The organism is Streptomyces sp. E11-3 (assembly GCF_046540415.1).
In the GTDB taxonomy this organism is placed as follows: Bacteria; Actinomycetota; Actinomycetes; order Streptomycetales; family Streptomycetaceae; genus Streptomyces.
On the sequence record NZ_JAZGRL010000002.1, the window covers coordinates 2,247,959 to 2,301,223 of the forward strand.

The following is a 53,265-nucleotide window of genomic DNA, read 5'->3' on the forward strand; positions in this document are numbered from 1 at the left end:
CCGCGAAGCTGGGCGGGATCATCCCGGGGGGTGGGGTGGACCCCGCACCGGCCGGCCCGGCGGGGGCGGAGTCCGGTCTCACCGTGTGCGAAGAGGACGCGGACGACGAGGCGGGCGCCGTGTCGCTGGTGCTGTGCGACGACTACCTCGCGGCGGAGCTGCGGGCGGTCGACGCCTGGCACCGCGCGGAGCGGCGCCCCTGGCTGCTCGCCGAACCCTGTGGCCCCACCCCGTGGGTGGGGCCCGTCTTCGTCCCCGGCGACGGGCCCTGCTGGACCTGTCTGGCGCACCGGATACGGGCCCAGCGGCACGCCGAGCTTCCGGCTCAACGGGCGCTCGGGATCAGCGGCCCGATGGCCCGCCCGGCGGCCTCGCTCGCCGCCGGGCGGGCCATCGGCGTACAGATGGCGGTCCTGGAGACGGCAAAGTGGCTGGCCGGGGCCGACAGCGGCCTGCGCAAGAGCCTGTTCACGCTGGACACCCGGACCCTGGACACCAGGGCGCATCCGATCAGGCGGCGCCCGCAGTGCCCGGAGTGCGGTGACGCGCGGCTGGTGGCCACCCGAGGGCGCCAGCCGGTGACGATCACCTCCCGGCCCAAGGCCTCCTGGGTGGGAGGCCACCGGGCCCTCACCCCGGAGGACTTGCTCTCCCGCTACGAGCACCTGGTCAGCCCGGTCACCGGCATCGTCAGCGAGATCCAGCGTGACGACAGGCTGCCGTCCGGGCTCAACTGCTACGTCTCGGGGAGGAATCTGGCCCTGAACGGACACTCGCTGGACGCGCTGCGCGGCGGGCTGCGCAGCTGCAGCGCCGGAAAGGGGGTCACCGCGAAGGAGGCTGAGACGGGTGCCCTGTGCGAGGCGGTGGAGCGGTACTGCGCGACCCGCCAGGGTGACGAACCGGTGGTGCGCGACACCCTGCGCGCTCTGGGCGACCGAGGCATCCACCCCAACGCGTACCAGCTGTTCGACGAGCGGCAGTTCCGGGACCGGGAGCGCTGGAACGCCAGCCACTCGCCCTTCCAGCAGGTGTGCGCGCCGTTCGACGCGGACCGGCCGACCGACTGGACGCCGGTCTGGTCGCTGACCGAGCAGACCCACAAGCTGCTGCCGACCTCGGTGCTGTACTTCGCCCGGGACATCGGCGCGTCGGCGGACGGCCTCTGGGCCGACTCGAACGGCAACGCCGCAGGCAGCAGCATCGAGGACGCCATCGTCCAGGGCTTCCTGGAGCTGGTGGAGCGGGACGCGGTCGCCCTGTGGTGGTACAACCGCACGCGCCAAGGCGCCGTCGACCTGGACGCCTTCGACGAACCCTGGCTGGCCGCGACCCGCGAGGCGTATGCGCGGACGCATCGGTCCCTGTGGGTTCTCGATCTGACCTCCGATCTGGGAATCCCCGTCATGGCGGCGATTTCACGGCGCCATGACAAGCCCGCCGAGGACATCACGCTGGGATTCGGTGCCCATTTCGATCCCCGTATCGCCCTGCGGCGCGCGGTCACCGAAATGACTCAGCTACTACCTGCCGTATTCCATGCAACATTCAACGATGGCGGGTATGCGCTTTCCGACCCGGAGTTGATGTCCTGGTGGACGACGGCGACCGTAGAGAATCAGCCATACCTGGCCCCGGACCCCGGCCTGACAGCCAGCACCCCGGACGCCTACGACTACACCCCGCAACCGGACCTCAAGGAGGATGTGCGGACTTGTGAAGGTCTCGTGCGCGGTCACGGAATGGAATTGCTCGTACTCGACCAGACACGACCTGACGTGGAACTTCCCGTGGTCAAGGTGATCGTCCCCGGGCTTCGGCACTTCTGGGCCCGGTTCGCGCCGGGGCGCCTCTTCGATGTACCGGTCACTCTCGGTCGCGTCGAAAAGTCCTCTCGGTACGCCGATCTCAATCCGATCCCGCTCTTTGTCTGACGGTCGGATACACCCAAGGAAGTGGTCCCACCCCGGTATTGGCCCTACCATTCACGCCAGTCCACGTCTGCGTCGAGGAGTCGTCACGTGATCACGCGGTCGGATGGTGGGGCAGCAAGCGGCACGTCAGCCGGTCATCCCGCGGTCGGGGAACTGCCCGTTCCCCGGCTCGCCCGGTTCATCACCGTCTTCGCCGTGTTCTGCTACGGGCTCATCATGGTGCTCAACGTACTGGGCGAATACGCCGACGCCCGGAAGACGGCCGTCTCGATCGGCTGCGTGGCAGCGCTGGTGGCCATGCAGGTGATCCACTCCTCGCGCCAGGCGCCCTCCTGGCCCCTGCGCCGCAAGGCCGCCCTGCTCTGCCTGCAGGCGGCCATCACCTCTGTGCCCACCATCGCCTTCGGGTTGATGTGGGGCTCCATGTGGGGATTCCTGGGGGGATCGGTCCTGCTGATGCTGCCCCGCAAGCCGGCGCTGATCTGCTTCGCCCTCATCTTCGTCAACACCGTGGTGCTCGCGAGCATCACCTCCGACAACGGGCTGTACGCCATCTATCTCGTCCAGTCCAGCGTGCTCGCGGCGCTCGTCATCTACGGGTTCACCAAACTCACCGTCCTCATGGACGAACTCCTCGCCTCGCGCACGGAGTTGGCCCACATGGCAGTCAGCCAGGAACGCCTCCGCTTCGCCCGCGACCTGCACGACCTGCTCGGCTACAGCCTCTCCGCCATCACCCTCAAGGGCGAGCTGGTCCGGCGGCTGATCTCCAGCCAACCCGACGAGGCGCAGAAGGAGACCACCTCGCTGCTGGAAGTGGCGCGGCAGGCGCTGGGCGATGTGCGGCTGGTGTCCAGCGGCTACCGGGACATGTCGCTGCGCGACGAGGGCGTGTCGGCCGAATCCGTGCTCGCCGCCGCCGATGTCAGGGCCGAGGTCGACATAGACTGTGGACGACTCCATCCTGTCGTCGACACGGTGCTGGCCACCGCGCTACGGGAGGGGGTGACCAACATCCTCAGGCACAGCAAGGTGCGCTCCTGCACCATCTCGGCCGTGGTCGAGGGGGAGGAATCGATCGTGCTCAGGATGGTGAACGACGGGGCACACGAGCAGCACGAGAACCTCTCCACGCGGTCCGTCGGCGGCAGCGGCCTGGACAACCTCCGGAAGCGATTCGCCGCGATCGGCGGGCATCTGACGGCGGGTCCGCTCGAGGACGGTCTCTTCCAACTGGAGGCGTGGGCCCCCCTCAGGCCACGTACCGACGACGCGACAGCGGACTCCTCCGTGGCGTCCGGGTCCGGGATGAGAGCGGCCTGAACATCGACAACGTTGATCTGCGGGGGTTACCGGTGTTGTCCGTGAAGATCCTGCTCGCCGAGGATGTCCATATGGTGCGCGGGGCACTGGTCGCCCTGCTCCAGCTCGAACCCGATCTGGAGGTCGTCGCCTCGGTCGACCGAGGCGACGTGATCGTGAAGACCGCCCTGGAGGTCAGGCCCGATGTCGCCATCATCGACATCGATCTGCCGGGTACGGACGGGCTCACCGCGGCCACCGAGCTGCACGAACAGCTGCCCAGCTGCCGGACGCTGATCCTGACCAGCCTGGGCCGGCCAGGAACCCTGCGGCGCGCCCTGTCCGCCAGCGTCTCCGGCTTTCTGCTCAAGGACTCGCCGCCGGACCAGCTCGCCCTGGCGGTACGGTCAGTGGCTGCCGGTCAGCGAGTCGTCGACCCCCAACTCGCCCTCACCGCCTGGGACTCGCCCGACGTCCCGCTCACCCCCCGCGAGCTGGAGGTGCTGCGGCTCGCCTCGCAGGGGGCCGACGCCGCCGAGATCGCCGGCTGCCTGTTCCTGACCAAGGGGACGGTCCGCAACTACCTCACGGCGATCGTCAGCAAGCTCGGCGCGCGCAACCGTATCGACGCCATCCGCCGGGCCCAGGAGGTCGGCTGGATTCCCTGAGCCCGAGGGGCCGGAGTTCACGCCCAGCAGCGCGTCCAGCATCCCCTCGTCGAGCGTGGTCCGTACGGAGAGGTCACGGCCCGCACCGAAGCCCGTGTCGTGCACCGCCGCGCTCACCAGATACCGGTCCGCCACACCGAAGGTGCCGAACCGCCACTCCTGGCCCCCGACCGGGGTGCCGTCAGGACGTACGAGCGACGCGCCCCCTTCCTGGTCCAGGGCGAACCCGAACTCGGTGAACCGGAACCGCAGCCCCTGGCCCAGCGCCTTGCTGTACGCCTCCTTCAGCGTCCACATGCGCACCAGGTTGTCGTTGCGCACTCCGTCGCCGCCCGCGTCGAGCTGGCGTTTCTCGAACGGAGTACAGGCCTGCAACTCCGAGCCCGTACCGGCGAGTTTGCGGTCGGCGAGCTCCACGTCGACGCCGATCCGGCCGCTGTGGGTGATCCCGACGACCATCAGCTCCTCGGTGTGGCTGAGGCTGACGTCGATCTGGTCGCAGCCGCGGACGAAGGGGCGGCCGCCCGGCTGGTAGGCCAGGTCCACCAGGTCGGGCGTGGTGTCGATGGCCGCGGCCGCGGTGTGCCGCAGCAGCAGCCGGGACGCCAGGAAGCGCTCGCGCATCTTGGGATGGGCCAGCGTCTCGTAGCGGTTCCAGTCCCGGCCGAGCAGCGGGCGCGCCTGGTGGGCGCCCTTGGGCACCCAGGCCGCCAGTTCCCCGTAGACCAGCACGTTCCCCGTGCGGGCGAGTTCGTCCCGCACGCGGTCCCAGGGGCCGCTGGGGTCCTTGGCGTGCAGCGGATGAGCGATCGGCGGCGTCATCTCAAGCTCCCGCCAGAGCGGCGGTCAGCGGACCCGCGTCCAGTGCCGATATCACCCCTGCCAGATCCACCGCGTCGCTCTGTGGTCCCTTGCACAGCGCGATGCACTGGGGTCCCTCGCTGCCGCCCATCCGGCGCAGGAACGGGGTGAGTACGACCCGCGGGCCGATCTCCACGACATGGCTGGGCGTCTGCTGGGTCAGCAGGCTCCTGGCCGCGTCCGCGAACCGGATCGGCGCGGTGATCTGCTCGGTCCAGTACGGCGCGTAGAGCGGCTCGGTGGTGAGCCTGCCGTGCACGGTCGAGTAGAAGGGCAGCCGGGCGGAGACCCCGGACAGCCTGCGGGCCACCGACTCGAACTTGGGCAGCATCGGGTTCATCAGGGGCGAGTTGAAGGCGTGCGTGACGGTCAGGTGGCGGCAGGCGATACCGCGGGCCTCCAGCTGGTCCTGGATGCGTTCGAGTCCGGCCACCTCGCCGGCCAGCACCGTGGCCCGGGCCGCGTTGATGGCGCTGATACCCACGCCCGGCTCGTCGGCCACCAGTTCGGCCGCCTCGTAGGGAGCCGCGCAGGTGGCCATCATGCCGCCGCCGGACGGCAGGTACTGCATGAACGCACCCCGCAGCGACACCAGCTTCGCCGCGTCCTCCAGGGTGAGCGCACCGGCGATGGTGGCGGCCGCGTACTCGCCGACGCCATGGCCCAGGACGGCCACCGGCTGCACCCCGGCCTCCTCCAGCGTCCTGGCCAGGGCGTACTCCACGGCGAAGAGCGCGGGCTGGGTGAAGGCGGTCTGGTGGATGCGCGGGTCGCTGCCGAGGATCAGGTCGACCATGGACAGGCCGGTGAACGGCTGCAGGATCTCGGAGACCTCGTCGAGGTAGCCGCGGTAGCCGGTGGAGTTCATATACAGACCGGAGGTCATCCCGGGGTGCTGGCTGCCCTGCCCGGTGAACACGAAGGCCGCCCGCACCTGCCCGGCCCGCGGGCGCAGGTCGCGCAGCTCCATGTAGCGGGAGAGCTCCCGGATGGTCGGATACGTCCAGATGTCGGCGGGCTCGATGATCGGGCCGAACTCCTCCTCGATGTCCCCATAGAGGCTGAGCGCGGCCACCGAGTCCAGGCCGTACTCGTAGAACGAGACCGTGTCATCCACATGGCGGCCCAGATAGCGGGACATCCGCTCCAGCAGCCATTCGCGGTGGACCGACTCGTACCGGGCGTCTTCGTTGTCGGCATTCTCAGCCATCGTGTGCTCCCTCTCGGGCTTGGATCGGTCCTCCCGGCTCGGCGGCCGGGCTTGTGGCCCCCGTTCGACCCCGCTTGGCTGCGCCCCTCAGGCGACCGCGGAGCCGTACAGGTCGTAGCTGCGGCGGCCGTGCAGTCGGGTCAGGACCTCGGCGAGTACCCGCTGTTCACAGGCGGTGGGGCGGTCCGGCAGTGCGAGGCCGAGGCGGCGGCCCAGGCGGTACAGCGCGGCGGCCGCCCAGGAGGGGTCGGCCAGGAAGGCGCCGGACGGGTCGCCGGGCTCGGCCGCCGTCTGCTGCTCGCGCCAGACCCCGAGGCACGCCGCCGCGGCCAGCACCAGGGTGTAGCGGTCGGCGAGACCGAAGTGGTGCGGGCTGGCCAGGGCCTTGCGGTCCCCGTCCGGTACGGCGGCGAACACCCGGCGTAGCTCGTCAAGTTCACCGGTGAAGGCGTGGGTCAGCCGGCTCAGCGTGGTCCCCGCCTCCTTGTTACCCGCCGGCGCTTCGCCGAAGGCCAGCAGGTCGGCGCAGGCCACCAGGGTTGCGGCCAGCGGGTCGCCGTCGCCGAGCAGGCGGGGCTTGGACAGCTGCAGCGGCGGCAGCTCGCCGTACGGGTGGAACAGCTCGGCCGGCGGCTCCTCGTCGGCGAACCAGGCGTGCTTGGCGAAGTACGGCAGCTGCGGCAGGATGCTGACCTGGCGGCCCGCGCTGCCGGCGTGCCCCAGCGAGGTGACCGGCAGGTCGCGCAGCTGCTTCTGGAACATCCCGTACGTGCCGTCCTCGGCGAACGACTCCTCGCCGAGCACCGCCGACATCTCGTCCATCGCCTCGGCGACGATCTTCGGCGCGAGATAGGCCGCGGCCGCCGCGTACGCGCTCATCTGCTTCGGCAGCAGATGCAGCGCCCGGGTCGCGACCAGGGCGAGACAGTCGCTGAGCAGCAGGTCGAGGAAGGCCCCGGTGAGTACGTCCCGGACGTGCTGGACGTCGAGCGAGGACCGGCCGTCGTCCCTGCGGCGCACCGCGAACCTGGTCACGGTGCGCAGTGCGGTGTCGGCCCCGGCGAGCACGATGGACGGGATGAGTCCACGGATCACCAGCGAGGACCGCAGCGACAGGTCGTAGCCGTCGCCGAGGGCGCTGACCACCGCGCTGTCCGGGACCGGACAGTCGGTGATCCGCAGGCCGCCGAACTCGGCGCTGCGCATACCGTTGGTGGTGTGCCGCCTGAGGTCCTCGACCTGGCCAGCGGGCAGCTCGGCCCGGTCGAGCAGCAGCACGGTGTGGCTGCGCCCGCTGACCTCGCCGGTCCTGGCGAAGACGACCAGACCGCGGGCGCGCGAGGCGTTGGCGATGGCGGTCTTGCTGCCCTCCAGGCGCAGGCCGCCGCCGGGGTCGGAGCGTGCTGTGAACTCGTCGCGGACGAAGTCGTTGCCGTGCGCCACCTCGTGCCGGGCGACCGCGATGCGCTCACCGTCCAGGAGCAGCCGTGCGGCCAGTTCCCGCTGGTCGATGTCGCCTCCGGTCCACACCGGTACCGCGGCGAAGAAGCAGTTGAGTCCATAGCCGAAGCCGAGTGAGGCGTCCCTGCGGAAGGCGGGGCGCAGCACCCGGCCCAGCACGTCCATCCGCTCAAGACGCCCGCCGTGTTCGGCGGGTACGAACTCGGCGTTGAACTCCTGGGCGTCCAGGACCTGTTCGGCGCCGGGCAGGACCTCGCCCGCGGCGTCCGCGGCGAGCAGGGCCTTGATGCCGAGGGGGTTGTCGGCGTCCTCCAGCGGGCCGAAGGCGTGTTCCAGGGCGTCGATGCGTTCCCGTGGCGCCCTCATCGCCGGCTCCAGGTCGCGAGCAGCCGCTCGACCTCGGGGTCGATACGCTGGTGCAGGGGTTTGAGCTCGCCGCGCAGGAACAGCTGCCGCATGGCTGCCCGCTGCACCTTTCCGCTGGAGGTCCTGCGCACGGTTCCGGGCCTGACCAGCAGCACTCCGCCGGTACTCACCTCGTACTCCTCGCTGAGTCGTTTCTGCACTACGGTGCTGAGTTCGTCCAGGTCGATGTCGTACCGGCTGCGGGCGCGCAGCTCCTGGACGACGACGATGCGTTCCCGTTCGCCGGGTACCGCGAAGGCCGTACCCGAGCCGAACAGCGCGCTGACCTGTTGCACGGTCCGCTCCAGGTCCTGCGGGTACAGGTTGCGCCCGGCCACCACGATCATGTCCTTGATGCGGCCGGTCACATGGAGCCGGCCCTCGCGCAGCGCTCCGAGGTCGCCGGTGCGCAGATAGCCGCCCTCGCCGCCGACGATGTGTCCGTCGAAGGTCGCCGCGGTCTCCGCGGGGCGGGCCCAGTAGCCGCGCGCCACCGAGGCGCCGCGCAGCCAGATCTCGCCGATCCGGCCGTCCTTGAGCTCTTCGCAGGTGTCCGGGTCGACGATGCGCACCTCTCCGGCGACCGCGGAGCCGCTGTGCACCAGGTCGCGGCCCAGGGCGTACGGGGCGGCCTCGCGCAGTTCGCCCCCCTCCAGCGCTGCGATGTCCATGGTGTGGTGCGGCAGTGCCGGTTCCGCCTCGGATCCGGTGACCAGCAGGGTGGCCTCGGCCAGCCCGTAGCAGGCCACCAGCGCCTCGGGGCGCAGCCCGGCCGGGGCGAACCGCTCGGCGAAGGCCCGCAGTGTCTCGGCGCGCACCGGCTCCCCGCCGTCCACCGCGATCTCCCAGCAGGACAGGTCAAGTCCGGCGATCTGGGCGTCGTTGACCCGGCGTACGCACAGTTCGTACGCGAAGTCCGGGGCGCCGCTGACGGTCAGCCGGTAGCGCGAGATGGCCTGGAGCCAGTGCACCGGCTTGCGGACGAACGCCGACGGCGAGAGCAGTACGGCGGTGCCGCCGAGCCACAGGGCGTGCAGCAGCTGCCCGATCAGGCCCATGTCGTGGTGCAGCGGCAGCCAGCCGCCGATCCGGGCGCCTGGGCGGGTGCCGAGCGCCTGGCTGATCGCCTCGTGGTTGGCGAGCAGGTTGCCCTGGGTCACCACCACGCCGCGGGGGTCCCTGGTGGAGCCCGAGGTGTACTGGAGGAACGCGGCCGTGTCCCCGTCGAGGTCCGGTGGACTCCAGCGCTCCGCCTCCTGGGCGATGTCGGGGGCGTCCGTGAGGATGCAGAGGACCTGCTCGTAGCCGGTGCGGGCGAGCAGTTGGGTGACCTCGGCGGCCTCGGCTGCCGAGGTGAGCACACAGGACGCGGCCGCGTCCTTGACGATGCCCGCGACCCGGCCGTCGTGGTGGCCGCGCCCGTCCGGCGGTGCCGTGGGTACGGCGACGACACCGGCGTACAGGCAGGCCAGGAAGCCGATGGCGAACTGCCGCCGGGACCCGTGCAGGATCAGCACCCGCTCGCCCGGGGGCACATGCCGCTGGAGCCGGCCCGCCACCGCCCTGGCCGCGCCGTCGAGTTCCGCGTAGGAGACGCTCTCCGGAAGCAGCTGCCCGCCGTCTTCGGCGAGCAGCACCAGAGCGTCCCGATCGGGTGACTGTGCGGCCCTGGCCCTGATCAGTTCGGTGAAGCTCTGGTAGCCGGTCATCGCCTCCCCCTCGCAAGTCGTGGGCGCCCCGCTGCCCTGTAGGGGCGGGCCGCTGTCGTACGCCGCCGGGTCACTGACCCGACCAGGCCGCCGAAGGGCGGTAGCCACCGCCCTTGACAGTCCAGCCGGCATAGGCCGCCAGCACCTCCTGCTCCGGCTCGCCGCTGCCGCGCAGCAGCGCGAGGAGCACGACGGTCACCGCCGCGAGTTCGGCTTCGTCGGGGTGGCCGCGTAACACGGTGATGCTCGTCTCATCCGCCATATGCGCAGGGTGGGCCTGCCTGCTTGAGCTGGGCTCGGGGCCGGAACGCGAGCGAGCCGAGGACCTGTCGTCCTCGGCTCAGGGCGCGGTGGAACACTGCAGATACGGGGGTGCGGGGGCTCGTGTGGCGGGTGTCGCGTAGTGCTGGGGCACGCGCGCCGGGTGTCGCCTAGTGCGGCGGCTCAGTCGATCACACGCTCGTAGGCGATGTGCCGGGTCCGCTCCGTGGTGATCTTCGCGATGCCGGAGAGCGCCCGGTATCCGGCGCGGTAGCCCCTGCTGCGCAGGGCGCGCTCGCAGTCCTCGGCGGTACGCCACCACTGCACCCCGGTGTAGGCGAGCGGCTGTACGGTCGAGCGCAGCAGGTCGCTGCCGCCGAAGCCCTCCAGGCGGTCGCACTGGTAGTCGAGTTCGGCGAAGCGCCGCTCGAACTCCCGCCAGTCGTCGGAGACGTCGGCCCAGGTGATGACGACGTTCGCGGCACCGACGGCGGCGTTGGTGCGCAGCACCCGGCCCACGCTGACCGCCTGGTCCGCCTCGGTGTCCACCAGTGGGCCGAGCCGCCGTACGTGCTCCAGGAAGACGTCGTGGTGCACGGTGTCCAGGAAGCCGCGCAGGTGTCGCCAGTGCCCCAGGTGCACATACACCTGAGGCGCGTCGATCAGCCTGACCGTCACCAGGAAGTCGAAGCCGGGGCGCATCCGCAGGAACTGGCTGTGCTCACGGAAGGCCCGCTCGAACTCCCCGATGTCACCCGTCACCGTGAAGCGGTTGATGACGGTGACGGGTCGGCCCAGGTCACGATCCGGCATGCAGGCCCTCCGCGTACTTCTTGGCGTGCCGCAGGGTGGTGGAGCTGTTGGTGCCCAGGGCCTTGCGGACCAGGTCCCGCGCCTCGGCGAGGGTCGCCTTGGGACCGAGCGCGGTGCTCACACCTTCCGGGTCCAGGACGACGGTGTGCCAGGAGGTGGCGCGTACGGTGCCGTCGCCCTGCGGTTCGATGACCCAGCGGCCGGTGTGCACGCTCATGGCGACCGGGACCCTCAGCTGCTTGTAGACGATCGTCTGGCGGTCCTCGAAGCAGACCCGTACCGACGTGGTGTTGTGGGTGGAGCCGTCGGGGCTGCGGGTGTCCATGTCCATGTGCTGGATGCCCTCCTCGTCCTCGGTGAGGTCGAGGCGGGCCACATGCGGGAGCCGCTCGGGCCAGAGGTCCGCACGGTCCAGAAAGGCGTACACATCGCCCGCCGCCCCGGCGATGGTCTCGGAGTCGCTGAAGGTGAAGTGGACCTCTTCACGGGATTCACTCAGTTCGGCGGCGTTCTTCAGGGCAGTCAGCTCGGCCCGGCTGTTGCGGTCGACGGCCTGCTCGATCAGCCGCTCGGCCTCCGGGTCGTCGTCGACGGCGCGGTAGTCGTGCAGCAGCACCACCCGGGTGCGGCCGTCGTCGTTCTCCTCGACCCGCCACTGGCCGCCCATCTGGGCCACCGGGGCTGCGGACACCACCTGCCGGAAGGTGACGGTGCGGGACCGAGGGTCCAGGACGCGCCGCGAAGTCCAGGTGCGCACCTGTTCGTTGGCCATGGCCCAGATGCGCAGCAGCTGCTCGCCGCCGGCGCTGCTGATGTCGGCGTCCTCTTCGAGCACCTCGACATGGACGGTGGGCCCGAACACCTGGGGCCAGGCGGAGACGTCCGCGACCAGGTCGTAGACAACGGCTGGCGGCGCGGCCACGGTGATGGCGTGCTCCGTGACATGGGGCGCGGAGGTGTCGGGCGTAGCGTTGGGCGCCACGGCGGACCTTCCCTTCGAGTGCGGCCGTACGCGACGGCTGGTCAACAGACTGACAGAGGAGTACTAGAGCGTCGATGGAGTGGTGGTGGACCGGCGTTCAGTCGGCGTCGGGCTGGTCCAGGATCTCCAGCACGGCGCAGCCCCAGCTGTATCCGGCCCCGACGCTGACGAGCACACAGCGGTCGCCGGGCTTGGCCAGGCCCGAGGTGATCAGATGGTCCAGGCTCGCGAACTGGTCGCCCGCGCCCAGGTGTCCCACGGTGCGGCTGAACTCCCAGGTGGTGCGGGCCGGGTCGATCCCGAACGGCTTGTAGTAGATGGCCTCCAGGCGTCGGCGGCCGAAGTGCGGCAGCACCACCCAGTCCACGTCGGACAGTTCGGACCCGGCTTCGGCCAACGCCTGTTTGAGTACGGTCTGCTGGCCGTTGTGGGCGCGGGTGATGGCGTACGACATGCCGACCCGGCCGATGAAGGCGCGCTTGGCCTCTTCGAAGTCGACCGGCACGCGGTGCGCGAACGGGGCCTTGGTGAAGGGGTCGTCGCCGCGGTGCAGGGGCTCCAGGTCGGGGTCCGCGTGCAGGGCGATGGACAGCAGCCGGGCCCAGCCGCCGCGGCGGGAGAGCACCAGGGCGGTGGCGCCGTCCGCGTAGGGCGTGCCGGGGTCGGTGAGCCAGCGGTCGATGCCCGGCTCGCAGAACCGGTCCGCGGTGGTCAGCAGGGCGTCGCGGCGCATCTCGCCGGCCAGCAGATAGGCGGTGGCCAGGTCCATGGCGGCCAGACCGCCGTTGGACATCTGCCGGATCTCGATGGCCGGGCAGCCGTTGCCGAGCGACTCGCGCTGGATGTACGAGGCCACCGGCCACAGGTCCTGGCCCTGGTGGTAGGTGTCGGCGTGCAGCAGCAGTTCGATGTCGTCGGGGTCGGTGCCCGCCCGCCGCAGCGCCCCGGCCGCGGCCTTCGCGGCCATCTCGGCGGCGGACTCGTCGGGCGAGTACGCCACCGACTCCAGGCCGGTCCCGGTGGCCACCCGCTGGGTGCAGGCGCCGGAGGCCACCGCGTCGGCGAGCGGCAGCACGGCGGGGAGCCGTACGGAGGTCCCCCGTAGGTAGATTCCTTCCACACGCACAGCAACTCCAGGGGATCTGGGGGTCTAGGGCCTGCCCGGCGGATCAGGCCGGGGTGAGCGGGCGTTGGACGAGGTCATGCCGCGCGCCCTGACCAGGCCCGTACGGAGGCGAGGGCGAGGCCCCCGCGGCCGGGTTCCGGCTGCGGGAGCAGGGCGTAGCGGATCGCGTCGAGCAGGGCCCGCCAGCCGGCGGCGACCTCGTTCTCGCCGACGCCCACCGTGCTCCAGTCGCGGTCGCCGTCGCGGTAGGTGACCCGCACCCGGGTGGCCGCACCGCCGCCGCTCCCGCTGAGCACCCGGACCTGGTAGTCGACCAGCTCCAGCCGGGCGAGGTCGGCGAAGAACGGGACCAGCGCCTTCTGCAGGGCCGTGTCCAGGGCGTGCACCGGGGTCGCGGCCTGGCAGGTCGCGCCCAGCGGCACCCCGTCGACCCGCAGCCGGACCGACGCCTCGGCGCCCACCTCGCCGCCGGCCTGGCCGCCGCGCGGCCCGGTCACCGAGACGTTCCAGGAGTCGACCTCGAACGGCGGCAGCTGCGGGCTGTCCCCGGTCAGTTCCTCGCGCAGCAGCAGCGCGAAGGACGCGTCCGCGGACTCGAAGCTGTACCCCTGGCTCTCCAGCTCCTTGATACGGGCCGCGGTCCGCGCCACCTCCGGCGAGCCCGCCGCGATGTCGAAGCCCAGCTCGCGGGCCTTGAGTTCGATGGAGGAGCGCCCGCCCATGTCGGAGACCAAGGTGCGCATGGCGTTGCCGACCCGGGCCGGGTCGATGTGCTGGTACAGGTCGGGCTCGACGCGCAGGGCGGAGGCGTGCAGGCCCGCCTTGTGGGTGAAGGCCCCGGCCCCGACGTACGGGGCTCCGGGTGCCGTCGTGAGCTCAGTCAGCTCGGCGATGGCACCGCCGGCCGCCGACAGCAGCCGCAGGTTCTCCGGTGGGATGACCTCGCGTCCCCGCTTGAGTACGAGGTTGGCGATGACGGTGAACAGGTTGGCGTTTCCGCAGCGTTCGCCGTAGCCGTGCGCGGTGCCCTGGACATGGACGGCTCCGGCGTCCACCGCGGCCATGGTGTTGGCCACCGCGCAGCCGGAGTCGTCGTGGCAGTGGATGCCGACCGCGGCGCCGGTCATCGCGAGGGTGTCCGCCACGATGTCGCGTATGCCGTCCGGCAGCGAGCCGCCGTTGGTGTCGCACAGGACCACCGCCTCGACCCCGGCCTCGGCGGCGGTGCGCACCACCTCCAGGGCGTACTCGCGGTTGTCCAGATAGCCGTCGAAGTAGTGCTCGGCGTCCAGGAACACCCGGCGTCCGTTGCGTACCAGGTGGCGTACGGTGCTGCTGATCATCGCCAGGTTCTCGGCGAGCGTGGTGCGCAGGGCACGGGCGACATGGCGGGTGTCGCTCTTGGCCACCAGGGTCACCACGGGGGTCTCCGCCTCGAGCAGCGCCCGTACCTGCGAGTCCACGGTCACCGGTGTGGCGGCCTTACGGGTCGCGCCGAACGCCGCCAACTGGGCGTGTTTCAGGTCGAGTTCCCTGCGGGCCCGGCGGAAGAACTCGGTGTCCCTCGGCACCGCTCCGGGCCAGCCCCCTTCGATGAAGCCGACCCCGATGGCGTCCAGGTGACGCGCGACAGCGAGTTTGTCGTCGACCGTCAGCACCATGCCCTTCTGCTGCGTGCCGTCGCGCAGGGTCGTGTCGTAGAGCTGCAGTCCCTGCTCAGCCATCGCCCCTCCCTCGTGTTCCGCTGCCTTGACCGGCGGTGCTCCACCTCCGGCTGGTCCGGTCACCGTCATCGCGCTGCCTAGCGGGCTGGTCGAGAAACACCGGAGCCGGGAGTCCGGGGCCGGGCGAAGCGCGGGGCCGGTGCTGCCGGGCCGCTGCCACGCGCTTGGTGGTGGGGATGCCCGGCGGCCTCCGCGACGCTCAGGACCGGTGTCACACAGGCTTCGGTGTCCTCGAACCGGCGGGCCCAGAAGTCGCGGCCCTGGCGGGCGAAGCACTCCTCGAACACCGCGGTCAGATAGGGCCAGTTGGCGCGGTCCGCACGGTCCGGAAGGCCGTCCCCGTCCAGTTGGAGCCCGTGCAGCAGGGCGCCGTAGAAACGGTCCTCCAGGGCCCCCACCGCGACATGGCCGCCATCCGCGCAGGCGTAGCAGCGGTAGAACGGCGCCCCGCCGTCCAGCAGGTTCGCCCCGCGCTCGTTCCGCCACTGGCCGGCGTCGGCCATCGCGACCAGCATGCCGAGCATGGAGCCCGCGCCGTCCACGATGGCGGCGTCGACGACCTGTCCGCGGCCGGAGCCGCGCCGCTCGTACAGCGCTGCCAGGACGCCCGCGACCAGGAACATCCCGCCGCCCGCGAAGTCGCCCAGGAGGTTCAGCGGAGGAATCGGCGGGCCGTCGGCCTCGCCGATCGCGTACAGCGCACCGGTCAGGGCCAGGTAGTTGATGTCGTGGCCCGGTGTGCGGGCCAGCGGCCCGTCCTGTCCCCAGCCCGTCATCCGTGCGTAGACCAGTGCCGGGTTGCGCTGGTGGCACTGGCCGGGTCCGATCCCGAGCCGCTCGGCGACGCCGGGCCGGAAGCCCTCGACCAGGACGTCGGACCGGTCCACGATCCGCAGCAGCTCGGCCACATCGCCGGGGTCCTTCAGATCGAGCGGCAACGCGGTACGGCCACGGTCGAGCACCGTGTGCCAGTCTCCGAACGACCGTCCGCCGTCGGCACGGTCGATCCGCACCACATCGGCCCCCAGATCGGCCAGCACCATACAGGCGTACGGGACCGGTCCGATCGCCGCGAGCTCCACCACGCGGAGTCCCGTGAGCGGGCCGGCGCCGTACGCCGCGGTGTTCACCAGGTGACCGGCATCTCGAAGACGCCGTACATCACGTTGCCGTCCTTGTACCGCAGCTGATCCCAGGACTTGGCCATCTTCAGGCCGGGCAGCCGGCGGAAGATCGTGTCGAGGACGACGTCCAGCTCGACCCGCGCGATCTCGGCGCCGATGCAGTGGTGCACCCCGTGCCCCAGCGCCAGGTGCTGCCGGTCGCCCCGGCTGAGGTCCAGCTCGTCGGGACGGTCGAAGACATCCGGGTCCCGGTTGGCCGACATGCCCAGCAGGATCATGCCCTCGCCCTCGCGGATGACCACGTCGCCGATCTCGATGTCGGCCGTGGCCACCCGCGACGTCGCCAGGTCGCCGGGCGAGAGGTAACGCAGCAGCTCCTCCACCGCCTTGGCCCTGATGGAGGGGTCGGTGAGGTACGCCTGCAGCTGGTCGGGGTGCTCGAGCAGCGACATGACGCTCAGGGCGATCATCGCGGCGCTGGTCTCGTGGCCGCCGTTGAGGAGCAGCCGCGTGACGTTGCACATCTCGCGCCGCTCGTAGATCCCTTCCTGCCGGTACCGGGAGATCATCCGGCTGATCAGGTCCTCGCCGGGGTTCTCCTCCTTGTGCGCGACCAGCTCCTCCAGGTACACGCCCACCCGCTGGATCGCGTCCGACCGCTGTTCCGCGGTGCTGCGTCCACCGAACAGGACGTCGGTGCAGGAGTGCAGGTAGTCCTGGTCCTTGGCGGGGATGCCGAGGATCTCGCAGACGATGGTCATGGGCACCCGCAGAGCGAGCATGTGCACCAGGTCCACCGGCGGGCCGGCCTCCAGCATCTGGTCGATGCACTCGTCCACGATCTCCGTCATCCGAGGCCGCAGCGCCCGCACCCGCTGCCTGGTGAAGTCACCGGACAGCGCCGCCATCCGGCGGTGCAGCGTGTGCTTGGGCGGGTCCCAGCCGATGAAGGAGCCCTCGGTCCGGAACTCCTGGGGGACGTCGATGTAGTACGGGAAGCCCTCGTGGGCGCGGTCCGAACTGGCACGGGGATCGGTCAGCAGCGCCTTGACGTGCTCGTATCGGGTGACCACCCAGGCGGTCCGCCCGGTGGCCAGCCTGACCTTCTTGATCGGTTCAGCCGCGCGGATCTCCGCGTACTGCTTCGGCGGAGCCATCGGGCAGGTGCGATGCCAGGGGAACTCCGGCAGTTCGGTGGCGGGCTCGGTCATGACGTTTCCCTTCTGAGGCCGGTGCTCGGGTCAGATTCAGCCGATGTGCTGGAGTCGAGGTCGACGCGTTCTCGAACACCCGTCGCTTCCCTGTCACCGCTGGAGCCTGCTTCTGAACCCCCGTCGTCCGCGCGGAGCGCGGGCGCAGCGGCGGTCGGTGCGTGCCCTCGGCGTGCGGCGGTGCAGGTCATGAATGGGGTCTCCCCTGCTCGAGCGAAGCCGAGAGCTTGGGGAAGGAGCCACCTGTCCTGTGGCGCCGTGCGGCGAGGGTGCGTGCCGGGCGTCGGGGCGCAGGCGGGGGTTCAGAAACAGGCTCTTGGCCCGCGGGCGGGGTGTCAACGCAACGGCCGGAAGAACGTGCGGAGTTCGTCGACGAGGAAGTCTGGCTGTTCGATGGCGGGGAAGTGGCCGCCGCGGTCCGCGTCGTTCCAGTGACGCAGGTCGGTGAAGCGCTGTTCGATCCACGGACGGGGCATCCGGGCGTCCTTCGGGAAGATCGTGATGCCGGAGGGCACCGCGATCTGGTGCATCGGCACCCGGTTGTGGCTCTCCCAGTACAGCCGTGCGGAGGAGGTGCCCGTGTTGGTCAGCCAGTACAGGCTGGCGGTGTCAAGGAGCCGGTCCCGCCCGATCGCCTGGTCGAGGTCGCCGTCGTGGTCGGTCCAGGTCCAGTACTTCTCGGCGATCCAGGCCAGTTGGGCCACGGGCGAGTCCGCGAGGCCGTAGCCGAGGGTCTGCGGACGGGTGGACTGGATCGCGGAGTAGCCCGACTCGCGCTCCATGAACTCCTTGACCCGGGCGAGCCCGGCCTGGTCCCGCTCGGTCAGCTCCACCTGCTCCTCGGGCGGCCCCGCGAAGGCCATGGTGACGTGGATCGCCGCGAGCCGGTCGGCGTCGGCGTGGCCCAGCTGCGCGGTGACGAACGAGCCCCAGTCGCCGCCGTGCGCGGCGTACCGCTCATAGCCGAGCCTGCGCATCAGCTCGGCCCAGGCTCCCGCGATCCGCTCAACGCCCCAGCCGGTGCCCTGCGGGCGGTCGCTGAAGCCGTAGCCGGGCAGCGCCGGGATCACCACGTCGAAGGCGTCCGCCGGGTTCTCGGGCTCGGTGAGCGGCCCGATGACATCCGTGAACTCCGCGACGCTGCCCGGCCATCCGTGGGTGATCAGCAGCGGCAGGGCGCCGGGGTGCGGGGAACGGACGTGCAGGAAGTGGATGCCGAGCCCGTCGATGTCGGTGCGGAACTGCGGGAAGGAGTTCAGGTGCTTCTCGGTGGCCCGCCAGTCGTAGCTGTGCGCCCAGTGCGTGGACAGCTCCTGGAGGTAGTGCAGCGGTACGCCCTGCGACCAGTCCCCGGTGGTCTCGGCGTCCGGCCAGCGCACGTCGCTCAGGCGCCGGCGCAGATCGGCCAGCGCCTCGTCCTGGATGGCTATGCGGTACGGGGTGACGTCCTGGCTCATAGGTGGTCTCCCGGAGTGGGCGGGCAAGGATTCCCAGGGTGCGCCCTGGCGCTTGACTGCCCCTCCAGGTGTTCTGGACCACCAGTCGGCAGCGTGGCCCACGGGAACGACCACCACCGCCCTGTGAGGAGCCAGCCATGACCCAGGACGCCGTCCTGTACTGCGAGGTTGTGCAGTTCTACGCCCGTCAGATGTCGCTCATGGAGGAGGGACGCGTGGCGGAGTACGCCGCCACCTTCACCGAGGACGGTGTCTTCGAGCACTCGCTCGGCTGGCGGCTCGAGGGCCGTCAGCAGATCATCGACGGCACCCTCGGCGGGCTTGAGCACTACGCGGGCAAGGCCATGCGCCACTGGTTCAACCGCTACGTCGTCGAGCAGGAGCCGGACGGGACCGTGCGGACCAGCTGTCTCGCCATGGTCAGTGTGGTCGACCAGGACGGGCAGGTCACCTTCGAGCCCACCTGCACGGTCAGCGACGTACTCGTACGGGAGAACGGCGCCTTGCTCACCCGCAGCCGCTTCCTCCAGCACGACACGGCCGATCTGACCCGGGTGTGGGAGGGACGGCTGGCCGATTCCGGCGCCACGGCCTCGGCCGGTACGGAACAGTAGGGCCATGCTCGACCGACGTGCCCTGAACCGCGCGACCCTCGCCCGGCAACTGCTGCTGCAGCGCCATGACATGACGGCGTCCGAGGCGATCGGACATCTGATCGGCCTGCAGTCCCAGTTGCCCAACCCGCCCTATATCGGCCTGTGGACCCGGCTGCGGGACTTCGCCATCGACGACCTCACCCGGCTCATGAACGAGCGCACGGTGGTGCGTTGTCTGCTGATGCGCGGCACCCTGCACCTGGTCACGGCCGAGGATCTGATCCGGCTGCGCCCCGTGGTGCAGCCGGCCCTCGACCGTTCCCAGCGCGGGTTCTTCCGGCGGGACACCGAGGGCATGGACCTGGCCGAACTCGCCTCGTTCGTGTCCGGGGTGCTCGGCGAGACCCCGACCAACAACGTGCAGCTGCGCAAGCTGCTGGCCGAGCGGTGGCCGGACCGCAAGTCGTCCGCGTTGCTGCACTCGACGCAGTTCCTGGTGCCCATGGTGTACGTGCCACCGGGCGGCACCTGGGGCAAGGGCGGCTCGGTGCCGATGACCACGGTGGAGTCCTGGCTGGGCCGTTCCGTCGGCGCGGACGGCTCACCCCGCGACATGATCCTGCGGTATCTGGCGGCCTTCGGACCGGCCTCGGTCAAGGACGTCCAGGCGTGGTCGGGGCTGACCCGGCTGAAGCAGCACATCGAGGAGCTGCGCCCGCGGCTGTACTGCGACCGGGACGAGAACGGCGTCGAACTCTTCGACCTCCCGGATGCGCCCCGGCCAGACCCTGACACTCCGGCGCCCGTGCGCTTCCTGCCCGAGTACGACAACCTCCTCGTCGCCCACGCGGACCGCACCCGGGTGATCAGCGACGCCCACCGGAAGCTCACCAACAGCAACAACGGCATGGTCGCCGCCACCATCCTGGTCGACGGCGAGGTCCGCGGCCGCTGGCGGCTCGAGCGCGCACGCCGGGCCGCGACCCTGGCCGTCGAGCCCTTCGGCCCCCTGGCCGAAGGCGACCAGAGGGCCCTTGCCGAAGAGGGCGGCAGACTGCTGGGCTTCGCCGCGGCGGACGCGGAGACCCACGACATCCGCTTCGACGAGCCGCGCTGAGCGCTCCGCGGGTGGTTCCGTGATGTGCCGTCGCTCGTCTGCGGCCGCGTGGTGGCTGGTCGCGCCCACGCGGCGGAGCCGCAAATCGACCCTTCCCCGCGCCCCTTCAGGGCGCGGGGAAGGGGAAACCGCCCTAGCAGGTGCTGCGCCAGATTCCACTGCGGGTTGTGCCGTCCTTCTTGTACGTGCTGACGACGGCGTTGTCCTCGGTGATGTCCCGGACGTAGTCGCCGGTGGGGGCGGGGGACGTCACATACTCGACGCCGCCGTCGCGCCAGACGGCGGCGTTGCCGTTGTCATGGGTGCCGACGATGGCACCGGCGCTGTTGATCCCGCTCGGCACCCCGCCCGGGATCTTCCGTACCACCTGGCCGCTGAGGTTCCACTCCACGATCGTGTAGGGCTTCGCGCTGCCGCTCCAGCCCACGATCCGGCCGTCCTGGTACTCCTTGGGACGCCCGTCGCCCTGCAGCCGCATCACTTCGGACCCGTCCGCGTCGACCAGCACGCCGGTGGACAGCATGACCCGGCGGGAGTTGTCGACGCCCGCCGCGCTGCCCTCGCCGAAGTTGGTGATCTCGCCGGGCCGGTCGGTGCGCCACAGGACGGCGTACACCTTGGCTCCGCCGAGGAAGTGGCGGCTGAACCCGGCTATGTCGCCGTTGTCGTTGATCGTGGTGGGCACGGAGACCTGGGTCCCGATGCCGGGCAGGAACTGGTACGCGCCGTTCTGATAGCGCCACGCCGCGGTGTACCCGTCGCTGCCCGCCCAGTACCCGGTGACGACTCCGGAACTGTTGACGGCCCGCGGGTAGTTGGAGCCCCCGGTGGCGCGGGGCTGCGGCAGGACCTGCGGGGAGCCGTTGGTCCACACCACGCCTTCGCGGTGGTCGGTCTTCCAGACCGTACCGACGACCCTTCCGGTTCCCGCGTGCCCCGTCGCCTCGGGGTGCGAGTAACCGGAAGGAGCCGGCAGATCGGAGACCTGCCAGGTGCAGGCCGCCGCGGCGACGGCCGGCACCTGTGGAACGGCGAGGACCCCTAACGTCAGCGTCAGGGCGGAAAGCAGTCTCAGCTTCATGCGGAGCACCCTGACACAGCACGGTTGAGTCGAACTAGGGAGCGAATGCGGACGAACCGCGCTTCCCTTCTATGTGATTGCGCACGAACTTGTACGCGTGGTCACCGACTCGGGTGCCGAAGTCCTTGGAGACCTCGGTGGCCGCCTTGAAGTGGACACCGGCCCACACCCGGCTCTTGGCGCAGTCGTCGACGAGGTCCTTCCAGTCGGTCCACCGCAGCACGGTGTCCTTCGCCGGTGTCACACCCGGCTCGATGTAGGAGCCGCCCTTCTTGACCTCGTACTGGATATCGGTCTTGTCCGTACCGTCCAGGAGCCGCCCCACCTGCGCCTGCGACGCGCAGAAGGCCGTCGAGCCCGAGGGGTACTCGGGGTGGTCGGGCACCTGCAGATAGCCCTTCCACTGGCTGGCCGGCATGTCCGTGACGGTGCCCTTGCCCGGGCCGCCCCAGGCGGTGAGCTTCTTGTCGCCGTAGAGGTAGCGGACGGCCGTGAACGGCCGCTGGGTGTCGTACACGGACTTGTTGTACCAAGCCGCGATCATGACGTCGAACCCGGCGATGTGGAAGCTCGCGGCCTCCTGTATGAACTCCAGGAGGTCGTCCTTGGTCCGGATTCCCAGCCCGGCGGAGAAGATGAGCTTGTCGTTGAAGTACTCGGCCTTGAGCTTGCGCTCGTCGTTCAGGTTCGCCGACGCGGCCAGCACCTCGTCCGTCTGCTTCTTGTACGCCTTGCGGTTCTTCCTGTGGTGCGCGCGGGGCTTCTTGACGAGGAATTCCTTGGGGTCCTTGTAGGAGTACGGAGTGGTCTGCCCCATCTGGGGCGTCACGTACTTCTGCGCGAAGAAGATCCCGCCGCCGTTGGTGTCGACGTGCGGCTGCCACCGCGAGGGGTTGCGGATCTTCTCCGGGGTGTTCACCGGCCGGTAGCCGGTGTAGTCGGCGTACGGCTGCTGGAAGTACTTCTGGCCGCCCTCGTTGCCCAGCTGGTTCATGCCGTCGTTCTTCCGCTTCTCGACGACGGCCTTGCCCGCGAGGTTTCCCAGACCGACCGGGCTGGTCCGGTCCGTCGAGTCGTCGTCCGGGTCGAGACCCACGGACTGCATCATCTCGCGCAGCTGTGCCTTGGCCTCCGGCGTCGGCACCAGGCTCCGCATCACGTGGTAAGTGGAGTAGAACATCGCGATGTTGATGTTCTCCCGGGTGTTCTCGGACGAGGGGCGGCGGCCCAGGTCCGAGTGGATGCCGACCGCGGTCTCGTGGTACGGCGCGGTCGCGTCGAACCACGCGCTCTCCATCAGGGCCGAGACGCGCAGCACCAGGGTGCCGTCCATGGCGATCTGGTTGATGTGTTCCCGCACCATGGGGCCGACCACCGGATAGATCACTTCCAGGGCCGAGTTGCCCTTGTCGAAGTCGAAGTCCGCCTTGGCGGCGTCGGCCTGTGCCGTGGTGCCGTCGCGCGATTCGGCCATGGCGTATCCGGTGCCGGTGAGCGCGAGAGTCATCGCGCAGCCGAGCGCCACCTTCCTGCGCAGTCGGCCCCGTCGTTCTGCAGCTTCTCTCATGGTTCGAACAGCCCCTCTCGGTCTGCGGATGGTTTCGGGAGTACCGCACACGAACGGTTCACACTTGGCGCTCGGGGAGCTGCACCTCGAGCCCGCCCGTCTCGACGGTCACCGCGAGCTGACAGCTGAGTCGGCTGGTGTCGCGGCGCGGGGCGGCGGTGCAGTCCAGGACCTCGTCCTCGAGCTCGTGTACCGGCGGCAGCGGCACCCGGTTCTCCTCCGGTACGTACACATGACAGGTGCCGCACATCCCGGCCCCGCCGCACTCCGCGACGATGCCGCTGATGCCACGCGAGACCGCCCCCCGCATGACGCTCAGGCCTTCGGGCACATCGACGACCTCGATCCGGCCGTCCTTGTCCCGATAGGTGATCTTGGGCATGGGTATCTCCTCGAACACTCGGTCCGCGATTCCAGCCGAACCGTGCCAACAACGCCTGGGGGCGCGGCAGGGACCAGCTCGAGTGGTGCATGAGGTGCCGCGATCACCGCCCGCCCGCGGGGTCCGCTCGCGGTATCCGCGCAGCGCGACGCCGGCCCCCTGGGACGGTGTCCCGGGGGGCCGACGCCACAGGCAGCGGGTCGGCCCGCTCAGTGCTCCATAGCCGCCTCGTCGACGGTGTCGGGGGTGTCGTCACCCTGCTCCGGCGCCGCCACCCGCCGCTGCGGCAGCAGCGGGATCACGGCGAAGGCCAGGACCAGGATGCCGATGATGGACAGCAGCGCGACCCTGAACGTGTCGGCGAAGGTGTTCGCGGTGGTCTCCTTGCCGGCATCCGCGAGCGCCTCGGCCACCGCGGGCTGCGACTGGAGCGCGGGGTCCAGGCCGCATGCGGCCGGGCCCTGGCCCTCGCCGCTCGACTCCGCACTCTGCTTGGCGCAGGCCGCGAACGAGGCGACGGCGGCATCCGCGCGTTCCGTGGACATTCCGGTAGCCACCAGATCCCGCTTCAGCTCCGGAGTCGCGTCGCGGGCGCTGTCGGATGCATGCCCGCCGAGCAGCCCGAAGAAGACGATGCTGGTCAGTGCGACACCCAGGGCCGCACCGAGCTGCTGGTTGGCGTTGAACACGCCGGACGCCGAACCCGCGTCCTGGCGCGGCACCTCCGACAGGGCGATCTCGGGCAGCGGAGCGGCCACGAAGCCGAAGCCGACACCGAACACCAGCAGCGGCAGCAGCTGGTGGACGAAGCCCATGTCGCTGCCGAGGTGGACCACGGACCAGGCGTAGGAGCCCAGTCCGAGCACCATCAGCAGCACGCCGATCTGGATGACCTTGCGGCCGAACTTCGGCATCAGCACCGCGACCGACACCGCGGCACCCGGGGCGGCACCGATACAGAACGGCGCCGCGCTCAGCCCGGCCCGCAGCGGCGACCAGCCCAGGCCGATCTGCATGTAGAGCGTCCAGGACAGGAAGAAGATGCCCATGCCGATGTTGAACAGCAGATGGACACTCACCCCCGAGCTGAAGCCGCGTTGGCCGAAGAGGGTCATGGGGACCAGCGGAAAGCCGCCGGTCCTGGTCATCCGGCGCTGATGCACGATGAACAGCGCGAACACCGGCACCGCCAGGATCATCGAGACGAAGCCCCAGGCGGGCCATCCGTGCTCGCGCCCCTGGAGCAGCGGGAAGAACAGCAGCAGCAGGGCGACGGACGCCAGGGCGACGCCTGTCAGGTCCAGCCGGAGTCCACGCGAGTCCTTGGACTCCCGCAGCGCCTGGGCACCCACCAGGAGTGCGCCGATACCCACCGGAATATTGATCAGGAAGATCGTCCGCCAGCCGAGGCCGAAGAGGTCCCAGCTGGTGAGTACGCCACCGAGCACCATGCCCATGATGGCCGCGAGGCCACCGATGGCGCCGGCCAGGCCGAACGCCTTTCCGCGTTCCTCGGCGGGAAAGACGACGTGGATGATCGCCAGCACCTGCGGGACCATGATGGCGGCGAAGGCGCCCTGCAGGACCCGCGCGACCGACAGCTGCCAGGGCTCCTGGGCGATTCCGCAGAACAGTGATGCCAGGGTGAAACCGGCCACCCCGAGCATGAAGACGCGTTTACGGCCGAAGATGTCTCCCAGCCGCCCGCCGGTGATCAGCAGCAGCGCGAAGGCGAGCGCGTACCCCGCGGTGACCCACTGGATGGCGCTGTAGCCGCCGCCCAGATCGGACTGGATGCTGGGCAGGGCGACGTTGACGATCGTGACGTCCAGCAGGTCCATGAACAGGGCGACCAGCAGGACGATCAGAGCCAGCCAGCGGCGGGGGTCGGGAGACTCGTCTGTGGGGGGTGAATCCGGCTTCTCCCCGGGGAAGTTGATCCCGGTGTCGGCAGCCATATTTCAGACCTTTCCGTACAGCTAGGTGAGCGGCATGCGGTCATGCCGACGGTGGTTGTTCCTTGTCGAGCGTCGTTACGGCACGATTCAGCTGCTCCCCCGCCCCTCAAGACTGGAGAACAGCTCTTGAGCGCGGGTGGAGTCAGGCTCAAACGCCGCGCCCGGGAACCCCCGTAGGCACGCTCCCCTCAGGAGCCCCACGAGGTCCCGTCGCTGTCCCCCTGGTACGGAGACCACGGGCTGTCCGCGGCGGCCGTCAGGTCGGCTCCGCCGTCGATGACGATGATCTGTCCTGTTACCCACGAGCTGGACGGGGCGGCGAGCTGGGTGATCCACGGCGCCACGTCCTCGACGACGCCGGTACGGCCGAGCGGATTGGCTGCCGCGAACCCCTTGAAGAGCCCGTCGATCTGCTCCGTGCTCAGTCCGTTGGCGTCGTAGACCTCGGTACGCACCGCGGAGGGTGCCACCGCGTTCACCCGGATGCCCTTGCCCGCCAGCTCCTTGGCCCAGGTCCTGGTGAGGCTGTGGGCACCGGACTTGCTGACGGCGTACATGGAGGCGTACGGCTCGGGCTTGTGCCCGGCCACGCTGGAGACGAACACGATGTTGCCACCGGGGGACGTCATCAGCGGCAGCAGCCGGGCGGTGAGCAGCACAGGGCCGAGGACGTTGGTCTCCAGCATCTCCCGCGCGTAGGCCATGTTCGGGTCCCACGCCGGTGTCTGCCGGTAGATACCGGCGTTGTGCACCAGCACGTCGAGCCGGGCACCGCGCGCCTTGAGTGCCTCGACGACGGCCTGTGCGCCGTCTTCGGTGGTGACGTCGGCGGCCAGCGGCACGATGGCGTCGTGCTCGGCCGCGACTTCGGCGAGACGGTCCGCACGGCGTCCGGTGATGATCACCGCGGCGGCGCCCTGTCGTGCGAACTCGAGGGCCGCGGCCCGTCCGATACCCGTACCGCCGCCCGTGACAACGACGTTCTGGCCCTCGAATGTGCTTGATGACATGGTGCTCGCCTCTCTGGTCGTCTGGTCAGCTCTGGTCGTCTGCTCAGTTCTGGTCAGTTGCGGTCGACTTCAGGACAGGCCGCCGAAGTTCTTCACCAGGGTTTCGCCCGCAAGCCGCACCGTGTCCAGGTCATGGGTGTCGGGCAGGTAGCAGACCAGGCCGTCGAGACCCGCCTCCAGGTACTCGCCCACCTGGTCGGCGACCCGCTGCGGGCTGCCCGCGATGGCGATCCCGCCGAGCATCGCCGCGTAGTCGCCCATGGACGCGGCCATCTCCTCGTAGCGGCGCTGCGCCTCGGCGTCGGACTCGGAGATCAGCAGGCAAGCCATCTTGGTCTTGGTGATCTCGTCCGGGTCGCGCTCCTCGGCGGCGCAGTGCCGCTCCAGCACGCCCAGCTTGTGCCGTACCGTCTCCAGGTCACCGAAGAGGTTGCAGGCGTCCGCGTACCGCGCCACCATCCGCAGCGTGCGCTTCTCGCCGCCGCCGCCGACCAGGATGGGCGGCCCCGAAGAGGTCAGCGGGCGAGGCGAGTTGACTGCCTCGCTGATGCGGTAGTACTCGCCGCTGAAGCTGGGCCGCTCCTCCCGGAACATCGCCCGGCACACCTGCAGGGCCTCCTCCAGGCGGCTGAGGCGCTCACCGGTCGGCGGGAAGTCGAAGCCGTAACCCCGGTGCTCCTCCTCGTGCCAGGCGGCGCCGATCCCCAGCACCGCCCGCCCCTTGGAGATCACGTCCAGCGTGGTGACGGCCTTGGCGAGCAGGGCGGGGTTGCGGAAGGTGACACCAGTGACCGTGGTGCCGAGACGGACCTTGCTGGTACGGGCCGCCAGAGCGGCGAGCATGGCGTAGGACTCCAGCACCGGCTCGTCGGCCTGCCAGCCCAGGCCCGGCACCGGGGCCTGGTAGAAGTGGTCCTGCGCCCAGATCGAGTCAAAGCCGGCGTCTTCGGCGGTGCGCGCGATGTCGACGACACGGTCGAAGATCTCGTGGGGCGGTACTCCGGGGTAGTCGAACCTGGCGATCTGCAGGCCGAAACGCAGCACGGGCCGTCGGCCTGCTCCGTTCGCTCCGGCCGTCTGCCCTGTTGTCTGCATGGAACCGGCTCCTCTTCCTGACGGACGTCCACTTGATGCCGGTCCGACACGCTCCTCGCGGCCGGTAGCGCACCGGTGGAGCGCCGCTGGGCAGTGCCGGCCGGCCTCCCCGCCACCCCGTTCTCGAGCGCACCTCCAGCGCCACTCGGCCCGCGCGTCCGACGGTCCGCCAAGCGGTCGAGACCGCTTAGAGCCTGTTTCTGAACCCCCGTCGTCCGCGCGGAGCGCGGGCGCAGCGGCGTTCGGTGCGTGCCCTCGGCGTGCGGCGTCGGGGCGCAGGCGGGGGTTCAGAAACAGGCTCTTAGGACAGGGACCGTCTACGCAGCGAAGGAGAAGCCCGTGACNACCCCCGTCGTCCGCGCGGAGCGCGGGCGCAGCGGCGTTCGGTGCGTGCCCTCGGCGTGCGGCGTCGGGGCGCAGGCGGGGGTTCAGAAACAGGCTCTTAGGACAGGGACCGTCTACGCAGCGAAGGAGAAGCCCGTGACGCTCGACTCCCTTCCCACCACGCAGCGGGAGGTACGGCTGGTCAGCCGCCCCTCCGGCGCGCTGACCTCCGAGCACCTCGAGGTCGCCGAGACTCCGCTGGCCGCACCGGGGGCGGGTGAGGTGCTGGTCCGCAACGAGTGGATGCTGATGGCGTCCGCGTACCGCGAGCTGATGAACGAGGACACCGGTCTCCCGCTGCCGCCCTTCCCGCTCGGCGAGGCCCTGACCGGACGCACGGTCGGTACGGTGATCCACTCCGACGACAGCTCGCTGGCGGTCGGTGACCTGGTGGAGCACTTCCAGGGCTGGCGTTCCTATGTGACGGGCCCCGCCCAGGCCTTCGGCAAGCGCGATCGCGCCCAGTTCCCCGGGCCCGAGTACTTCCTGTCCAACGGCCCGACCGCCTGGCTCGGCATGGTGGGCATGGCCCAAGTCGGCGAGGGTGACGTGGTGTTCGTGTCGGGGGCCTCCAGCGGGGTCGGCTCCATCGCCGGGCAGATCGCCAGGTGCCGCGGGGCCAAGCGGGTCATCGGCTCGGCGGGCAGCAAGGAGAAGGCCCAGTACCTCGTCGACACCCTCGGCTTCGACGCGGTCTTCGACCACCACGACGGTCCTGCGCTTGATCTGCTGCGCGAACTGGCGCCCGACGGCATCTCGGTGTTCTTCGACAACGTCGGCGGCGAGCAGTTCGAGGCCGCGGTGCAAGTGGCCTCCCCCGGCGCCAGGTTCGCCCTGTGCGGCGCGCTGTCGGGGCAGGTCGGCGGCACCGACGGCGGCCGTCCGCGGCTCGACCTGCTGGCCGCCATCAGCAAGCAACTCACCCTGCGGCCCTTCGCCTGCTTCCACACCCCCGACCAGATCGAGGACTGGAACGAGCAGTTCGCCCGCTGGCTCGGCGAGGACCGCTTCGTCTTCCCGCACACGGTCGTCGAGGGCGGGGTCGCCAAGGCACCCGAGGCCCTGATCAACCTGCTGGAGCGCAAGTACTCCGGAAACGTCGTCCTGAAGCTGACGGACGAGGACGGTTCCCGGTGAGTGCGCCGGCCACGGCCGGGGCGCGCGGCGGACTCATCCTGGCGGTGTGCTGCCTCGGCCAGTTCATGTTCGTCCTCGACGTCGCCTCGGTGAACATCGCCGTACCAGTGATCGCAGAGTCCCTGGGCTTCGACTTCGACGGTCTGCACTGGCTGTTCAACGCCTATGTGATCGCCTTGTGCGGCCTGCTCCTGCTGGGCGGACGGCTGGCCGACCTCTACGGTCAGCGCCGGGTCTTCCTCGCCGGAGCCGCGCTGTTCACACTGGCCAGCCTGGCTGGCGGGCTGGCCCAGTCACCGGGCGCGATGGTGACGGCGCGCGGGCTGCAGGGTGCCGGTGCGGCGATTCTGGTCCCGGTGACGCTCGCGGTGCTGGGCACGACCTTCTCGCACGGGGTCGGACGGACCCGGGCGTTCGGGCTGTGGAGCGCGGTGGGCGGAGGCGGCGGCGCCGCCGGAGTGCTCTTCGGCGGCATGATCACTCAGTGGGTGTCCTGGCGCGGCACGCTGCTGGCCAACGCGGCGCTCGGCGTCCTGCTGCTCACCCTGGTGTCGCGCGCCATCCCCGAGCGGCCCCGGACCCGGTCCGGACAGCGGCTTGACGTACTGGGTGCGCTGGCGCTGGCCCTCGGCATCGTGGCCCTCGTCTACGGCATCAACGAGAGCGAGGACTACGGCTGGGGATCGTCGCGGGTCGTCGTCGGGCTGAGCGCGGCCGCACTGCTGCTCGCGCTGTTCCTGTACGACCAGGCCCGGCTGGCCCGGCAGCCGCTGGTACCGCTGTCGCTCTTCCGCAACCGCGCGGTGTCCGGTGCCAACCTGGTGGCCGTACTCGCCTGGGGCGCGCTGGGCACGATGTTCTATTTCATCACGCTGTTCTTCCAGCAGGTGCTGGGGTACAGCCCGTTGGAGACCGGCGCCGCCTATCTCCCCCTGGCGCTGGGGATCTTCGCGGCCGCCCGCGGCGTCGCGGGTCCAGTGGCGCGGCTGGGCGCCAGGCCGGTGCTGGTGGCGGGGCTGCTGCTGGCCGCGGCCGGCATGTTCTGGCTGTCCCGGGCGGACATCGCGGCCGCTTACGTTTCGGGCCTGTTCGGCCCGCTGCTGCTGATCGGTGTCGGTGAGGGCCTGATCCTGACGGCATCGACCAGCGCCGCGACCAGCGGGCTTCCCGGCCATCACGCGGGACTCGGCTCCGGTCTGCTCAACACCACCCGGCAACTGGGCGGCGCGCTGGGCCTGGTGGTCCTGGTGGCCATCGCCACGGCCCGTACGAAGTCCGAGGCCGCGCAGGGTGTGCCGTTCCCCGAGGCCCTGGCACCCGGATACAGCCTGGCCTTCCTCTTCTCCAGCGGATTCCTGCTGGCGGGCCTGCTGGCGGCGTTCCTGGTCCCCGGCCGGGCTCGCGAGGCGGAGCAGGGCGCCCCGGTGGCCAAAGCGCCGTCCCAGCCGGTCGCAGACCTCGCGACGGCCGAGGCCGCGGAGCCGGCCGGTGCGCGGCCGCCCGGCTGAGCCGCACCCCGCGGCCGTACGACGCCGGGTATCACGTGCAGCTCCACCCGATGTCCAGCCGACCTCGGCCCGGAGTCCGCAGACTGGACCGCGCCCGTCCCCCCTCCGGAACCGAAGCTGGGAGAAGCGATGAAGATTGGGATCAGCCTGCCGGTCACCGCGCCCGACGCGGCGCTCACCTGGGCGCGGCACATCGACAGCGGGCCGTTCGACACTGTGGCGGTCTCGGACCGGCTGGTGTACGCCAGCCCTGACCCACTGATCACCCTGGCCGCGGTCGCCGGCGCCACCTCGCGGGTGCGGCTGCGGACCCAGGTGCTGCTGGCCGCGCTGCGGGACCCGGTCGTGCTGGCCAAGCAGGTGGCCACGCTCGACCGGCTCTCCGGCGGGCGCTTCTCGCTCGGCGTGGGCCTCGGCGACCGTGCGGACGACTACCAGGCGGCCGGGCTGCGCATGTCCGACCGCGGCCGGCTCCTCGACGACCGGATACGGCGGCTGCTCCAGGTCTGGCCGGGGGGCAAGCCGGACGCAGACGGCACGGACGGCGCGGACACGGCGCAGGACATCGGGACCATAGGACCGCGCCCGGCCTCGGACGACGGCCCCGAACTGCTCTTCGGCGGGTTCAGCGCGGCCGCAGTCCAGCGGGTGGCCCGCTGGGGCGCCGGCTACATCTGCGCCATGGTGCCCGACCCCTCCGGCGGTATCTTCCGCGGCGTCGAGAAGGCCTGGCAGGCAGCCGGGCGCGAGGGGGCACCGCAGCTGATCGCCCAGGCCAACGTCGCCATCGGCCCCAGCAGTGTGATCGCCGAGGCGAAGTCCCTGATCAGCTCGTACTACTCCTTCCTCGACGCCTTGGACGCACCTGTCTCAAGCGCCGTGGTGACCGACTCCATGCTCACCTCCGAGGACCAGCTGCGCGACGCGCTGGAGACCTGTCGGCAGATCGGCGCCAGCGAACTGGTCTTCATGTGCTGGTCACCTGACATCGCACAACTCGACCGCATCGCTCAGGTGCTCGACTGACGGAGCCGCCGCCATGACCATCCAGGACCCCGCAGCAACCGAGGTATCCGAGGCATCCGAGACCCACGGGGCATCACACCCCGCGTCCTCCGTCGTCATCGTCGGTGCGGGCCAGGCCGGTTCGGACACCGCCGCCGCGCTGCGCAGCGCGGGGTACACCGGACCGGTCACGCTGGTCGGGGCCGAGGACGCCCTGCCGTACCAGCGGCCGCCGCTGTCCAAGAGCTATCTCACCGGTGCCACCGCGGCAGCGGACGTCACCCTGCGCCCCCGGTCCTTCTACGAGGATCAGCGCATCGATCTGGTACTCGGCGACCGCGCGGTGGAACTCGACTGCGCCCACCACCGCGTGCTGCTCGCCTCCGGCCGCGAGGTGGGCTACGGGCGCCTGGTCCTGGCCACCGGAGCACGCCCGCGTCGGCTGCCGGTGCCGGGGGCCGGTCTCGACGGCGTACTGCCGCTGCGCGACCTGGCCGACGCGGAGGCGGTACGGAGCCGGCTCCCGCGGACCAAACACCTCGCGGTGGTCGGCGGCGGCTTCATCGGCCTGGAACTCGCGGCCACCGCACGGGCCTTGGGGATCGAGGTCACGGTGATCGAGGCCGGCAGCCGGCTGATGGCGAGGTCCGTGAGCCATGCCATGTCCCAGCACCTGGCCGCCGAGCACCGCCGTCAGGGCGTACGTGTCCTCCTCGACCGCACGGTCACCGCGCTGCACGGCGACACCGACGGCAACGTCAGGACCGCCGACCTCGAACACGGCGAGCGGGTCCTGGCCGATCTCGTGATCGTCGGTGTCGGCGTGCTGCCCAACAGCTCGCTCGCCGCCGACGCGGGTCTCGCGGTCGGAGACGGCGTGCTGGTCGACCGCCGGCTGCGGACCAGCGATCCGACGGTGTACGCGATCGGCGACTGTGCCCGCTTCCCCAGCCCGCACGCGACCAGGCCGCTGCGGCTCGAATCCGTCCAGAACGCCTCCGAGCAGGCTCGCTGTGTGGCCGCCGCCCTGTGCGGTGACGCACGGCCGTACGAGGCGGTGCCGTGGTTCTGGTCGGAGCAGTACGGGCTGCGCCTGCAGATCGCGGGCATCACCCAGGACCACGACCACACGGTGACCACGGGGGACCCCGCGCAGAACCGGTTCTCCGTCTTCTGCTTCCAAGGCGGCCGGCTGGCGGGAGTGGAGTCCGTGAACCGCCCCGCCGACCATGTCATGACCCGGCGGCTGCTGGCGTCCCAGCTCCCGGGGCCGAACCCGGCCGAGGTGGCACGCCCCGACTTCGACCTGAAGGCCTTCCAGCGCGCCCGGCAGGCCGCTTGATCTGTACGGCGCACCCGCACACGGGAGCGTCAGATACCCGCGGGCCGATTGACCCGCGGGTATCTGACGCTCCTTGGTGTGTTTCCTACTGCTCCGGACCGAGCAGTGCCGCCGCGTAGTTCTTGCGGGCAGCGGTGTCGTACTGCAGGGCCACATGGCTCGACGCCGATGTGATGTCGCGCCACAGCCGCTGCAGCGGCTGCGCCTCGCTGAGCCCGCCGGTGCCCGCCCCGCGGATCAGCAGCGTGATGGCCTCCTGCACCATCTCGGTGGCGAACGTGGAGTTCCGCTCGTTGCGCGCCATGAGCTCCGGGGTGAACCGCCGCTCGTCGATGGTCTGCGCGTTCTGCTCGACGAGGTGGCGGGCCGCGTCGATCCGGCCCGACGCGCGCACCAGCTTGATCTCGATGCCGGGTGTGCGCCTGCGGGCCGCCGCTGCGGCGGCGTACTCCTTCAGGGCGCCCATGGCCGCACCTACGACGGGGGCGATGAACGTCAGACTTCCGACCGCCTGGAAGGGGACGTTGTGGGCGGGCAGGCCGGAGGTGGCGTTCCGGCCGGACATGATGTCCACCCGGTCGACGGAGAGATGTCCCGGCACGCGTACGTCGTCGACCACGACGGTGTGGCTCCCCGTGGCCCGCATGCCCACGTTGTCCCACGTCTCCTGGATGGTGAACGTGCCACGGGGCAGGGCGAAGAAGCGCATCCGGGGCGGTCCGTCGCCGCCACCGGCCAGCCGGGCGCAGAGCAGCACCCAGTCGGCGAAGTCGATACCGCTGACGTAGTTCCAGCTGCCGCTGAGCCGCCAGCCGTCGGCGGTCTCCTCGGCCTGGCCCGAGGGCACAAGACCCGTGGCCACCACCGTGTCCGGGCTGGCGCCCCAGAGCGCCTCGTGCGCCGCCTCGGGCAGATACGCGGCGAACCGCGCCGAGTAGGCGGACAGCGAGGCGCACCAGGCGGTGGCCGGGCAGCTCTCGGCGACGGTCATGACCGAGCGGGTCAGCTCCTGGAACGAACCCTCCACGCCGCCCCATCGGGCGGACACCAGGTGCCGGGCGAAGCCCGCCTCGCGTATCGCCTCGACGACGGCGGGGGCGAGCTTGCCGGTGCGGTCCGCCTCCGCCGCGTGCTGGGCCGCGAGGAGACGTACCTTCTCCGCGGCCGGGGCAAGAGCGGCGTCCAGTTCAGTGTCGGCAGGCATCCTCGTGACCTCCTGTGTTGTCCGGCCTTCCCGGGCACTCGGCGCACAGCGTGCGGCCGGTGGCTCGAACCCGGCTGCACCACGGCTGGACCTAGGGCCTGTCCGGCGGACTCAGAACAGCCGGGCGAGGCGCTCCAGCGTCTCCCCCGGGCTCGGCCCGTCCAGCGCCTTGAAGATCCCCTCGGCACCTTCTCCGTGCTTGTGCAGCTTGACGTGCGCGAGCGTCACCTTGGTGTGCCGCTCGTCGACGGCCTCGAAGTCGACCTCGATCTCGCTGGCCCGCTCGTCGTCCGGAATGGACTGCCAACGGCCGTCGATCCGCCAGGTCATGGCGACCCGACGGCCCGGCTCCCACTCCAGGACGGTGCCCCAGGAGATCTCGGTGCCCTCCACGTCCCACTCGTAGTAGCGCCCGCCCACCTCGGGCTCGAAGGCGAGCCCGGCCCGCTCCTTCTTGACCAGCACATGTGTGGGCGGCCACCAGTCCTCGGGCCGCTCGGTGAAGACCTTGAAGGCCTCAGCCGGGGTGGCCGCCACGGTCACCGACTTCCGCACGTCCGGAATCGTCTGCTCGGACACGAGCCCTCCTCGTCGTTCACTCGCGCGCCGTCATCGGCGCGCTTCGGCGTGGGCGGCCCACCCTGGCCCCCCTCCCTAGGCCTCCCATGGAGCAGCGCTCGAAGCACGAGATCCGTCCTGGCGCGATACGTAACCGAGCGACGCACAAGCCCCCGTCGTCACGGTCACCCAAACTTGGCGGACGGCAGGGGCCTGGCGCGGGTTCCGGGCAGGACGGGGTGACAGCGACATGAACTCACTGATGAACGCGGTCACCCGGCACGCCCGGCGCACACCCCGCAGGCCCGCGCTGGTCTGGCGTGGCGCGGAGGTCAGCTACGGCGCGCTCGGCGAGCAGGTGGAGCGGTACCGCGCGCTGATCCGCGGTCTGGACGGCGCCCAGGGGGAGCCGCTGGCCCTGATCGCCAAGAAGTCCCCGGCCGCGGTCGCGCTGATCACGGCCGCGCTGATGGAGCACCGGCCGCTGCTGCTCCCCTCGGCGGAGCTGGGCCGGATCACCCTCAACAAGCTGGTGGCGCAGGCGGGTTGCCGCCATGTCCTGACCGTGCGGCCCGAGCCCGGTGCCGAGGTGCAGAGCACTTTGGTGCCCGGCGCGTCCCCGGTCGACCACCAGGGCGCCGCCCTGATGCTCACCACGTCAGGATCGACCGGCACCCCCAAGATCGTGCCGCTCCCGCCGGAGGCGCTGATCCGGTTCACCGGGTGGGCCGCGGGCCGGTTCGGCATCCGCGAGGGCAGCAGCGTGTTCAACTACGCGCCGCTCAACTTCGACCTCTGTCTGCTGGACATCTGGACGACCCTGCGCGCGGGCGGCCGGGTCGTGCTGGTCGACCAGGACCAGGCTGCCAATCCGGCCCATCTGCGGGACCTGCTCAGTACCACCCGGCCCGACGTCGTCCAGGCGGTGCCGATGCTCTACCGGCTGCTGGCCGACCCCGGGGACCCTAAGGCGCACCGCTTCCCCGGCGTGAAGAAGGTCATCAACACCGGTGAGGCCCCGGGCTCGGCGGTGCTGGCCGCGCTGCCGGAGCTGTTCCCCGACGCCACGTTCTACAACCTCTACGGCTGCACCGAGACCAATGACAGCTTCCTGTACGAATTCCACCCGGACTCCGTCGCGAGCCCGCGCCAGGGGGCGGCCGAGGGCGCACCGCTGCCCATCGGCACTCCGGTGTCCGGCGTCCGCTATCTCGTCCTGGCCTCCGACAAGACGGTGCTGACCGGGGCGGGCGAAGGCGAACTCGTGGTCTCCACCCCCTTCCAGAGCAGGGGATACCTCAACGCCCCTGAGGCGGCCGAGGCGTTCGCCGCCCAGCCCGGAAGCTCCCGCAGCTGGTATCACACGGGCGACGTGGTGCGGCGGGACGACAGCGGGGTGCTGACCCTGGTCGGGCGCACCGACCACCAGGTCAAGGTCCGTGGCGTACGGATCAACCTGCAGGACGTCGAGCAGACCCTGCTCGAGCACGAGGCGGTGGCCGAGGCGGCCGTGGTCGCCCTCGCGGACCCGGACGCCGGGAAGTCCCTGTGCGCGGTCGTACGCCGGGTGCCGGGCAGCGGTCTGGGCAGTCTGCAGCTGCGCGAGCACTGCGCGAAGCGGCTGGCCAGGGCCGCCATCCCGGCGAAGGTGCACATCACGGACGACGCGCTGCCGCGCACCGGGACGGGAAAGGTCGACCGGCAGGCGATCACCCACCGGCTGACGAGAAGGCGCTGAGCATCCGTGCTTAGTCGCCAACTCCGCAGGACTGGGGAACCCCGGCCGCGAGGTCGGCACACCACTTGGCCGTGCGCAGCAGCCGCCCGGCCTGCTCCTGCGCCATCCGCACGACCCGGTCGTTGACCCGTACCCGCTCAGACGGACTGACTGTCCAGCCCAGGCGGCGCAGCGCCATCCAGACTGCGGCCAGCGGCAACTTCCGACTCACCGGCCGCCCCTCCCCGCCCGCCACCCGTTCATCAGATCAACGACACCGTGTGCGAAGGGTCACGCATTCGACCCACGCACCTACATCCGCCTCCGGCTGACCGGGCGACTCCGCCGGAATTCGAGGGCTTCCCAAGGTCTCGGGCTCACGGTCCTCGGTAAGCGGCACAACGCATCATCACGACGACCGAGGCAAGGGGATGTCACGATGACAGACACGGGACGACGGGTCGCCTTCGTCACCGGCGCGACCAGCGGAATCGGCCTGGCCGTCACCGAGTTGCTGGCCCGGCAGGGCACCGCGGTCTTCGGTGTGGCGCGCGGCGACGACTCCGTTCGTACGATGGTCAAGAGGCTGCGCGAGGAGGGCCTGGAGGTCGCGGGGACGGTGTGCGACGTCACCTCGGTCGAGCAGATACGGGCCGCCGTCGAGGAGGCCGTACGGACCTACGGGCGGATCGACATCCTGGTCAACAACGCGGGCCGCGGCGGTGGCGGCGTGACCGCCGAGATCGAGGACGCCCTCTGGGACGACGTGATCGAGACCAACCTCAACGGCACCTTCCGCGTCACCCGCGAGGTACTGAGCACCGGCCTGATGCGGGACGGCGACTGGGGGCGCATCATCAACATCGCCTCCACCGGCGGCAAGCAGGGCGTCGAGCTGGCCGCCCCGTACTCCGCGTCCAAGAGCGGCGTGGTCGGCTTCACCAAGGCGGTCGGCAAGGAGCTGGCCCCGACCGGCATCACGGTGAACGCGGTCTGCCCGGGCTATGTGGAGACCCCGATGGCACAGCGCGTGCGCCAGGGTTACGCCGGGCACTACGGCGTGAGCGAGCAGGAGATGCAGGCGAAGTTCAACGCCAAGATCCCGCTGGGCCGCTACTCCACTCCCGAGGAGGTCGCGGGCCTGGTCGGCTATCTCGCCTCCGACACCGCCGCGTCGATCACCGCGCAGGCGCTCAACGTCTGTGGCGGACTCGGCAACTACTGAGACGGAGTACACCAGATGACACCCGTAACCGGAGCCCTGCTCGCCGGACCCGACGTCGCCACCTTCCGTAGCGCGATGGGCCGCTTCCCGACCGGTGTCACGCTGCTCACCCAGGGCAGCGGCGACGACACGATCGTGATGACCCTCAACAGTCTGACCTCCGTCTCGCTCGACCCGGTGCTGATCCTGGTCTCGGTCAAGGCGGACGGCCGGATGCGCCCCCGCGTGGCCCAGAACGGCACGTACGCGGTGAACCTGCTGCGTGAGGCGCAGCGGCCGCTGGCACAGGAGTTCTGCCGCCCGGACCGCCCGCAGGGCGAGGCGGCGATGGCGCGGATCGGCGCGGTGGAGGGCGTCACCGGCAGCGCCGTGATCCCCTCGGCCGAGGCGTACTTCGAGTGCACCCTGGAGGCTACGTACGAGGCCGGTGACCACGCCCTGCTGATCGGCCGGGTGGTCGCCTTCGGCGGCGGGCCGACCGATTCCGACCCGCTGGTCTTCCACCAGGGCCGCTTCACCAGCCTGCCCGGCGTCGCCGAGGCGGCGGCCGCGTGACCACCCAGACCACCACCGCGCCGCACGGCTCCCTGACGGAACTCGCCGACGGAGTGCACGCGTTCGTCCAGCCGGACGGCGGCTGGTGCCTGAACAACGCGGGCCTGGTCGTCGGCGCCGACCGTACGGTACTGGTGGACACCGCCGCCACCGAGGCCCGCGCCCGGCGGCTGCGGGACGAGGTGGAGCGGGTCGTGCCCGGTGGCCCCGACTTCGTCGTCAACACCCACTTCCACGGCGACCACACCCTCGGCAACGGGCAGTTCACGCCGGGCGCCGTGGTGGTCGCCCTTGAGGGCACCCGCGCCGAGTCCGAGGAGGCCGGGCTCGGGGTCCACGACATCTGGCCGCACGTGGAGTGGGGCGAGACGCCGCTGGTGCTGCCCGACCTCACCTTCCAGGGCTCGCTGACGCTGCGCGCGGGCGGGCTGCGGGCCGAGCTGATCGACGTCGGGCCCGCGCACACCGCGCACGACACGGTGGTCTGGGTGCCGGAGCGCTCGGTGCTGTTCACCGGGGACGTGGTGTGGTCGGGGGTCACCCCGTTCGTACTGTTCGGGACCGTCACCGGCTCGCTGCGGGCGCTGGACGAGCTGCGCGCCCTGGGGGCCCGCACGGTGGTGCCGGGGCACGGCCCGGTCGGGGGGCCCGAACTGCTCGACGCCACCGGGGCGTACCTCACCTGGCTCCAGCAAGTGGCCGAGGACGGCGTACGGGACGGGCTGACCCCGCTCGCTGCGGCGGCCCGCGCCGGCCTCGGCGCGTTCGCTCAGCTCGTCGACTCCGAGCGCCTGGTGGCCAATCTGCACCGGGCCTACGCCGAACTGGACGGCCTGCCGCCGGGGGCGCCGATCGACGTCCCCGCCGCCTTCGCGGAGATGGTCTCCCACCATGGCGGGATGCCCGCCTGCCACGCCTGAACCACGCACCACGCACCACGTCCACTACGCCCACCACGTAAGGAATCGCACATGACCGCGACAGCGCTGGCCGAGCACGATCCCGGCCGGGACTTCCAGCAACTGACCGAGGCTCTGGACCGACTGGACGTCGACCCGCCGCACTGGCTGCTGGCCGGTGAGACGGACAGCGGCGCCATCGAGCCGCACATCTGCCGGGGTATCGACTGACCCCCGCGCACGACATCCCGCACCGCATACGGAAGGGGCCCCCGGTCGGGGGCCCCTTCCGTATGCGGGCTGGTACGCGTGAGCAGGGCTCAGAAGGCGAGTTCGGGAGCGGGCGGGGCGACCGGGGTGTCCTTGCTGATCACCCGGGAGCGGGTGACCAGCCGGCCGTCCTGGCGGATCAGCACATCGTTCACGGTGAAGGTCGGCTGGAAGCTGACGTTGCCCTCGCGGTCGGTCTGGGTGACCAGCGTGTAGTACGAGGTGTGCAGCGTGTCCGGGTCGTCCGGGTCGGGCTCGATCAGCAGGTGACCGAACCAGTGCCGTACCGCGATGTCCTGGTAGCGCGGCAGACTGGCCCGCATCCCGGCCAGCATCTCGGCCCGCCCGCGCTGCCGCTGCCCACCCGCGTGCACCACCTCGCCGTCCTCGGTGAAGGTCTCCGCGAACCCTTCGATGTCGAGTGCGTCCACGCGCCGCATCTGCCACGCGTAGAACGTCTGGACCTCGGCGTAGAGGTCCCCGGTGACCTGCTTGTACGTTGCCCGGACCGCCTGAGACACGGCAACTCCCTTCGGTGACGACCTGCCGCCTGACCTGACGCAGGACCGCCGCCCACGCTGCCCGCAGCCGCTCAAGCCGCGCTGGAGACGCCGTTGTGCCCCTCGGGTCCCCGTCAGATCCCCAGTACCGCCTTCGCCGTCACGAAGTAGATGATCAGGCCGGTCGCGTCGACCAGCGTGGTGACCATCGGTGCCGACACCACGGCCGGGTCGATCCGCAGCCGCTTGGCCAGCAGCGGCATGGTGCCGCCGATGGTCGCCGCCCAGCCGCAGATGAGGACCAGGGTGATCCCGACGACCAGGGCGATCTTGGCGCTGGCGAAGATCGTGCCGACGGCCAGGCCGAGCACCGCGAGCAGGCCCCCCAGCACCAGTCCGACCCGGCACTCGCGGCCGATCACCCGCAGCAGGTCCGAGCCCCGCACCTCGCCGACGGCCAGGGCGCGGACACAGGAGGTGGCGGCCTGCGCGCCCGCGTTGCCCCCGGCCCCGATGAGCAGCGGGATGAACATGGCGAGCTGGGTGACCCGCTCCAGGGTCCCCTCGAAGGCCTGGGTGACGCTGACCGTCAGCGTCGCGGCGACCAGGAGCAGGCTCAGCCACAGCGCCCGCGAGCGCGCGAGCTGCCACACGGACGCGGCCATGTAGTGGCCCGACCAGGGCGCGGCACCGGACTGCCGGGCCACGTCCTCGGTGTCGGCGGCCTCGATGACCTCCACCGCGTCGTCGATGGTGAGCAGTCCGACGAGCCGGTCCTCGCTGTCGACGACCGGCAGGTTGAGGTCGTTGGTCTCGCGCATCAGCCGGGCCGCGTCCTCGGCCGACTCGGTGGCGCGCGCGGACATCGGCTCGGTGACGACCAGTTCGGAGACCATGGTCTCCGGCGGGCTGAGCACCAGCTCGCGCAGCTCCACGATGCCGGTCAGCCGCTTGCCCTGGTCGACCACGGGGAGCGTGTAGACGGTCTCGGCATGCCCGCCCTTGGCCCGTACGGTGGCCAGCGCCTGCTCGACGGTGAGGTCCTGGGACAGTGCCACGAACTCGGGGGTCATATAGCGGCCGACCGAGCCCTCGGGGTACCCGAGCAGCGCGGACGTCATCCGCCGCTCGTTCGCGCTCAGTCCCGCGAGCACCCGCTTGGCGACCTTGGCGGGCGCCTCGCGCAGCATCCTGGCCCGGTCGTCGGGGTCCATGGCCTCGACGAGTTCCAGGAAGCTGTGGTCGCGCAGACCCTCCAGGATCTGCTGCTGGTCGACCGGCTCCAGCTCCTCGAAGACGTCCAGCGCCCGGTCCTTGTCGAGCAGCCGGAAGGCGATCCCCGCGTTGACCGCGTCCATCCGCGCCAGCTCGTCGGCGATGACATGGGGCGGGGTCACCTCGAGCCACTCCAGGGCGGCGTGCACCTGATGGCTCTCCACTATCTTCCGCAGCGGCTCGGGCGGCTCGAAGCGGATGTCGGGTGTGGGGGACTGCGGCATGGTCGTAACCGTATACGGGGATACGGGGCCATCCGGATGATCTCGTCACCCACACAGCGATCGCCGGGCGCCCAGCGCGTGCGGGAAGTGGCTGGAGCGCCTTGGCTTAGAGCCTGTTTCTGAACCCCCGTCGTCCGCGCGGAGCGCGGGCGCAGCGGCGTTCGGTGCGTGCCCTCGGTGTGCGGCGTTGCAGGTCATGAATGGGGTCTCCCCTGCTCGAGCGAAGCCGAGAGCTTGGGGAAGGAGCCACCTGTCCTGCGGCGCCGTGCGGCGAGGGTGCGTGCCGGGCGTCGGGGCGCAGGCGGAGGTTCAGAAACAGGCTCTTAGGCCACAGGCACCTGCTGCGGAGGGCACGCTCATGCGCACCACCCGGATATCCCGGCCGCTTCGGCTCTTCGGCCCGCTCGTCGCCGTGGGCGCGGTGGTGGTGGGGGTGCCGCTCGCGCTGTTCGCGGTGCACGAGACCGATTCCGGTGCGCGGCCCGCCGCGGGTGCCGAGCCCGGTGTCCAGGTCACCGCCGAGGGCTCCGTGGTCCGGGTGAGCACCGGCTCCTGCCCGAACGGCGGGAGGGCCGCCCTGCTCAGTCCGGGCCGGGCCAGCTTCGCGGAGGGCAGGCAGGTGGAGCTCACGGGCAGCGGCGGCACGCTGAGCGGGTCCTGGCAGGGCGTCGCGCCGGGGACGTACACGGTGGCGGTGGTCTGTTCGGGCGGGGAGTCGGCGGGGGCGCAGCGGGTCACGGTGACCGGGGCGCCGACGCCGATGCGTACACCGTCCCCGTCCGCCACACCGGCGCCTACCCCCACCTCCTCCCCGTCCTTCGCGCCCACGACCGGGCCGAGCGGCAGGGTGCGGGGCGGCTTCGGCGGCGGCGCTACGGAGACCGACCCTCGGGTGCAGATCGCCGCGGGTGCCGCGCTCGCGGTGACGGCCGGGCTCGGCGGTACCTGGCTGATCCGGCGCCGCAGCCGCCGCAACTCCTTCTGACAGGCGTACGAGCGTACGGAGGTGAGCGCATGGGCTCCTCGTACCGGGGACCGCGGATCAAGGCCCCGCTGGCCGGGCTGACCGCGCTGTCCGTGCTGGTCGGCGGCTGGCTGATGGCCGAAGGGGTCAGGGCCCAGGAGCGGCCGCCGCGCCCGCCCGCCTCCGCACAGCGGCCGCCTGGAGATTCCCCTGCGGCCGCTGCCGGTGCGCTCGCGCTGCCGCCCGCGCTGCCGCTGCGGATGCGGATCGCGGCCATCGGGGTCGACACCCCGCTGATGGGCCTCGGGCTGCTCCCGGACGGCACCCTCGACACCCCTCCGGACAGCGCGACGGAGCTGGCCGGCTGGTACCAGGACGGCACCACGCCGGGTGCCGCCGGTACCGCGCTGACCGTCGGACACCTCGACTCGGCCACCGGGCCCGCCGTCTTCTACCGGCTCGGGGCGCTGCGCCGGGGCCACACCGTGGAGGTCGACCGCGCCGACGGGCGTACCGCCGTGTTCACCGTCGACGCCGTGGAACTGCACGAGGGCGAGGCCTTCCCCGACGACCGGGTGTACGGGCGGGCGGCGCGCCCGGAGCTGAGGGTCATCACCTGCGGCGGCGACTACGCGGGACCGGACGCGGGCTACCGGGGCAACACCGTGGTGTACGCGCACCTGACCGGCGTGCGGCGGTCCTAGGGTTTGTCGTACAGCGCGTCGATCTCGTCCGCGTACGCCTCGGTGACCGCCCGCCGTTTGATCTTCAGCGACGGCGTGAGCAGCCCGTTCTCCTCCGAGAACTCGCCCTCGACGATCACGAAACGCCGGATCGACTCGGCCCGCGACACCGCCTCGTTGGCGTGGTCCACGGCCTTCTGGACGTCCGCGATCATCCGCGGATCGCGGACGACGTCCGCCATCGGGGTGTCCCTGGGGCGCTTGCGTACCGTCAACCAGTGCTCCACGGCGTCCGGTTCGAGGGTGACGACCGCGGCGACGTAGGGCCGGTTGTCGCCGACGACGATGCACTGGCCGACCGGGGGCCGACTGCGCAGCCGGTCCTCCAGGATCGCGGGCGAGACGTTCTTGCCCCCGGAGGTGACCAGGATGTCCTTCTTGCGGCCGGTGATCCGCAGATAGCCGTCGTCGTCGAGCGCGCCCAGGTCCCCGGTCGCGAACCAGCCGCCGTCCAGGGCCTGTTCGGTCGCCTCGGGGTTGTTCCAGTACGCGCCGAAGACGATGCCGCCCTTGACCAGTACCTCTCCGTCGTCCGCGATCCGGACCGCCGTGCCCGGCACCGGCAGCCCGACGGTGCCGGGGCGCGGGCTGAGCGGCGGGGTGACGGTGGCCGCGGAGGTGGTCTCGGTGAGGCCGTAGCCCTCGTAGATGACGATTCCCGCGGCCGAGAAGAAGAGGTTGAGGCGCCGGTCCAGGGGCGATCCGCCGCTGATCGCGTAGCGCAGCCGGCCGCCGAGCTCCTTGCGCACCCGGCGGTAGACCAGCAGGTCGTAGAGCCCCCAGGCGAGGTACAGGCCGAGCGAGGGTCCCTTGCCCTGGCCGAGGAACGTGGTCAGAGACGCCTCGCCGAAGCGCACCGCGATCCGGTCGGCGCGGTCGAAGGACGCGCCGCGGCCGAGTCTCTCGGCGGTGGCCCGCCCGGTGTCGTGGATCTTCTCGAAGAGGTACGGCACGCCGACCACGAAGGTCGGCCGGAACGAGCGCAGTTCCGGGCGGAGTTCGTCGGGCTTGATGCTCGGGCAGTGGCCGATCTCGATGCGCGCGAGCAGGCAGGCGAGCTGGATGGTGCGGCCCAGGATGTGCGCCAGCGGGAGGAAGAGCAGGGTCGAGGCGACCTGCCCGGTGACCTCCTTGAAGACGGGGTGCAGCAGTTCGACGGTGTTGGCGGCCTCGGCGTGCAGGTTGCCGTGGGTCAGCACACAGCCCTTGGGCCTGCCGGTGGTGCCGGAGGTGTAGCAGACGGTGGCGATGGTGTCGGGGGTGAGCGCTGACCGCCGCTTGGCGATCTCGTCGTCCGGTATCTCCCGGCCCAGCGCGGCGAGTTCGAGTACGGCTCCGGCGTCGAGCTCCCAGCGGCGCGGGGGCCCCGGCAGCTTGGCGGTCGCGGCCTCGGCGGTCCGGGTGTGCTCGGGTGACTCGGCGATCAGGAAGCGGGCGCCGGAGTCCCGGACGATCCACTCGATCTGCTCGGCCGACGAGGTGGCGTAAACGGGGACGCTCTGGCCACCGGCCGCCCAGATCGCGAAGTCGAGTACGGCCCAGTCGTAGCGGGTGCGCGACATCAGCGCGACCCGGCCGCCCGGTTCGAGCCCGGCCGCGATCAACCCCTTGGCGGCGGAGGTCACTTCACGGGCGAAGGCCTCGGCGGTCACGGGCCGCCACCGCCCGGCCTCCTTGCGGCGCATCACGACCGCCTGCGGGTCTTCGGCCGCGTTGGTGAAGGGGATGTCGGCGACGGATCCCGCCCCGGGTTCGGCGGCGAGCGCGTCCGTGCGCACCTCACGTACGGCACCGTCCTCGCGGATCAGCTCGGTACGTACCCGAGTGGCCAGGTCGCTGCGCTGGCGCGCCCTCTTGAGATCCCTGCGTACGCCCACGGTCGGCTCCGTTCGGCCGGTGATGGTGTGCCGTGCGGTTCTCCGAAGTTCTATACGCAAGGGTCAACTTACTGGCGCGTAAGAAGAAATCAAGGGGTGTGCGGGAACTCCCAGGCGATCATCGCGAAGGAGTCGTCGTCCTTGCCGCCCGCCGAGCGGTAGGTGGCCAGCGCCGCCTCGTTGTCCGGCTCCACGCCGACCCACATGTCGTAGCAGCCCAGCTCGCGGGCGAGGCCCTCCAGCGTGGCGACGAGGGCGCGGCCGATGCCGCGGCGGCGGAAGGACTCGTCCACACCGAGTTCGTACAGGCACATCTCGGTGCCCTTGTCGGGGTGGACGAGCTCGATGCCGCTGATGAAACCGACCGGTGTCGCGCCCTCGTAGGCGAGGAAGAGGTGGTGGCCGGGGGCGTCCAGGAAGCGCCGCGCCCGCTCGGGGCGTACCGGGGAGTCGAAGAGAGGGGTGGCGGCGACCAGTTCGTCGACGGTCCGTGCGCGTCGGATCTCCATGGCCGTCTTCGTACCACGAGCGCAGTACGCGGGGCATCCGAATACCCCACAGGGAGGCCTGGGGGCTCCGCCTGACGGCTGCTTCGGTTGTCACACCCCGCCCGTACGGTTGATCGCATGGTTCGTCGAAGAATTCCCAGGCCTCGCCCCAGGCCGCGGCTGGTCGCCGTAGCGGCCGCTCTGGCCGTCCTCGTGGGCGCCGGCACCTGGACCGCCGTCGCCCGCGACGACGGTCCCTCCGTGCGGAGCAGTCAGCAGACGCTGCAGACGGACGGGGCGCGGATCGACACCACGTACTTCACCGCGGGGGACAAGGACAGCAGGCGGCCCGCCGTGCTGATCGGGCACGGCTTCGGCGGCAGCAAGGACGACGTACGAGGGCAGGCTGAGGACCTGGCCAGGGACGGGTACGCGGTGCTGACCTGGTCCGCGCGCGGCTTCGGCCGCTCCAGCGGCAAGATCGGGCTGAACGACCCGGAGGCCGAGGTCGCCGACGTCTCGAAGCTGATCGACTGGCTGGCCAAGCGGCCCGAGGTGCGCCTGGACGCCGACGGCGACCCGCGCGTGGGCCTCACCGGCGCCTCGTACGGCGGGGCGGTGTCGCTGCTCGCCGCGGGGCATGACCATCGGGTCGACGCCATCGCCCCGCGGATCACGTACTGGAACCTCGCCGACGCGCTGTTCCCGGACGGCGTGTTCAAGCGGCTGTGGGCCGGGATGTTCGTGTCGTCGGGCGGCGGCTGCGACAGCTTCGAGGAGCGGCTCTGTGCGATGTACGAGCGGGTGGCGGTGGCGGGCGAGCCGGACGCCGATGCGGTCAGGCTGCTTGCGGAGCGCAGCCCGTCCGCCGTGGGCAAGAAGATCAAGGCGCCGGCGCTGATCGTCCAGGGGCAGAGCGACTCGCTGTTCCCGCTCGGCCAGGCCGACGCCATGGCGCAGGCCATCGGGGACAACGGCGCGCCGGTCGCGGTCGACTGGATCGCGGGCGGCCACGACGGCGGCGACATGGAGACCGGCCGGATCAACGCCCGTATCGGCGACTGGTTCGACCGCTATCTGAAGGACGACCAGGGAACCGACACCGGACCCGCCTTCCGGGTCACCCGCACCGGAGGCGTCGACTCCACCGACGGCCGGGCGACGCTGCGCGGGGCGAGTGGCACCGCGTATCCGGGCCTGGACGGCGACGAGCGGACGGGTAGGGCCGTCGGGCTCCGGGAGGGCGGGAAGAAGGACACCCAGAAGTTCGAGAACCCCGCGGGCGGAAACCCGCCGTCGATCTCGGCCGTGCCCGGACTCGGCGGGTCGCTCGCCGAGCTCTCCGCGCTCGGGGTCGGCGGCCTCGCCGCCGAGTTCCCCGGCCAGTTCGCGCGCTTCGACTCGGCGCCGCTCCCCCGCGATCTGCGGATCACCGGCGCCCCGACGGTGCGTGTGCGCCTCAAGGCCGACCGGGAGGAGGCGGTGCTGTTCGGCAAGGTGTACGACGTCGGCCCGGACGGCACCGAGCAGGTGCTGCCCGCGCAGCTGGTCGCGCCGGTCCGGGTCGACGGCGCCAAGGCGGGCAAGGACGTCGAGCTCACGCTGCCCGCCATCGACCACGAGGTCCAGGCCGGGCACCGGCTGCGCCTGGTCCTGTCCGCCACCGACCTCGGGTACGCGTCACCGGCCGAGCCCGCCGCGTACACCGTGACGCTCGGCGGCGACCTGCGGGTGCCGACCGCGCCCGGGGTGACGGCCGCCGCGGCCCCGCTGCCCGCCTGGGTGTGGATACTGCCGCTGGCCGGTGCCGCCCTCGCGCTCGGCCTGCTGCTCACCGCCCGTCGCCGCGGCGCGCACCCCCCGCCGGACCCGGAGCTGGCCGACGTACCGCTGCGGATCACGGACCTGAGCAAGAAGTACGGCAGGAAGTCCGACCCGTCCGACCAGTACGCCGTCAAGGATCTCTCCTTCAGCGTCGAGAAGGGCCAGGTGCTCGGCCTGCTGGGGCCCAACGGCGCGGGCAAGACCACCACACTGCGCATGCTGATGGGTCTGATCAGCCCCGACGGCGGCCGGATCCGCGTCTTCGGGCACGCGATCAGCCCCGGCGCTCCGGTGCTGTCGCGGGTCGGCTCCTTCGTCGAGGGCGCGGGGTTCCTGCCGCACCTCAGCGGCCGGGAGAACCTGGAGCTGTACTGGCGGGCCACCGGACGCCCCGCCGAAGACGCCCACCTGGACGAGGCGTTGGAGATCGCCGGGCTCGGGGACGCCCTCACCCGCGCCGTACGCACCTACTCCCAGGGCATGCGGCAGCGGCTCGCCATCGCCCAGGCCATGCTGGGCCTGCCGGACCTGCTGATCCTGGACGAGCCGACCAACGGCCTGGACCCGCCGCAGATCCGCGAGATGCGCGAGGTGATGATCCGGTACGCCGCCCAGGGCCGCACGGTCATCGTCTCCAGCCATCTCCTCGCCGAGGTCGAGCAGACCTGCACCCATCTGGTGGTGATGGACCGCGGCCGTCTGGTGCAGGCCGGGGAGGTCGCCGAGATCGTCGGCTCCGGGAAGACCCTGCTGGTCAGCACGGCCGAGCCGATAGGCGACGCGATCGTCGAGAAGGTCGACGCGCTGCCCGGTGTGGGGTCGGCGACCGCCGCCGACGGCGGGCTCCTGGTGCGCCTGGACGGCGCGCCGGTGCCGCAGCTCCTGGCGGAGCTGCTGCGCCTGGAGGTGCCGGTCACCGGCGTCGGCCCGCACAGGCGGCTCGAAGACGCCTTCCTGAACCTGATCGGAGCCTGAGCATGAGCACCCTCACCGAGTCGGCGCCCGGCTACCGCCGGGCCCGCACCCTGCCCTTGCGGGTGGAGGCGGTACGGCAGCTCAAGCGCCGCAGGACCATGGTCATGGGCGCGGTCCTCGCCGCGATGCCGCTGGTGGTGGTCACGGCGTACGCGCTCGGCGGCACCCCGGGCCCGGACGACAGCACCGGCACGTCCCTGATGCAGACCGCGACCTCGTCGGGCGTCAACTTCGCCGCGGCCTGCCTGTTCCTCACGGCCGGGTTCCTGCTGGTGGTGCCCTTCGCGCTGTTCTGCGGGGACACCGTGGCCTCGGAGGCGGGCTGGTCGTCGCTGCGCTATCTGCTGGCCATGCCCGTGCCGCGGGCCAGGCTGCTGTGGAGCAAGCTCGTGGTGGCACTCGGCCTGGCCCTGGCGGCGATGCTGCTGGTGCCGCTGGTCGGCCTGGTGGTGGGCACCCTCGCCTACGGCTGGGGGCCACTGCAGCTGCCCACGGGCGGCGGGCTCCCGGCCGGTGAGGCGGCCTGGCGGCTCACGATCGTCTTCGGGTACGTGTTCGTCTCCCAACTGGTCACCGCGGGCCTCGCGTTCTGGCTGTCGACGAAGACGGACGCCCCGCTCGGCGCGGTCGGCGGGGCGGTCGGCCTGACCATCCTCGGCAACATCCTGGACGCGGTCACCGCACTCGGCGACTGGCGCGACGTCCTGCCCGCGCACTGGCAGTACGCGTGGGTGGACGCGCTCCAGCCGAACCCGGAGTGGGGCGGGATGATCCAGGGCTCGGCGCTCTCGGTGACGTATGCGCTGGTGCTGTTCGCGCTGGCGTTCCGGGGGTTCGCGCGCAAGGACATCGTGTCGTAGTCGCCCGCGGGGGGGCTGCTCGCGCCGGGCCTGGACGTCCGGCTTGGAGGTCGGTCAGGCGGGCGCGGGCAGGGACAGGGGGCGCTGGTAGCCGCCGCGGATGATGTCGCAGGTGTCCCTGAGCGCCGTCTGCAGCTGCTGGATCTCGTCGTCGGTGAGCAGCACCGACGGCTCGAACCGCAGGGTGTTCGCGGCGCTGGCGGTCGGGAAGGTGCGGATGCGGTGCCCGCGCAGCAGATGACCGGCGATGACATAGCCGAACAGCCCGGCCTGGGCGGCCTCCTGGATGGCCGGGACGGCAGCCTGCGCCTGGTCGTGGAACTCCAGGCCCAGCATCAGGCCCCTGCCCCGTACCTCCTTGACCACCTCCGGGTAGTCGCCGCGCACGGCTTCGAGCATCGCCTTGACGCGCTCGCCGCGCTCGGCGGCCATCCGGTAGACGGCGCCGTCGTCCGCCTCCAGGAGCTCCAGCACCCTGAGGGCGATCAGGCTGGAGAACCCGTCCTTGGCGAAGGTCGAGCTGTGGACCAGCTCGAACTGCCCGCGGTAGCGGGACTGGCGTACCAGCAGGACCGAGACCTTAGCGATGCCGCCGCCGAGGCTCTTGGCCAGCGTGTAGTAGTCACCGCGCAGGCCGAGCTGAGTGCTGGCCAGGAAGGTGCCGGTGCGGCCCATGCCGCTCTGGATCTCGTCGACGACGACCGGGCAGTCGATCGCCGCGCAGACCCGCTGGACCTCCTGGACGAAGTCGGCCGGGAGCTCGCGGATGCCGCCCTCGCCCTGGATCGGCTCCAGCAGGAAGGCGCAGAACACGGGGGCCTCGTGCTCGGTGACCCGGACGGTGCCGTCCTCGATCGTAAGGCCGAGCAGGACCGACCGCTCCCCGTCGACGATCCGCTGGAGCGCGCCGGGCTCGTCGAGGGGGACGAACCTGGCCTGGGCGGCCAGCGCCTTGAACGGCGCGCGGTAGCCGTCATTGTGGGTGAGCTGGACGCTGCCGACCAGCTTGCCGTGGAAGGAGCCCTCGGGGGCCAGGAGGAGCGGGGGCCTGGACAGCTGCTCGGCGTTGTGGCGGGTGACGGCGTCGAGCAGAGCGTCCGGCATGGCAGCGGTGCCCGCGCGTACGGCGGCCCGTACGGACTCCAGTTGTGCGGTGAGCTCATCGGTGAGTTCGGACAGCCGCTGCACCCGGTCCAGTTCGGCGTGCTTGATGGCGGCTTCGTTGGCCTCGGCCCCGGAGTTGGCGAAGATCGCGAAGTACGGCTCGGTGTCGCCGAGTTCACGCTGCACGATGCGGTTCAGCGCGCGGGCCAGCCGGTTGGCGTCGGGATGGAGCGAGAACTGCGCGTGTACGGGCGTCTGCGCCGCGAGCACCTTGGCCGCGTACTCGGTGATCTCCGGGTGGTTGTGCCCGAGCAGCAGGGAGCCGTATCCCCCCGCGTAGTCGAGCACCGGAATCTCGTGGCCGTCGGCACCGCGCATGAAGAGGGTGTTCCGCTCGGCCCTGACATATTCGACGTCGAGTCCGGCGGAAGCCAGTACGGCCCGCAAATGGGGCTCGGACAGCTCGGGCAGCTCTGACTGCTCTGACTGAGCGGATTCCACGGTCACGGTTCTCTCCCCATGTCGGCAGCACCTCGGGCCTTCGGGGTCATATTGACGCGGAACCCTTCAATGCCGGGTCACAGCAGGGTCATTGACTGATCCGATTCGGCGAAGACCCGGCGATTACTTGTCGGTTAAGGGACGGCAGATCACCGTCGGATAGCTTCGGAATCCGCTGGCGGCCCATAACCCATCGGGGCAGACCGGATGTTCACGATGGTCGAATCCAAAGAGGGTGACATGACTCCTGTATCCAGCACGATCGAACCCACTGCCCCGCGGACCGCGCACACCAGCGCACTCGTCCCCGTGCCGCCCGCCTCGCTGCGGGACACGATGTCCCGGTTCGCTACCGGGGTGGTCGTCCTCACGGTGGGCGGCGAGCAGATGCACGCCATGACGGCGAACGCGTTCAGCTCGGTGTCGCTGGCCCCGCCCACCGTCCTGTGCTCCGTGGCGCACAGCGCGGTGATGCACGGCGCCATCACGGCGGGTGAACGGTTCGGGGTGTCCATCCTGGGCGCGGGTCAGGAGCATCTCGCACGGCACTTCGCGGACAAGAAGCGCACCCTCGGCGCCGCCCAGTTCGACGGGATCGACTGGCGGCCGGGCGAGCGCACCGGGGCGCCACTGCTGTCGGGGTCGCTGGCGTGGCTGGAGTGCGAGCTCACGGACGCGCACGAGTCGGGTGACCACACCATCTTCATCGGGACGGTGCTGGGCACCGGGCGCGGCACCGACCAGCCCGGACTGCTCTTCTTCGACGGGAAGTTCGGTGTGCCGGCCGGCCAGAACCACTGAACGCCTTTTCCTCCTCACCCCTTTCTCTCTTTCCTTCCCCTCGCCTTCCCCTCCCTCTTTCCCTTTCCACAGAAAGAATCAGGATGTCTGACTACGCGAACAAGAAGGCCGTCATCACCGGCGGTACGCACGGCATGGGCCTGGCGATCGCCCAGGCGCTGCTGAAGGGCGGCGCCGAGGTCCTGGTCACCGGCCGCAACGAGAAGAACATCGAGGCCGCCAAGGCCGAGCTCGGCCCGGCCGCCCATGTCGTCCGCTCCGACGCGGGCAGCCTCAGCGACATCGACGCGCTGGCCAAGACCGTCGAGGAGAAGCTCGGCCGGATCGACCACGTGTTCATCAACGCGGGTACGGCGGTCCTCGAGCCCTTCGAGTTCGTCACCGAGGAGTCGTTCGACAGGCAGTTCAACGTGAACACCAAGGGCGCCTTCTTCGCCGCCCAGCGCCTGGCGCCGCTGATCCAGGAAGGCGGTTCCATCGTCTTCACCAGCTCCGTCGCCGACACCGGCGGCACCCCCGCGATGAGCGTGTACTCGGGGTCGAAGGCGGCACTGTTCTCCTTCACCCAGGTCATCGCGGCGGAGCTGCTGCCGCGCAAGATCCGCGTGAACGCGGTCAGCCCGGGCTTCATCGACACCCCGAGCATGGGCATTCCCGGCCTGAGCGACGAGGAGAAGGCCGGCTTCCACACGCTCGGCGACACCCTGACCCCGATGAAGCGGCACGGCTCCTCCGAGGAGGTCGCGCGCGCGGCCCTCTATCTGGCGGTGGACGCGACGTTCACCACGGGTTCCAAGCTGCCGGTCGACGGCGGCCTCGGCCAGGGCGTGCAGTACCCCTCCTAGGGCCTGTCCACAGCGGCCGGCGCACCTGTCACGCGCACCCGCCCCACGCACCCGACCTCACACATCCCACACCCTCCGGGAGATGACCGACGTGGCCACAGCGAAACCCATTCTGGTACTCGGCGGAAAGGGCAAGACCGGGAGCCGTGTCGCCGCTCAGCTCCAAGACCGCGGTCTGGAGGTCCGGGTGGCCAGCCGGTCGAGCCCGACCCGGTTCGACTGGTTCGACGAGAGCACCTGGCCGGCCGCCCTGGACGGGATCGGCGCGGTCTACCTGGTGGACATGGCCGACCAGCCGGTGGAGTGGAATCCGGCGTACTCGGTGCGCGCCTTCTGCCGACTGGCCAAGGCCAGCGGTGTCGGGCGCGTCGTCCTGCTGCAGGCCCGCACCAACGAGGACGCGGGCGGCAAGTCGCTGATCGCCAGCGAGGGCGAGGTCCGCGCGTCCAGCCTGGACTGGACGATTCTGCGGCCCAGTTGGTTCTTCCAGAACTTCGACGAGGGCATCCTGCTCGGCGGCGTCCACGAGGGCGAGATCCGGCTGCCGGCGGGCGACGGACTCGAGCCCTTCATCGACTGCGGGGACGTGGCCGCGGTCGCGGTCGCGGCTCTCACCGAGGACGGCCACACCGGCAGGACCTACGAACTCTCGGGGCCGCGGCTGCTGTCGTTCGGCGACGCGGTCGCCGCGGTCGCCGGGGAGACGGGGCGGGACATCCGCTATGTCGCGGTGACACCGGACGCGTACGTGGACGAACTGGTCGCCGAAGGCGTGCCCGCCGGCTACGCGTGGATGTGCGCCGACCTGTTCGGTCAGATCAGGGAAGGCAAAGGCGCCTACCTGTCGACCGGCGTCCAGGACGCCCTGGGGCGCGTACCCCGTGACTTCGCCGAATTCGCGAAGGCCGCGGGCGCCACCGGCGTCTGGGACGTCTGAGAACCCACCGATCACCAGAGAAATCACAGGAGAAGGAGACAGCACCATGACTGCCGATGCCGACCTGTACAGCCTGGAACTGACCGACGACCCCGATGTGCAGAACGAGGTGTTCCTCAAGGCCTTCAACTCGGGCGAGGGAGCGGTCTTCGACCGGCTGTACCGGGACGACGCCATTTCCAACCTCTCGGGCCAGCCGCTGACCGGCGCCGAGCGGACCCGGGCCATCAAGGAGATGCTGGCCAAGGGCCCGACGCTGAACTCCACGCTGAAGCACTCGTACACCGCGGGCGATGTGACCCTCATCGTCGTGGACTTCGAGCTGGGCCTGCCCGACGAGAACGGTGAGCTGATACCCGTCAAGGGCCAGTGCACCGACGTCGTGCGCCGGGTCGAGGGCGACAAGTGGCTCATGGCCATCGACCGTCCGGTCGCCGACGCCGCTGCCTGAGCCACGGGAGGGCCGGGCCCCCACCGGGCCCCGCCATC

At 70.9% G+C, this 53,265-nt stretch carries 47 protein-coding genes and 1 pseudogene; 22 read left to right on the forward strand and 26 right to left on the reverse strand.

The window, feature by feature from the left end; translation table 11 throughout:
• From U9R90_RS29285 to U9R90_RS29295, 3 genes are all read left to right on the forward strand, one after another.
• A partial coding sequence (locus U9R90_RS29285) for a TOMM precursor leader peptide-binding protein (RefSeq protein WP_411059683.1) occupies nucleotides 1-1,934 on the forward strand: 1,934 nt, incomplete at its 5' end.
• Between the two features lie 87 nt (nucleotides 1,935-2,021).
• Nucleotides 2,022-3,257, forward strand: coding sequence for a sensor histidine kinase (locus U9R90_RS29290; protein ID WP_411059684.1), 1,236 nt, complete (start codon nucleotides 2,022-2,024; stop codon nucleotides 3,255-3,257).
• 35 nt (nucleotides 3,258-3,292) lie between these two features.
• The gene (locus tag U9R90_RS29295) at nucleotides 3,293-3,904 is read left to right on the forward strand and encodes a DNA-binding response regulator (protein WP_411059685.1); all 612 of its coding nucleotides are present in this window, start codon (nucleotides 3,293-3,295) and stop codon (nucleotides 3,902-3,904) included.
• Nucleotides 3,905-4,042: 138 nt separating this feature from the next.
• Here the strand turns inward: U9R90_RS29295 and U9R90_RS29300 are convergent.
• The 12 genes and pseudogenes from U9R90_RS29300 to U9R90_RS29355 form a co-directional block, all read right to left on the reverse strand.
• A pseudogene (locus U9R90_RS29300) lies at nucleotides 4,043-4,726 on the reverse strand (4'-phosphopantetheinyl transferase family protein); the annotation flags it as partial.
• Between the two features lies 1 nt (nucleotide 4,727).
• The gene (locus U9R90_RS29305) at nucleotides 4,728-5,975 is read right to left on the reverse strand and encodes an acyltransferase domain-containing protein (RefSeq protein WP_411059686.1); all 1,248 of its coding nucleotides are present in this window, start codon (nucleotides 5,973-5,975) and stop codon (nucleotides 4,728-4,730) included.
• Between the two features lie 87 nt (nucleotides 5,976-6,062).
• Nucleotides 6,063-7,802, reverse strand: a complete 1,740-nt coding sequence (locus U9R90_RS29310; protein ID WP_411059687.1) for an acyl-CoA dehydrogenase family protein — start codon at nucleotides 7,800-7,802, stop codon at nucleotides 6,063-6,065.
• On the reverse strand, nucleotides 7,799-9,550 hold the full coding sequence (locus U9R90_RS29315) for a fatty acyl-AMP ligase (protein WP_411059688.1): 1,752 nt from the start codon (nucleotides 9,548-9,550) through the stop codon (nucleotides 7,799-7,801). The genes U9R90_RS29310 and U9R90_RS29315 overlap by 4 nt, the downstream gene beginning before the upstream one ends.
• Before the next feature lie 70 nt (nucleotides 9,551-9,620).
• The gene (locus U9R90_RS29320) at nucleotides 9,621-9,812 is read right to left on the reverse strand and encodes an acyl-CoA carboxylase subunit epsilon (protein WP_411059689.1); all 192 of its coding nucleotides are present in this window, start codon (nucleotides 9,810-9,812) and stop codon (nucleotides 9,621-9,623) included.
• Nucleotides 9,813-9,994: 182 nt separating this feature from the next.
• Nucleotides 9,995-10,624: an antibiotic biosynthesis monooxygenase family protein gene (locus U9R90_RS29325; protein ID WP_411059690.1), complete on the reverse strand. Its 630-nt coding sequence runs from the start codon at nucleotides 10,622-10,624 to the stop codon at nucleotides 9,995-9,997.
• Nucleotides 10,611-11,606: an aromatase/cyclase gene (locus U9R90_RS29330; protein ID WP_411059691.1), complete on the reverse strand. Its 996-nt coding sequence runs from the start codon at nucleotides 11,604-11,606 to the stop codon at nucleotides 10,611-10,613. Before U9R90_RS29330 ends, U9R90_RS29325 begins: the two co-directional genes overlap by 14 nt.
• A gap of 97 nt (nucleotides 11,607-11,703) precedes the next feature.
• A complete protein-coding gene (locus tag U9R90_RS29335) occupies nucleotides 11,704-12,732 on the reverse strand; it encodes a ketoacyl-ACP synthase III family protein (protein WP_411059692.1) in 1,029 nt (342 codons plus the stop codon).
• A gap of 74 nt (nucleotides 12,733-12,806) precedes the next feature.
• The gene (gene cimA / locus U9R90_RS29340; RefSeq protein ID WP_411059693.1) at nucleotides 12,807-14,456 is read right to left on the reverse strand and encodes a citramalate synthase; all 1,650 of its coding nucleotides are present in this window, start codon (nucleotides 14,454-14,456) and stop codon (nucleotides 12,807-12,809) included.
• 77 nt (nucleotides 14,457-14,533) lie between these two features.
• Entirely contained in the window at nucleotides 14,534-15,586 is a 1,053-nt protein-coding gene (locus U9R90_RS29345; protein ID WP_411059694.1) for a CaiB/BaiF CoA transferase family protein, read from the reverse strand.
• Entirely contained in the window at nucleotides 15,583-16,791 is a 1,209-nt protein-coding gene (locus U9R90_RS29350; protein ID WP_411059695.1) for a cytochrome P450, read from the reverse strand. The genes U9R90_RS29345 and U9R90_RS29350 overlap by 4 nt, the downstream gene beginning before the upstream one ends.
• Before the next feature lie 335 nt (nucleotides 16,792-17,126).
• The gene (locus U9R90_RS29355) at nucleotides 17,127-18,248 is read right to left on the reverse strand and encodes an epoxide hydrolase family protein (RefSeq protein WP_411059696.1); all 1,122 of its coding nucleotides are present in this window, start codon (nucleotides 18,246-18,248) and stop codon (nucleotides 17,127-17,129) included.
• A 137-nt stretch (nucleotides 18,249-18,385) separates the two neighbouring features.
• On the opposite strand from U9R90_RS29355, the gene U9R90_RS29360 reads away from it, so the two are divergent.
• The gene (locus U9R90_RS29360) at nucleotides 18,386-18,862 is read left to right on the forward strand and encodes a nuclear transport factor 2 family protein (protein WP_411059697.1); all 477 of its coding nucleotides are present in this window, start codon (nucleotides 18,386-18,388) and stop codon (nucleotides 18,860-18,862) included.
• Nucleotides 18,863-18,866: 4 nt separating this feature from the next.
• On the forward strand, nucleotides 18,867-19,961 hold the full coding sequence (locus tag U9R90_RS29365; RefSeq protein ID WP_411059698.1) for a winged helix DNA-binding domain-containing protein: 1,095 nt from the start codon (nucleotides 18,867-18,869) through the stop codon (nucleotides 19,959-19,961).
• A 133-nt stretch (nucleotides 19,962-20,094) separates the two neighbouring features.
• Here the strand turns inward: U9R90_RS29365 and U9R90_RS29370 are convergent, their stop codons facing one another.
• From U9R90_RS29370 to U9R90_RS29395, 6 genes are all read right to left on the reverse strand, one after another.
• Nucleotides 20,095-21,042: a hypothetical protein gene (locus U9R90_RS29370; RefSeq protein WP_411059699.1), complete on the reverse strand. Its 948-nt coding sequence runs from the start codon at nucleotides 21,040-21,042 to the stop codon at nucleotides 20,095-20,097.
• 34 nt (nucleotides 21,043-21,076) lie between these two features.
• A complete protein-coding gene (locus U9R90_RS29375; RefSeq protein WP_411059700.1) occupies nucleotides 21,077-22,609 on the reverse strand; it encodes a DUF6851 domain-containing protein in 1,533 nt (510 codons plus the stop codon).
• Between the two features lie 58 nt (nucleotides 22,610-22,667).
• Nucleotides 22,668-22,991 carry a 2Fe-2S iron-sulfur cluster-binding protein gene (locus tag U9R90_RS29380; RefSeq protein WP_411059701.1) on the reverse strand — a complete coding sequence of 108 codons (324 nt, stop codon included), beginning with the start codon at nucleotides 22,989-22,991 and terminating at the stop codon, nucleotides 22,668-22,670.
• Nucleotides 22,992-23,200: 209 nt separating this feature from the next.
• The gene (locus U9R90_RS29385; protein ID WP_411059702.1) at nucleotides 23,201-24,949 is read right to left on the reverse strand and encodes an MFS transporter; all 1,749 of its coding nucleotides are present in this window, start codon (nucleotides 24,947-24,949) and stop codon (nucleotides 23,201-23,203) included.
• Between the two features lie 188 nt (nucleotides 24,950-25,137).
• On the reverse strand, nucleotides 25,138-25,959 hold the full coding sequence (locus U9R90_RS29390) for an SDR family NAD(P)-dependent oxidoreductase (protein ID WP_411059703.1): 822 nt from the start codon (nucleotides 25,957-25,959) through the stop codon (nucleotides 25,138-25,140).
• Between the two features lie 69 nt (nucleotides 25,960-26,028).
• Nucleotides 26,029-27,054: an LLM class F420-dependent oxidoreductase gene (locus U9R90_RS29395; RefSeq protein WP_411059704.1), complete on the reverse strand. Its 1,026-nt coding sequence runs from the start codon at nucleotides 27,052-27,054 to the stop codon at nucleotides 26,029-26,031.
• A gap of 480 nt (nucleotides 27,055-27,534) precedes the next feature.
• Here U9R90_RS29395 and U9R90_RS29400 point away from each other — a divergent pair, with 480 nt between their 5' ends.
• From U9R90_RS29400 to U9R90_RS29415, 4 genes are all read left to right on the forward strand, one after another.
• Nucleotides 27,535-28,575 (forward strand): zinc-binding dehydrogenase, encoded by a 1,041-nt coding sequence (locus tag U9R90_RS29400; RefSeq protein ID WP_411059705.1) that lies wholly within the window; start codon nucleotides 27,535-27,537, stop codon nucleotides 28,573-28,575.
• Nucleotides 28,572-30,083 (forward strand): MFS transporter, encoded by a 1,512-nt coding sequence (locus U9R90_RS29405; RefSeq protein WP_411059706.1) that lies wholly within the window; start codon nucleotides 28,572-28,574, stop codon nucleotides 30,081-30,083. The genes U9R90_RS29400 and U9R90_RS29405 overlap by 4 nt, the downstream gene beginning before the upstream one ends.
• A gap of 129 nt (nucleotides 30,084-30,212) precedes the next feature.
• Nucleotides 30,213-31,109: an LLM class flavin-dependent oxidoreductase gene (locus U9R90_RS29410; protein ID WP_411059707.1), complete on the forward strand. Its 897-nt coding sequence runs from the start codon at nucleotides 30,213-30,215 to the stop codon at nucleotides 31,107-31,109.
• 13 nt (nucleotides 31,110-31,122) lie between these two features.
• Nucleotides 31,123-32,430, forward strand: coding sequence for an NAD(P)/FAD-dependent oxidoreductase (locus U9R90_RS29415; protein WP_411059708.1), 1,308 nt, complete (start codon nucleotides 31,123-31,125; stop codon nucleotides 32,428-32,430).
• 85 nt (nucleotides 32,431-32,515) lie between these two features.
• On the opposite strand, the gene U9R90_RS29420 is transcribed toward U9R90_RS29415, so the two are convergent.
• Together U9R90_RS29420 and U9R90_RS29425 are read right to left on the reverse strand one after the other, a co-directional pair.
• Nucleotides 32,516-33,634, reverse strand: coding sequence for an acyl-CoA dehydrogenase family protein (locus U9R90_RS29420; RefSeq protein WP_411059709.1), 1,119 nt, complete (start codon nucleotides 33,632-33,634; stop codon nucleotides 32,516-32,518).
• Nucleotides 33,635-33,745: 111 nt separating this feature from the next.
• Nucleotides 33,746-34,213, reverse strand: coding sequence for an SRPBCC family protein (locus U9R90_RS29425; protein WP_411059710.1), 468 nt, complete (start codon nucleotides 34,211-34,213; stop codon nucleotides 33,746-33,748).
• A gap of 229 nt (nucleotides 34,214-34,442) precedes the next feature.
• Between U9R90_RS29425 and U9R90_RS29430 the strand changes: the two genes are divergently transcribed.
• Entirely contained in the window at nucleotides 34,443-35,930 is a 1,488-nt protein-coding gene (locus tag U9R90_RS29430; RefSeq protein WP_411059711.1) for an AMP-binding protein, read from the forward strand.
• A 10-nt stretch (nucleotides 35,931-35,940) separates the two neighbouring features.
• On the opposite strand, the gene U9R90_RS29435 is transcribed toward U9R90_RS29430, so the two are convergent.
• Nucleotides 35,941-36,141: a hypothetical protein gene (locus U9R90_RS29435; RefSeq protein WP_411059712.1), complete on the reverse strand. Its 201-nt coding sequence runs from the start codon at nucleotides 36,139-36,141 to the stop codon at nucleotides 35,941-35,943.
• A gap of 207 nt (nucleotides 36,142-36,348) precedes the next feature.
• Here U9R90_RS29435 and U9R90_RS29440 point away from each other — a divergent pair, with 207 nt between their 5' ends.
• From U9R90_RS29440 to U9R90_RS29455, 4 genes are read left to right on the forward strand one after another with little or no spacing between them, the layout of a single operon-like run.
• On the forward strand, nucleotides 36,349-37,134 hold the full coding sequence (locus U9R90_RS29440; RefSeq protein WP_411059713.1) for an SDR family NAD(P)-dependent oxidoreductase: 786 nt from the start codon (nucleotides 36,349-36,351) through the stop codon (nucleotides 37,132-37,134).
• 15 nt (nucleotides 37,135-37,149) lie between these two features.
• Nucleotides 37,150-37,689, forward strand: coding sequence for a flavin reductase family protein (locus tag U9R90_RS29445; protein WP_411059714.1), 540 nt, complete (start codon nucleotides 37,150-37,152; stop codon nucleotides 37,687-37,689).
• Complete coding sequence (locus U9R90_RS29450) at nucleotides 37,686-38,609, forward strand: MBL fold metallo-hydrolase (RefSeq protein ID WP_411059715.1); 924 nt, start codon at nucleotides 37,686-37,688, stop codon at nucleotides 38,607-38,609. The genes U9R90_RS29445 and U9R90_RS29450 overlap by 4 nt, the downstream gene beginning before the upstream one ends.
• A gap of 51 nt (nucleotides 38,610-38,660) precedes the next feature.
• A complete protein-coding gene (locus U9R90_RS29455) occupies nucleotides 38,661-38,819 on the forward strand; it encodes a hypothetical protein (protein ID WP_411059716.1) in 159 nt (52 codons plus the stop codon).
• Nucleotides 38,820-38,908: 89 nt separating this feature from the next.
• Here the strand turns inward: U9R90_RS29455 and U9R90_RS29460 are convergent, their stop codons facing one another.
• Complete coding sequence (locus U9R90_RS29460) at nucleotides 38,909-39,379, reverse strand: nuclear transport factor 2 family protein (protein ID WP_411059717.1); 471 nt, start codon at nucleotides 39,377-39,379, stop codon at nucleotides 38,909-38,911.
• 113 nt (nucleotides 39,380-39,492) lie between these two features.
• Nucleotides 39,493-40,857, reverse strand: a complete 1,365-nt coding sequence (gene mgtE, locus U9R90_RS29465) for a magnesium transporter (protein WP_411059718.1) — start codon at nucleotides 40,855-40,857, stop codon at nucleotides 39,493-39,495.
• Nucleotides 40,858-41,215: 358 nt separating this feature from the next.
• Between mgtE and U9R90_RS29470 the strand changes: the two genes are divergently transcribed.
• Together U9R90_RS29470 and U9R90_RS29475 are read left to right on the forward strand one after the other, a co-directional pair.
• Entirely contained in the window at nucleotides 41,216-41,842 is a 627-nt protein-coding gene (locus U9R90_RS29470) for a hypothetical protein (protein ID WP_411059719.1), read from the forward strand.
• 29 nt (nucleotides 41,843-41,871) lie between these two features.
• Nucleotides 41,872-42,525 carry a class F sortase gene (locus U9R90_RS29475; RefSeq protein WP_411059720.1) on the forward strand — a complete coding sequence of 218 codons (654 nt, stop codon included), beginning with the start codon at nucleotides 41,872-41,874 and terminating at the stop codon, nucleotides 42,523-42,525.
• Here the strand turns inward: U9R90_RS29475 and U9R90_RS29480 are convergent.
• Nucleotides 42,522-44,441: an AMP-dependent synthetase/ligase gene (locus U9R90_RS29480; protein ID WP_411059721.1), complete on the reverse strand. Its 1,920-nt coding sequence runs from the start codon at nucleotides 44,439-44,441 to the stop codon at nucleotides 42,522-42,524. The two genes, U9R90_RS29475 and U9R90_RS29480, sit on opposite strands and share 4 nt — an antisense overlap.
• An 89-nt stretch (nucleotides 44,442-44,530) precedes the next feature.
• Nucleotides 44,531-44,950 (reverse strand): GNAT family N-acetyltransferase, encoded by a 420-nt coding sequence (locus U9R90_RS29485; RefSeq protein WP_411059722.1) that lies wholly within the window; start codon nucleotides 44,948-44,950, stop codon nucleotides 44,531-44,533.
• Nucleotides 44,951-45,067: 117 nt separating this feature from the next.
• On the opposite strand from U9R90_RS29485, the gene U9R90_RS29490 reads away from it, so the two are divergent.
• Nucleotides 45,068-47,728, forward strand: coding sequence for an alpha/beta fold hydrolase (locus U9R90_RS29490; RefSeq protein ID WP_411059723.1), 2,661 nt, complete (start codon nucleotides 45,068-45,070; stop codon nucleotides 47,726-47,728).
• A gap of 2 nt (nucleotides 47,729-47,730) precedes the next feature.
• Entirely contained in the window at nucleotides 47,731-48,588 is an 858-nt protein-coding gene (locus tag U9R90_RS29495) for an ABC transporter permease (RefSeq protein WP_411059724.1), read from the forward strand.
• Between the two features lie 54 nt (nucleotides 48,589-48,642).
• Here the strand turns inward: U9R90_RS29495 and U9R90_RS29500 are convergent, their stop codons facing one another.
• Nucleotides 48,643-50,199: an aspartate aminotransferase family protein gene (locus U9R90_RS29500; RefSeq protein ID WP_411059725.1), complete on the reverse strand. Its 1,557-nt coding sequence runs from the start codon at nucleotides 50,197-50,199 to the stop codon at nucleotides 48,643-48,645.
• Between the two features lie 330 nt (nucleotides 50,200-50,529).
• On the opposite strand from U9R90_RS29500, the gene U9R90_RS29505 reads away from it, so the two are divergent.
• From U9R90_RS29505 to U9R90_RS29520, 4 genes are all read left to right on the forward strand, one after another.
• Nucleotides 50,530-50,994, forward strand: a complete 465-nt coding sequence (locus tag U9R90_RS29505; protein WP_411059839.1) for a flavin reductase family protein — start codon at nucleotides 50,530-50,532, stop codon at nucleotides 50,992-50,994.
• 83 nt (nucleotides 50,995-51,077) lie between these two features.
• On the forward strand, nucleotides 51,078-51,839 hold the full coding sequence (locus U9R90_RS29510; protein WP_411059726.1) for an SDR family oxidoreductase: 762 nt from the start codon (nucleotides 51,078-51,080) through the stop codon (nucleotides 51,837-51,839).
• A gap of 82 nt (nucleotides 51,840-51,921) precedes the next feature.
• Nucleotides 51,922-52,776: an NAD(P)H-binding protein gene (locus U9R90_RS29515; protein ID WP_411059727.1), complete on the forward strand. Its 855-nt coding sequence runs from the start codon at nucleotides 51,922-51,924 to the stop codon at nucleotides 52,774-52,776.
• 46 nt (nucleotides 52,777-52,822) lie between these two features.
• On the forward strand, nucleotides 52,823-53,227 hold the full coding sequence (locus tag U9R90_RS29520) for a YybH family protein (protein ID WP_411059728.1): 405 nt from the start codon (nucleotides 52,823-52,825) through the stop codon (nucleotides 53,225-53,227).
• The last annotated feature ends 38 nt before the right edge of the window (nucleotides 53,228-53,265 follow it).

Excerpts from the sequence above, each read along its gene's own strand:
- U9R90_RS29495 (WP_411059724.1), top strand. The coding sequence starts at position 47,731 with ATGAGCACCCTCACCGAGTCGGCGCCCGGCTACCGCCGGGCCCGCACC.
- U9R90_RS29490 (WP_411059723.1), top strand. The coding sequence starts at position 45,068 with ATGGTTCGTCGAAGAATTCCCAGGCCTCGCCCCAGGCCGCGGCTGGTC.
- U9R90_RS29395 (WP_411059704.1), bottom strand. The coding sequence starts at position 27,054 with ATGCAGACAACAGGGCAGACGGCCGGAGCGAACGGAGCAGGCCGACGG.
- U9R90_RS29415 (WP_411059708.1), top strand. The coding sequence starts at position 31,123 with ATGACCATCCAGGACCCCGCAGCAACCGAGGTATCCGAGGCATCCGAG.
- U9R90_RS29470 (WP_411059719.1), top strand. The coding sequence starts at position 41,216 with ATGCGCACCACCCGGATATCCCGGCCGCTTCGGCTCTTCGGCCCGCTC.
- U9R90_RS29370 (WP_411059699.1), bottom strand. The coding sequence starts at position 21,042 with ATGAAGCTGAGACTGCTTTCCGCCCTGACGCTGACGTTAGGGGTCCTC.
- U9R90_RS29430 (WP_411059711.1), top strand. The coding sequence starts at position 34,443 with ATGAACTCACTGATGAACGCGGTCACCCGGCACGCCCGGCGCACACCC.
- U9R90_RS29410 (WP_411059707.1), top strand. The coding sequence starts at position 30,213 with ATGAAGATTGGGATCAGCCTGCCGGTCACCGCGCCCGACGCGGCGCTC.
- U9R90_RS29320 (WP_411059689.1), bottom strand. The coding sequence starts at position 9,812 with ATGGCGGATGAGACGAGCATCACCGTGTTACGCGGCCACCCCGACGAA.
- U9R90_RS29380 (WP_411059701.1), bottom strand. The coding sequence starts at position 22,991 with ATGCCCAAGATCACCTATCGGGACAAGGACGGCCGGATCGAGGTCGTC.
- U9R90_RS29475 (WP_411059720.1), top strand. The coding sequence starts at position 41,872 with ATGGGCTCCTCGTACCGGGGACCGCGGATCAAGGCCCCGCTGGCCGGG.
- U9R90_RS29375 (WP_411059700.1), bottom strand. The coding sequence starts at position 22,609 with ATGAGAGAAGCTGCAGAACGACGGGGCCGACTGCGCAGGAAGGTGGCG.
- U9R90_RS29510 (WP_411059726.1), top strand. The coding sequence starts at position 51,078 with ATGTCTGACTACGCGAACAAGAAGGCCGTCATCACCGGCGGTACGCAC.
- U9R90_RS29365 (WP_411059698.1), top strand. The coding sequence starts at position 18,867 with ATGCTCGACCGACGTGCCCTGAACCGCGCGACCCTCGCCCGGCAACTG.
- U9R90_RS29385 (WP_411059702.1), bottom strand. The coding sequence starts at position 24,949 with ATGGCTGCCGACACCGGGATCAACTTCCCCGGGGAGAAGCCGGATTCA.
- U9R90_RS29355 (WP_411059696.1), bottom strand. The coding sequence starts at position 18,248 with ATGAGCCAGGACGTCACCCCGTACCGCATAGCCATCCAGGACGAGGCG.
- U9R90_RS29325 (WP_411059690.1), bottom strand. The coding sequence starts at position 10,624 with ATGCCGGATCGTGACCTGGGCCGACCCGTCACCGTCATCAACCGCTTC.
- cimA (WP_411059693.1), bottom strand. The coding sequence starts at position 14,456 with ATGGCTGAGCAGGGACTGCAGCTCTACGACACGACCCTGCGCGACGGC.
- U9R90_RS29420 (WP_411059709.1), bottom strand. The coding sequence starts at position 33,634 with ATGCCTGCCGACACTGAACTGGACGCCGCTCTTGCCCCGGCCGCGGAG.
- U9R90_RS29455 (WP_411059716.1), top strand. The coding sequence starts at position 38,661 with ATGACCGCGACAGCGCTGGCCGAGCACGATCCCGGCCGGGACTTCCAG.
- U9R90_RS29505 (WP_411059839.1), top strand. The coding sequence starts at position 50,530 with ATGTCCCGGTTCGCTACCGGGGTGGTCGTCCTCACGGTGGGCGGCGAG.
- U9R90_RS29390 (WP_411059703.1), bottom strand. The coding sequence starts at position 25,959 with ATGTCATCAAGCACATTCGAGGGCCAGAACGTCGTTGTCACGGGCGGC.
- U9R90_RS29520 (WP_411059728.1), top strand. The coding sequence starts at position 52,823 with ATGACTGCCGATGCCGACCTGTACAGCCTGGAACTGACCGACGACCCC.
- mgtE (WP_411059718.1), bottom strand. The coding sequence starts at position 40,857 with ATGCCGCAGTCCCCCACACCCGACATCCGCTTCGAGCCGCCCGAGCCG.
- U9R90_RS29360 (WP_411059697.1), top strand. The coding sequence starts at position 18,386 with ATGACCCAGGACGCCGTCCTGTACTGCGAGGTTGTGCAGTTCTACGCC.
- U9R90_RS29305 (WP_411059686.1), bottom strand. The coding sequence starts at position 5,975 with ATGGCTGAGAATGCCGACAACGAAGACGCCCGGTACGAGTCGGTCCAC.
- U9R90_RS29515 (WP_411059727.1), top strand. The coding sequence starts at position 51,922 with ATGACCGACGTGGCCACAGCGAAACCCATTCTGGTACTCGGCGGAAAG.
- U9R90_RS29315 (WP_411059688.1), bottom strand. The coding sequence starts at position 9,550 with ATGACCGGCTACCAGAGCTTCACCGAACTGATCAGGGCCAGGGCCGCA.
- U9R90_RS29310 (WP_411059687.1), bottom strand. The coding sequence starts at position 7,802 with ATGAGGGCGCCACGGGAACGCATCGACGCCCTGGAACACGCCTTCGGC.
- U9R90_RS29445 (WP_411059714.1), top strand. The coding sequence starts at position 37,150 with ATGACACCCGTAACCGGAGCCCTGCTCGCCGGACCCGACGTCGCCACC.
- U9R90_RS29350 (WP_411059695.1), bottom strand. The coding sequence starts at position 16,791 with ATGACCGAGCCCGCCACCGAACTGCCGGAGTTCCCCTGGCATCGCACC.
- U9R90_RS29440 (WP_411059713.1), top strand. The coding sequence starts at position 36,349 with ATGACAGACACGGGACGACGGGTCGCCTTCGTCACCGGCGCGACCAGC.
- U9R90_RS29485 (WP_411059722.1), bottom strand. The coding sequence starts at position 44,950 with ATGGAGATCCGACGCGCACGGACCGTCGACGAACTGGTCGCCGCCACC.